This window comes from Bradyrhizobium sp. 1200_D9_N1_1 (genome assembly GCF_052075915.1).
Taxonomy (GTDB): domain Bacteria; phylum Pseudomonadota; class Alphaproteobacteria; order Rhizobiales; family Xanthobacteraceae; genus Bradyrhizobium; species Bradyrhizobium diazoefficiens.
In genome coordinates this window covers 1246095-1303765 of the sequence record NZ_CP197226.1, presented here as the reverse complement: position 1 = coordinate 1303765, position 57671 = coordinate 1246095, and the positions used below count along the sequence as shown (strand labels likewise).

49 protein-coding genes and 1 tRNA gene (2 of these 50 cut by a window edge) are annotated in these 57671 nt (G+C 65.0%); 22 read left to right on the top strand and 28 right to left on the bottom strand.

The genetic code is table 11. The features are described 5' to 3' along the window. Positions 1-1566: the 5' portion of an ATP-binding protein gene (locus AB5K84_RS06230; protein WP_011090601.1), read on the bottom strand. It extends 1491 nt beyond the left edge of the window; the window shows 1566 of its 3057 coding nt (coding positions 1-1566); it begins with the start codon at positions 1564-1566; its stop codon lies beyond the left edge, outside the window. 284 nt (positions 1567-1850) lie between these two features. Here AB5K84_RS06230 and AB5K84_RS06225 point away from each other — a divergent pair, with 284 nt between their 5' ends. Together AB5K84_RS06225 and AB5K84_RS06220 are read left to right on the top strand one after the other, a co-directional pair. Further along, a complete protein-coding gene (locus tag AB5K84_RS06225; RefSeq protein WP_028173761.1) occupies positions 1851-2345 on the top strand; it encodes a hypothetical protein in 495 nt (164 codons plus the stop codon). 235 nt (positions 2346-2580) lie between these two features. Further along, positions 2581-3618, top strand: coding sequence for a thermonuclease family protein (locus tag AB5K84_RS06220; protein ID WP_011090603.1), 1038 nt, complete (start codon positions 2581-2583; stop codon positions 3616-3618). A gap of 114 nt (positions 3619-3732) precedes the next feature. Here AB5K84_RS06220 and AB5K84_RS06215 read toward each other — a convergent pair whose 3' ends face one another. Beyond that, positions 3733-4485, bottom strand: coding sequence for an SDR family NAD(P)-dependent oxidoreductase (locus tag AB5K84_RS06215; RefSeq protein ID WP_011090604.1), 753 nt, complete (start codon positions 4483-4485; stop codon positions 3733-3735). Between the two features lie 95 nt (positions 4486-4580). Here AB5K84_RS06215 and AB5K84_RS06210 point away from each other — a divergent pair, with 95 nt between their 5' ends. Then, positions 4581-4892, top strand: a complete 312-nt coding sequence (locus tag AB5K84_RS06210) for an ArsR/SmtB family transcription factor (protein ID WP_011090605.1) — start codon at positions 4581-4583, stop codon at positions 4890-4892. Positions 4893-4901: 9 nt separating this feature from the next. On the opposite strand, the gene AB5K84_RS06205 is transcribed toward AB5K84_RS06210, so the two are convergent. Beyond that, on the bottom strand, positions 4902-7865 hold the full coding sequence (locus AB5K84_RS06205; protein WP_011090606.1) for an autotransporter family protein: 2964 nt from the start codon (positions 7863-7865) through the stop codon (positions 4902-4904). A gap of 244 nt (positions 7866-8109) precedes the next feature. On the opposite strand from AB5K84_RS06205, the gene AB5K84_RS06200 reads away from it, so the two are divergent. Next, positions 8110-8370 carry a hypothetical protein gene (locus tag AB5K84_RS06200; protein WP_162494166.1) on the top strand — a complete coding sequence of 87 codons (261 nt, stop codon included), beginning with the start codon at positions 8110-8112 and terminating at the stop codon, positions 8368-8370. A 142-nt stretch (positions 8371-8512) separates the two neighbouring features. On the opposite strand, the gene AB5K84_RS06195 is transcribed toward AB5K84_RS06200, so the two are convergent. Next, a tRNA-Met gene (locus AB5K84_RS06195) sits at positions 8513-8589 on the bottom strand. Positions 8590-8900: 311 nt separating this feature from the next. Here AB5K84_RS06195 and AB5K84_RS06190 point away from each other — a divergent pair. Then, positions 8901-10370 carry a coniferyl aldehyde dehydrogenase gene (locus AB5K84_RS06190; protein WP_038966128.1) on the top strand — a complete coding sequence of 490 codons (1470 nt, stop codon included), beginning with the start codon at positions 8901-8903 and terminating at the stop codon, positions 10368-10370. A 96-nt stretch (positions 10371-10466) separates the two neighbouring features. Further along, positions 10467-12065 (top strand): GMC family oxidoreductase, encoded by a 1599-nt coding sequence (locus AB5K84_RS06185; protein ID WP_038966127.1) that lies wholly within the window; start codon positions 10467-10469, stop codon positions 12063-12065. Positions 12066-12143: 78 nt separating this feature from the next. Here AB5K84_RS06185 and AB5K84_RS06180 read toward each other — a convergent pair whose 3' ends face one another. Beyond that, positions 12144-12905: an SDR family oxidoreductase gene (locus AB5K84_RS06180; protein WP_011090610.1), complete on the bottom strand. Its 762-nt coding sequence runs from the start codon at positions 12903-12905 to the stop codon at positions 12144-12146. A 121-nt stretch (positions 12906-13026) separates the two neighbouring features. On the opposite strand from AB5K84_RS06180, the gene AB5K84_RS06175 reads away from it, so the two are divergent. After that, positions 13027-13539: a CvpA family protein gene (locus AB5K84_RS06175; protein ID WP_011090611.1), complete on the top strand. Its 513-nt coding sequence runs from the start codon at positions 13027-13029 to the stop codon at positions 13537-13539. A gap of 128 nt (positions 13540-13667) precedes the next feature. After that, positions 13668-14450: an SDR family oxidoreductase gene (locus tag AB5K84_RS06170; RefSeq protein ID WP_011090612.1), complete on the top strand. Its 783-nt coding sequence runs from the start codon at positions 13668-13670 to the stop codon at positions 14448-14450. A 119-nt stretch (positions 14451-14569) separates the two neighbouring features. Here AB5K84_RS06170 and AB5K84_RS06165 read toward each other — a convergent pair whose 3' ends face one another. Beyond that, entirely contained in the window at positions 14570-15046 is a 477-nt protein-coding gene (locus AB5K84_RS06165) for a DUF3775 domain-containing protein (protein WP_028173751.1), read from the bottom strand. 255 nt (positions 15047-15301) lie between these two features. Between AB5K84_RS06165 and AB5K84_RS06160 the strand changes: the two genes are divergently transcribed. The 8 genes from AB5K84_RS06160 to AB5K84_RS06125 all read left to right on the top strand — a co-directional run bounded on the left by AB5K84_RS06160 (position 15302) and on the right by AB5K84_RS06125 (position 23145). Beyond that, a complete protein-coding gene (locus AB5K84_RS06160) occupies positions 15302-16150 on the top strand; it encodes an MBL fold metallo-hydrolase (RefSeq protein ID WP_038966131.1) in 849 nt (282 codons plus the stop codon). Between the two features lie 201 nt (positions 16151-16351). Next, the gene (locus AB5K84_RS06155; protein WP_011090615.1) at positions 16352-17194 is read left to right on the top strand and encodes a fumarylacetoacetate hydrolase family protein; all 843 of its coding nucleotides are present in this window, start codon (positions 16352-16354) and stop codon (positions 17192-17194) included. A gap of 113 nt (positions 17195-17307) precedes the next feature. Continuing rightward, positions 17308-17919, top strand: coding sequence for a glutathione S-transferase family protein (locus AB5K84_RS06150; protein ID WP_011090616.1), 612 nt, complete (start codon positions 17308-17310; stop codon positions 17917-17919). 16 nt (positions 17920-17935) lie between these two features. Beyond that, positions 17936-18805, top strand: coding sequence for an MBL fold metallo-hydrolase (locus AB5K84_RS06145; RefSeq protein ID WP_063921650.1), 870 nt, complete (start codon positions 17936-17938; stop codon positions 18803-18805). A 114-nt stretch (positions 18806-18919) separates the two neighbouring features. After that, positions 18920-20062, top strand: a complete 1143-nt coding sequence (locus tag AB5K84_RS06140) for an alpha/beta fold hydrolase (RefSeq protein ID WP_441232379.1) — start codon at positions 18920-18922, stop codon at positions 20060-20062. Between the two features lie 87 nt (positions 20063-20149). Then, a complete protein-coding gene (gene mbfA / locus AB5K84_RS06135) occupies positions 20150-21121 on the top strand; it encodes an iron exporter MbfA (protein WP_011090619.1) in 972 nt (323 codons plus the stop codon). A gap of 163 nt (positions 21122-21284) precedes the next feature. Further along, a complete protein-coding gene (locus tag AB5K84_RS06130) occupies positions 21285-22757 on the top strand; it encodes an amidase (RefSeq protein ID WP_011090620.1) in 1473 nt (490 codons plus the stop codon). A 34-nt stretch (positions 22758-22791) separates the two neighbouring features. Continuing rightward, on the top strand, positions 22792-23145 hold the full coding sequence (locus AB5K84_RS06125; protein WP_038966125.1) for a nuclear transport factor 2 family protein: 354 nt from the start codon (positions 22792-22794) through the stop codon (positions 23143-23145). Positions 23146-23291: 146 nt separating this feature from the next. Here AB5K84_RS06125 and AB5K84_RS06120 read toward each other — a convergent pair whose 3' ends face one another. Both AB5K84_RS06120 and AB5K84_RS06115 read right to left on the bottom strand, forming a co-directional pair. Next, entirely contained in the window at positions 23292-24380 is a 1089-nt protein-coding gene (locus tag AB5K84_RS06120) for a Zn-dependent alcohol dehydrogenase (RefSeq protein ID WP_011090622.1), read from the bottom strand. A 44-nt stretch (positions 24381-24424) separates the two neighbouring features. Then, complete coding sequence (locus tag AB5K84_RS06115) at positions 24425-26209, bottom strand: acyl-CoA dehydrogenase family protein (protein WP_011090623.1); 1785 nt, start codon at positions 26207-26209, stop codon at positions 24425-24427. Positions 26210-26443: 234 nt separating this feature from the next. On the opposite strand from AB5K84_RS06115, the gene AB5K84_RS06110 reads away from it, so the two are divergent. Continuing rightward, positions 26444-27145, top strand: a complete 702-nt coding sequence (locus tag AB5K84_RS06110; protein WP_011090624.1) for an SDR family oxidoreductase — start codon at positions 26444-26446, stop codon at positions 27143-27145. A 129-nt stretch (positions 27146-27274) separates the two neighbouring features. Next, the gene (locus AB5K84_RS06105; protein ID WP_011090625.1) at positions 27275-28105 is read left to right on the top strand and encodes an enoyl-CoA hydratase; all 831 of its coding nucleotides are present in this window, start codon (positions 27275-27277) and stop codon (positions 28103-28105) included. Positions 28106-28337: 232 nt separating this feature from the next. Here the strand turns inward: AB5K84_RS06105 and AB5K84_RS06100 are convergent, their stop codons facing one another. Both AB5K84_RS06100 and AB5K84_RS06095 read right to left on the bottom strand, forming a co-directional pair. Continuing rightward, positions 28338-28961, bottom strand: coding sequence for a GNAT family N-acetyltransferase (locus tag AB5K84_RS06100; RefSeq protein WP_011090626.1), 624 nt, complete (start codon positions 28959-28961; stop codon positions 28338-28340). 68 nt (positions 28962-29029) lie between these two features. Beyond that, positions 29030-29233 carry a DUF1127 domain-containing protein gene (locus AB5K84_RS06095; RefSeq protein ID WP_011090627.1) on the bottom strand — a complete coding sequence of 68 codons (204 nt, stop codon included), beginning with the start codon at positions 29231-29233 and terminating at the stop codon, positions 29030-29032. Between the two features lie 110 nt (positions 29234-29343). Between AB5K84_RS06095 and AB5K84_RS06090 the strand changes: the two genes are divergently transcribed. Further along, entirely contained in the window at positions 29344-30243 is a 900-nt protein-coding gene (locus tag AB5K84_RS06090) for a transcriptional regulator GcvA (RefSeq protein WP_011090628.1), read from the top strand. 143 nt (positions 30244-30386) lie between these two features. Beyond that, positions 30387-31718: an MFS transporter gene (locus tag AB5K84_RS06085; protein ID WP_011090629.1), complete on the top strand. Its 1332-nt coding sequence runs from the start codon at positions 30387-30389 to the stop codon at positions 31716-31718. A gap of 115 nt (positions 31719-31833) precedes the next feature. On the opposite strand, the gene AB5K84_RS06080 is transcribed toward AB5K84_RS06085, so the two are convergent. Genes AB5K84_RS06080 through AB5K84_RS06070 form a run of 3 tightly spaced genes read right to left on the bottom strand, consistent with a single transcriptional unit; the run spans position 31834 to position 34438 of the window. Next, positions 31834-32247, bottom strand: coding sequence for a Rieske (2Fe-2S) protein (locus AB5K84_RS06080; RefSeq protein WP_011090630.1), 414 nt, complete (start codon positions 32245-32247; stop codon positions 31834-31836). Then, positions 32247-33356, bottom strand: a complete 1110-nt coding sequence (locus tag AB5K84_RS06075; protein ID WP_011090631.1) for an amidohydrolase family protein — start codon at positions 33354-33356, stop codon at positions 32247-32249. Before AB5K84_RS06075 ends, AB5K84_RS06080 begins: the two co-directional genes overlap by 1 nt. A gap of 23 nt (positions 33357-33379) precedes the next feature. After that, entirely contained in the window at positions 33380-34438 is a 1059-nt protein-coding gene (locus tag AB5K84_RS06070) for an amidohydrolase family protein (RefSeq protein ID WP_038966124.1), read from the bottom strand. 167 nt (positions 34439-34605) lie between these two features. Here AB5K84_RS06070 and AB5K84_RS06065 point away from each other — a divergent pair, with 167 nt between their 5' ends. Then, a complete protein-coding gene (locus AB5K84_RS06065) occupies positions 34606-35088 on the top strand; it encodes a CinA family protein (protein ID WP_011090633.1) in 483 nt (160 codons plus the stop codon). A 187-nt stretch (positions 35089-35275) separates the two neighbouring features. Here AB5K84_RS06065 and AB5K84_RS06060 read toward each other — a convergent pair whose 3' ends face one another. From AB5K84_RS06060 to AB5K84_RS06000, 13 genes are all read right to left on the bottom strand, one after another. Continuing rightward, entirely contained in the window at positions 35276-35551 is a 276-nt protein-coding gene (locus AB5K84_RS06060; RefSeq protein ID WP_028173735.1) for a DUF1488 family protein, read from the bottom strand. 135 nt (positions 35552-35686) lie between these two features. Next, positions 35687-36301 carry a tetratricopeptide repeat protein gene (locus AB5K84_RS06055; RefSeq protein WP_011090635.1) on the bottom strand — a complete coding sequence of 205 codons (615 nt, stop codon included), beginning with the start codon at positions 36299-36301 and terminating at the stop codon, positions 35687-35689. Positions 36302-36421: 120 nt separating this feature from the next. After that, entirely contained in the window at positions 36422-37891 is a 1470-nt protein-coding gene (locus AB5K84_RS06050) for an AMP nucleosidase (protein WP_038966123.1), read from the bottom strand. Between the two features lie 105 nt (positions 37892-37996). Then, a complete protein-coding gene (locus AB5K84_RS06045; RefSeq protein WP_028173732.1) occupies positions 37997-39331 on the bottom strand; it encodes an HlyD family type I secretion periplasmic adaptor subunit in 1335 nt (444 codons plus the stop codon). A gap of 10 nt (positions 39332-39341) precedes the next feature. Next, positions 39342-41090 (bottom strand): type I secretion system permease/ATPase, encoded by a 1749-nt coding sequence (locus tag AB5K84_RS06040; RefSeq protein WP_011090638.1) that lies wholly within the window; start codon positions 41088-41090, stop codon positions 39342-39344. 253 nt (positions 41091-41343) lie between these two features. After that, positions 41344-41613, bottom strand: coding sequence for a GlsB/YeaQ/YmgE family stress response membrane protein (locus AB5K84_RS06035; protein ID WP_011090639.1), 270 nt, complete (start codon positions 41611-41613; stop codon positions 41344-41346). Between the two features lie 471 nt (positions 41614-42084). Then, positions 42085-43059, bottom strand: a complete 975-nt coding sequence (locus tag AB5K84_RS06030) for an ABC transporter ATP-binding protein (RefSeq protein ID WP_011090640.1) — start codon at positions 43057-43059, stop codon at positions 42085-42087. Beyond that, complete coding sequence (locus tag AB5K84_RS06025; RefSeq protein WP_011090641.1) at positions 43056-44471, bottom strand: Asp-tRNA(Asn)/Glu-tRNA(Gln) amidotransferase GatCAB subunit A; 1416 nt, start codon at positions 44469-44471, stop codon at positions 43056-43058. The genes AB5K84_RS06030 and AB5K84_RS06025 overlap by 4 nt, the downstream gene beginning before the upstream one ends. After that, positions 44468-44665 (bottom strand): hypothetical protein, encoded by a 198-nt coding sequence (locus tag AB5K84_RS06020; RefSeq protein WP_038966122.1) that lies wholly within the window; start codon positions 44663-44665, stop codon positions 44468-44470. The genes AB5K84_RS06025 and AB5K84_RS06020 overlap by 4 nt, the downstream gene beginning before the upstream one ends. Continuing rightward, positions 44662-45723, bottom strand: coding sequence for an ABC transporter ATP-binding protein (locus tag AB5K84_RS06015; protein WP_038966121.1), 1062 nt, complete (start codon positions 45721-45723; stop codon positions 44662-44664). Before AB5K84_RS06015 ends, AB5K84_RS06020 begins: the two co-directional genes overlap by 4 nt. Positions 45724-45726: 3 nt before the next feature. Next, positions 45727-46629, bottom strand: a complete 903-nt coding sequence (locus AB5K84_RS06010; RefSeq protein ID WP_011090643.1) for an ABC transporter permease — start codon at positions 46627-46629, stop codon at positions 45727-45729. A gap of 3 nt (positions 46630-46632) precedes the next feature. Continuing rightward, positions 46633-47586 (bottom strand): ABC transporter permease, encoded by a 954-nt coding sequence (locus AB5K84_RS06005; protein WP_011090644.1) that lies wholly within the window; start codon positions 47584-47586, stop codon positions 46633-46635. A gap of 196 nt (positions 47587-47782) precedes the next feature. Beyond that, positions 47783-49441: an ABC transporter substrate-binding protein gene (locus tag AB5K84_RS06000; RefSeq protein ID WP_028173726.1), complete on the bottom strand. Its 1659-nt coding sequence runs from the start codon at positions 49439-49441 to the stop codon at positions 47783-47785. Positions 49442-49641: 200 nt separating this feature from the next. On the opposite strand from AB5K84_RS06000, the gene AB5K84_RS05995 reads away from it, so the two are divergent. Beyond that, entirely contained in the window at positions 49642-51237 is a 1596-nt protein-coding gene (locus tag AB5K84_RS05995) for an ABC transporter substrate-binding protein (RefSeq protein WP_028173725.1), read from the top strand. Positions 51238-51434: 197 nt separating this feature from the next. Here the strand turns inward: AB5K84_RS05995 and AB5K84_RS05990 are convergent, their stop codons facing one another. Both AB5K84_RS05990 and AB5K84_RS05985 read right to left on the bottom strand, forming a co-directional pair. After that, positions 51435-53666 (bottom strand): CHASE2 domain-containing protein, encoded by a 2232-nt coding sequence (locus tag AB5K84_RS05990; protein WP_011090647.1) that lies wholly within the window; start codon positions 53664-53666, stop codon positions 51435-51437. 124 nt (positions 53667-53790) lie between these two features. Beyond that, a protein-coding gene (locus AB5K84_RS05985; RefSeq protein WP_038966116.1) for a FecR domain-containing protein crosses the window boundary here: on the bottom strand, positions 53791-57671 show its end. The gene runs 4447 nt beyond the window's last position; only the last 3881 of its 8328 coding nucleotides appear in the window; the start codon falls outside the window, past its right edge; it ends in the stop codon at positions 53791-53793.

Here is a 57671-nt window from a genome sequence, read left to right as displayed (position 1 = left end):
CGCTATTTGGAGAACCGAGCGCTCCTGCCTTGAAATGCGATCGAGCCGCGCCGCAATCACGCCCTGAATGCTGGTGGGGATGCCGAGCTCATCAATGGGTCGAACGAGCGCAAGGTCACCCCACTGACCGCGAAGCGTGCCACTATCTTTCAGTCCGCGGCAGACTTCCTCGAGAAACAGGGGAACGTTGGCCGTATGAGAGATGATACGGTTCTTCAAATCGGTGTTCGTCGCCGACGGTCCGAGCATATCGGCCAACATGGCCAATCCCGAATCGTCATCCAGGGGGCGCATTGCAATCACTTCCGCGTGGCAGCGCGCGATCCACTCAGGCATGCCGTTCGGCCTGCTCGTGAGAAAAACCATCAGGTTGGGGCTCTGCAACGACGCGATTGCAGCAACAACCGCATCGCTGGCTCGGTCGATCCAGTGCAGGTCCTCGATGAGAAGAACGGTGCGCTGCTGGAAGGCCAAGCCTTGAACGATGGCGCAACTTGCATCGGAAATGGCGCGCGCGCGCGCGTAAGGCTCCAACTCGCTCCAGCGAGGATCCTCGACCGGAATATCCAATATGGAATCGATCGCGAGTTGATGGATTGCCTGCAACTCCTGTCGGATGTCGACCAGACTATCCGAATCTCTGGCGGTAACTTCGGAGATCGAAAGTATAATGCGCTTGAGCGCGCTGAACGGCACGCCCTGAAGGTTCGGGCTGCACTCGGCGTCGATCAACCGCCAGCCATCGGCCTTGAGCTCCTGGGCGAACTCATGTGCGAGCCGCGATTTTCCGATGCCTGCATCGCCGATCAGAAGGACCGTCTGCCGGCTTGCACTGGACCTCTCCGCGGCGCGTCCCAACAGGGCCCGCTCGGTCGTTCGATCGACAAACCGCGAAACGCTCCGCGCACGTCGCACCCGCCAGCTTGAAAGGTCGCTCGCTCCGACGACACGGTAGACCGGCAGCGGCTCGTTGAAGCCGCGCAGCACCTTGAGGCCCAGGGATTCGAATCGGACATGTCCATCCGCGAGTTTCTGGCAGGCTTCCGACACGTAGATCTGATTGGCCTCGGCCGCTGCCTCCAGCCGCGCGGCAAGATGCTGAGCGGCGCCTCCGATCTCGTAGACCTTGGAAAACTCGCTGGCGACCATATAGGCGACGACGTGCCCCGAATGGAGGCCGACCCGAACCTGAAGTCCGGGATCCCCAAGACGGCCAACGCGCCGGACAAGCTCGATGGCCGCATGGCAGGCCAGCGGCGCATGGTTGTCGTCGGCGATCGGGGCACCAAAGACCGCGGCCAAGCCGTCCCCCAACTCCTTGCTGACGATGCCGCCAAACTGGCGTACCGCGCCCCTCATGGCCGCCAGCGCAGGCTCCAGGCGCGAGACGGCCTCCTCCGGCTCCAGTTCGGCAACAAGCCCTGTGGAGTCGATGACGTCGGCTCGGAGAATTGTCACAAACCGCCGCTCGCTGTCGGGATCAGCACGCCGACGTACCGCCGCCCCACACTTGGAGCACCAGCTATCGTCGGGATCAATCGCCGACTGACACGCGAAGCAATGCATTCCTGCGCCTTCAAGGATCGCGGCGTCGCTGTCGTCCAGCGCCCGCGAGCAACTCGTGGTAAGAATACCTATCAAGAACCGCTTAGCAATCGGACTTGCCCATCGCCGTTTAGCGGGGCACGGTGCGGTTGGCGATCTGGACGAAACACAGTCCTGAGTGGTAGCGTACGCAAATCCCAGCAAAGATGGGGCATATATCGGCGAGGCCAGGTTGGCAAAACTAACCGGCGTCGTGGAGCTGTATGTATTTTCGCAAAGCCAAGGACATATTGAGGGAAAAGACGATGGGGTCGAGAACTTACACCGGGGCTTCATTCAAAGATTTGATGAACGACAATTATTTCCCTCTGGAAAACATGCAGAGGAGCGTGGACATCCTCAAGGCGTCGCCGGACATCCATCTACCGACCCTGGAGTACGGCCAGTACCACCTGATCCTGACGCCGGCGGACAAATGGCCGGACGGGAGTGCGGCGTACTGGCACAAGGAGAAGGGCCGGGCTCGCGTCGACCTCACCACGCAGCTGAATACGGTCCCGCTGTCCAAGGACGAGCCCGGCGTGATCCCGCTGACGCGATGCGCGCTGCTCGATGCCTGCGTGCGGAAATGCTTCAATTCCGAGCCGCCGATCCCGATGAAGACGAATATCATCACCCACGCGGCGAGCGACGCCTATGCCGACCGGCACGAAATCCGGCTGGAGTGGGAGTACGACAATGGTGAGGACCAGGCGCCGACGTTGCTCCACCTGACGATGGTCTGTCCGTACCGACCCTGATTCCGAGCGGGAGCAGCGCGGAGGCTTCCGCACCAATCGAAGGTGGTCCGTCGTCGCCACAGCATACGTTGCGCGACGGACCAATCATGCCCCGCCCGCTCGGCCCGAAGGCCGCGGCGCACTGTCTCGCTGCCGCCCCGTCATGGGCCTGTCGCACGAAAATGATCCGCTCCAGCTGTGCGCGTGCGAGTCGCCTGCTTGAGGCAACCGTCGCGTCCGTTGACAGGAGCGGCCGATGCCGGTGGGACTGCTGGAGGTCGAAGGCACGATCGAGGTCAGCCAGTTCTGGCCGGAGGGGAGGTCTGACGCCGACACCACCAAGGTCGTGGTGAACGTCGCGCCCGATGCGATCCGCTTCCGCAAGAACGACACCTCGCCGTTCCAGCCGACCCATGTCTTCGACAACGCTAAGGTCAAGGGCCGGACCAACACGGCGCCGATCAAGAACGGCAAGCTGACCGTGCGCCTTCAGGGCATCGACGCGCCGGAGCTGCACTATCAGCCGTCGCCGCTGTCGCCGGCCGAGAAGAAGGGCCTGGCGGATGCCAAGCGGCAGGCCTATCACGAGGTCACTCATCCTTACCGGCAATTCCTCGGCGCGACGTCGAGCAAGGCGCTGCATGATTTCCTCAGCCGTGCCGGCGAGGCGACGCTGGCCTGCCGGGTGTTCACCCATGTCGATGCGCCGAACGAGGTGTTCGACACCTATGGACGGCTGGTCGGCGACATCGAGGTGGCGGTCACGAACAAGACGGTCGACATCAACCACTGGCTGGTCGAGCAGGGCTTTGCCTATCCGACGTTCTACTCCTCGATGAACGACGACGAGATCAAGGCCTTCCTCGTGCTCGCCAAGGCCGCGCGGACGAAGAAACTGCCGGTCTGGAAACATCTCGCCAAAACCGTTCCGGCCTTCGACTTCGACCTGCGCGAGCCCAAGAAGAACGAGACCGACGTGCTCGCGACCGACAAGGGCCCGGTGATCCTGCCAAAACTCTACCGCCGCCAGACCAACTGGTCGGCGCGCAAGAAGGCGAAGGTGACCAGCCAGACCTTCCAGAAATTCCTGGGTGAAGGGTCAGGCGGCAAGCCGGACACCTGCTACGAGATCGACGACTTCCTGACCAACGGCGTTCACTCGGCGACGCCGCGGAATTTTGCGGAGTTCGTCGAGGGCGGGAAGACCATCAAGTTTCAGCCGGAGGGGCTGGTGTTCGGCGAGGCGCCGTCGAGCCTGGTCGGGGCGGACAACAAGTCCATCCTCCATTTCTGAGGCCTGCCTGTCGCCAAACAAAATGGCCCGCGTCGCGCGGGCCATTTTCTCATCCAAAGCTGCGAAGTCCGAACTTGGCCTTCAGCGACGTCGGACCGCCAGAGCGCCTGCTCGTTAGCGAAGGCCGCCGGTGACGTGAAGTGTCTCGCCGGTGACGTAGGACGCGTCGTCCGATGCGAAGAAGGCCACCGCGGCAGCGATCTCCTCGACCTTGCCGATGCGGCCAAGCGGGGTGGTGGATTCGATCCAGTTGCGCATGTCGCCCTCGTGCAGGCCGGCCGACACGACGCCTTCGGTGGCGATCATGCCTGGATTGACGGCGTTGACGCGAATCTTGCGCGGCGCGAGCTCCTTCGACAGCACGGAGGAGATCGCATCCACCGAGGCTTTGGTCGCAGTGTAGACGGCGGTGTTCGCCGGCGCGATGGTCGATACGCCGGAGCTGATGTTGATGATACTTCCGCCGTTGGCGTTGAAGTGCTTCGCCGCTTCACCCGAGACCAGCAGCAGGCCAAGCACATTGAGGTCGAAATGCTTGTGGAAATGCTCGGGCGTGATGGCCTCGAGCGGGGCGAACTCGTAGACGCCCGCGTTGTTGACGAGGATGTCGATCGCGCCGAACGCCTTCACGGTCTCCGCGACGACGCTCTTCACGTCCTTGGCGTCGGCCAGGTTGCCATGGACCGCGACGGCTTTACCCCCCTTGGCGATGATGGCGGCGACCACGCGGTCGGCGGCCTGCTTGCTGGAGCTGTAATTGACGGCAACCGCCGCCCCCTCAGCCGCAAGCCGGGCGGAGATTTCGGCACCAATGCCTTTGGATGCGCCGGTCACGAGCGCTACTTTGCCTTCCAGTCTCTTGGTCATCGCATGTCTTCCGTTGTTCGGCGGGATGCCGATATTCAATAGTTCAATACTAGTGAACTATTGAATGAGTTCAAGGGGCATGCTATATTTTGGGCATGGTGCAGTTCGTTCACCCTTCGCGCGACGAGATTACGCTGGCCGGAGTGCTCGGAGCCCTCGCGGATCCCATGCGGCTGCGGATCGTCAAAAGCCTGGTCGCGCAGAACGCTTGCATGTCGTGTACCGAGGCGGCGCCTTGCCCTGACATGGCGAAATCGACCCTGTCGAACCATTTTCGCATTCTGCGGGAGGCCGGCCTGATCCGGACGTCAAAGCAAGGTGTCCAGCACCGCAACGTGTTGCGCGAGGAGGACATCAATGCGCGGTTTCCGAAACTGCTGAAAATGATCCTGAGCTATCCGGACTGAGTGTCGCCACTACCAGGCATAGCGGATGATGCCCTTGCCGGCGTAGCTGCTTGTGACGTTCGAAAACTCGCCCTCGAAGGTAGCGCCGAACGAGACGCCGCCGCGCCATTTCACCTCGGCCGAGGCCGTGACGAGCGCGGAGTCGCGCGCCTGCGCCGCGCCGTTGACCACGAATGATGCGCCCGGGAGCGCCTGGAAGGTGGCCGCGATAGCGCGATCGGGATCGAAGTCGTGCGCCCAGGCGGCGCGGCCGCGCAAGACCAGGACGGCATCGCTCAGCGCAAACGACCTGTCCGCGCGCAGACCGAGCTCGCTGCGCGTGTCGGTGACGCTCCGCGAACCGTAACTCAGGGCGAAGGCATTGCTGCCCGCGAGCACCTGTTCGGCATAGGCCGGCAGATCGAAGATGGTCGACTGGCCGGCGGCGTAAGGCGTGAGCCCCATCCACGGCGTCACGAAGCGATAGCCGGCCTCGACGCGGCCGGAATAGGCGTTGGCGTTGAAGCGGGCCCGCAACTGATCGCTGCCGGCGATGGTGACGGTGCGGGTGGTGGTAATGTCCTGCCAGCCATACGCCAGCGCGGCGGAGACGTAGGCCGCGCCGACGCCGTGGCGAAGGAAGGCGCCGGCCTGAAACAAATCCGACCGGCCGCTGCCGCCGTTGGCGACGCCAAAGCTCGTGCCGCCGCCGGCCAGCGCGAAGCCGGCGACGGTGTCGGGTGAAAAGCGATAATCGGCGCCGACCGCCGTGCCGGCGATGCGACTGGTCGCCGTGTTCGATCCCATCGTGGCATTGCCGTCGGTGGTCTGCGAACCGCCATAGCCCGCGGCCCATACGCCCCAGCGTTGCATTACGATGTCGGACGCCGCCGGGGCCTTGCGGGAGAGCGCGGCATAGGCGTCGCGCTCCGCGGCGGAACGTCCGCGACCGGTGGAGGCGTAGGCACGGAAGCCATCCTCGTCGGCGAATTGCGACGCACCGGCCGGCGACGATCCGCCATCGCCCCGGCCGGCCAGGAACGGATCGGTGAGGACGCCGATGAACTGCGTCATCGCGTCGAACGTGGTCTGCTGCGACCCGGTCGCAGTTTCGCCGGAGGCTTGCGTCAGGCCCGCTTGCGACAGCGTGCCGTACACGGCGGGAATGCCGCCGGTGAGGTTGAAGAAAGTCGACAACGCATTTCCGACATTCTGCTGATTGACGTTGAGCCCGCCGGGAATGGAAAAGTTCAGCGCCAGATCGAGATAGGCATTGTTGGCATCATAGCTCAGGCTGGTGTGAAAGGTGGCCGGCAGGTTGGTATCGACCAGCGCGCCGAACGTGCCGGTCAACCCGCCGCCGGCATTGACGATCGTGTATTGCTTCGCCACGTAGCTGCCGGCCGCGAACACGGCACTGACGGTGGCCCCGCCCAGGGTCGCGGTGCCGGTCACGTTGACGCGATCGGCATTGGCGGGCGAGACCTCGACCACGTAAGTCGACGGCGCCGTGAAGACGAGATTGCCGTTCACGGTCAAAAGGCCGATCGAATTGCCCGGCGCCAGCACGCCGCCATTGATCGTAGTGTTGCCGACCGTGCCGTTGCCGCCGAGCGTGCCGCCGCTGTTGACGGTGGTCAGCGACGCCGAGGCGAGCGAGCCGTTGACGGAGAGAATGCCGGCATCGACGCTGACCGCGCCTGTGAATGAACTCGATCCCGTCAGCGTCCAGTTGCTGCTGCCGGCCTTCACGAAGCTGCCGAAGCCGCGGTACTGGGCGGAGTCGCCGAGCGTCGACAGGTCGAACGAGCTGTTGGCGGCTCCGCCCAGCCGGAGCGTGTCGGCGTAGCTGAAGGCCATTACGTTGCCGGTGACGGTCGACCCGGCCTGAAGCTCCAGACTGTTGACGCCGCCGGTGAATGTGATGGCGTTGGCACGGGCCCCCGTGCCGGCATTTCCGAGCCCGCCGCTGATGATCCCCGCATTCTGCACGACGAGGCCGGCGCCGCTGATTCCCGCGCCGCCGGCGACGGGCGGAAAAAAGGTCGGATACCTGGGATCACCTTGGGGGCCACCGGTGCCTCCCGAAATCATGCCGGTATTGATGACGATGCCCCCGGCCGCGAGAACAAGACCATCGCCGCCGCCGCCGCCGCTTCCAGAACCGATTGCGCTTCCGCCGCCAGAACCGCCGCTTCCTCCCGTGATCGAACCGGCATTGGTCACGGTTGCAGTGGTGCCGACGACGACACCCTTTCCACCTCCACCGGCGCCGCCATTGCCATCGGCGGAAGTTGTGCCTGCATCGCCGCCCGAACCACCCCTGATGAAGACGCCGGCATTGACCTGCAGATCGCCGCCGGACAGGTACAAGCCATCGCCGCCGCCACCGCCCCCGCCGGCCGACCCGTTGTAGGGGCCAAGACCGCCTGCTCCGCCATTTCCGCCGGTCAGGTTGACCACCGCGGCGTAGTTGCCGCTGACGGTCGCGGCCCGGCCACCACCCCCGCCGCCGCCCCCGGCGTTGATGCCCCCCTGGAATCCACCCCCGCCTCCGCTGCCGCTGCCGCCGCCACCGCCGCCTGAATAACCCGCGCCCCCGGTTCCTCCGCCTGGCGCAACGTTGTTTCCGGCTGCGCCCCCGTACGGACCGCTTCCCGCAGTGTCCGGGCCACCGCCGCTTGCGCCATTCCCCGCTGCATTCCCGTCGCCCGCCAGACCACCGGCGCCGCCGGCTCCGGGGACACTGTCGGAGTAGGCGCTGCCAGTGCCGCCGTTGCCGCCGACCAGTTGCGCATGCGCCGGCATCATTTGCGCCGCAAGGCCGACAAGAACACCGACGCTCGCAAGCAGAGCCCTGCGCAACAGCCATCCAAGGCCGGCGCATCGCGAAGGCGCCGGCGTGCGCGGACCGGAGCGATGCCGGTCGCGCGACGGGTCGATCTCATCGGGAGAAAGCGGCAAGGACCTGTTGTTCATCATCATCTGCGACATCAAGGAGGAGGCCGCCCGCGATCAGTGCAGGCCGGCGGCGCGAAGATCCGTAACAGGTCGCCCGCCGCCGTGATGTGCCGTGTGTCTCACGCGCGGATTCCGACGGACGGTGATGCAGAGACGGCACAGTCGCGCGAACCGTCGATGCTCGCCTCAACGGGAAGCAGAAAGAATTGCCGACAGTCGGCAGAATGGTCCGGCGGTTGATCGGGCCTGCGGCCTCGCGAGCGACGAAGCGTCGGACTTGTCTCGATCCATCAATCAACAATCGCAGCGCGCAGGATTGGTACGGATCGTGCAATTCCTCGTCGTGCAGACGAACGAGGATCGGACAATGAATATCTCGGGCGCGAATGCCTACGCGTATTTGCAAGACGCTTCATCGGCAAAGCGAGCGAATGCCGGCACGACGTCATCCGCCGGCAGTGCGCCGGTCTCATCGAGCGGCTCCGGTCAGGCCAGCGACGGAAGCGTCCAGAGCACCAAACGACTGGCGTCGATCTGACGGTCTGATCATCCGCCGATCCGGATCAGCCGTCGTAGCCTTTCGGACGATTGAAGCGCCCATGGCAAAACAAAAATGGCAAAACAAAAATGGCCCGCGCGATGCGGGCCATTTTCGTATCGGAACCGGTGAAGTCCGAATTTGGTTGCGGGGATAGGATTTGAACCTATGACCTTCAGGTTATGAGCCTGACGAGCTACCGGGCTGCTCCACCCCGCGTTAAACCGTTGCGCGCCTTCGTTAAAATGCCGGGGACGGGGGATGAGGGCCGGCGCTGTTCGCGTGGCTTGCTTCTTCCGTCCCAAAGGCTTCCTTGGAAGGCAACCCCGGGGCAAAGCCCGTCGGGTGCGGGGGGTATGTACCAACCCGGGCTGCCTTTGGAAAGGGCTGCGAGGACGTTTTTTTCGACTTTATGACAGGTGGATGGACCGGATTCCGGCCCGCCAGCCGCGCTCTTGCCAGAAGTTCCGCAAAGGGCCAGCTTGCCGCAACAAAACCAGGGGCGAAACGCCAATTTAGGGAGCAACGCCATGGACCAGACCAGGGACCAGATCTTGGATCGATCTTTGGACCGATCCCCGGCGAGCGCCCCGCTGCGGGCCCTCGCCGACGCCTTCCACGCCATGATCGCGCGGTCGCGGGCGGAGCCGGCCGCTGATCTGGCCGAGCGGCTCGACCGGCTGGCGCGGCTGCGCGCCGTCGTCGCCGACAATGAAGAGCGCTTCCGCCAGGCGATCTCGGCCGATTTCGGCCACCGCTCGGCGGTCGAGACCACCATCGCCGAGACCATGATGGTCTACAGCGAGATACGCCATGCGACAAAACACCTGAAGAGCTGGATGGCGCCGCAGCGAATCGCCACCGCGCTGCAATTCCTGCCGGCGCGCAACCGGCTGATCCCGCAGCCGCTCGGCGTCGTCGGCATCATCGCCCCCTGGAATTATCCGCTCCAGCTGACGCTGGCGCCCGCGATCGGCGCGATTGCCGCCGGCAACCTGGTCATGATCAAGCCGAGCGAGCTCGTCCCGCATTTCGCAGGCCTGCTGAAAGAGACGGTTGCCGCAAGGTTCGACGCGACCGAGCTGCTCGTCACCGGCGTCGAGGACGAGATCGCCAAGGCCTTTGCGTCGCTCCCCTTCGATCATCTGGTGTTCACCGGCTCGACCCGGGTCGGACGGCTGGTCGCGGAGGCCGCGGGGCGCAATCTGACGCCTGTGACGCTCGAACTCGGCGGCAAGTCGCCTGCTATCATCGACGCCTCCGCCGATCTCGATGAGGCGGCCGAGCGCATCGCCTACGGCAAGCTGCTCAATGCCGGGCAGACCTGCATCGCGCCGGACTACGTGCTGGTGCCGGAGCGCTCGCTGCAGGCCTTCGCCGAGAAGCTGCGCGCGCAGATGCGGCGCATGTTCGGCACCGATCCCGCGAACAAGGACTACACCTCCGTCATCTCCGACCGGCACTACGCGCGGCTCGAAGGTCTCGTCGCGGATGCCGTAGAGCGCGGCGCAAAAATCCTGCAACCGGCAAGGGCCGACGATCCCAACTGGAAGGCGCACCGCAAATTCCCGCCGACGCTGATCCTTGGCGCCACCGAAGACATGGCGGTGATGCAGGAGGAGATATTTGGGCCGGTGCTGCCGGTGCTGGGCTATCGCGAGCCGGCCGATGCCATCGCCTTCGTCAACCGCCGCGACCGGCCGCTTGCGCTCTACTGGTTCGGCAAGGACCGCGACGCGCGCGACGCGGTGCTGTCGCGCACCGTCTCCGGCGGCGTCACCGTCAACGACTGCCTGTTCCACTTCGCGCAGGTGAACCAGCCGATGGGCGGCGTCGGCGCATCCGGCACCGGCGCCTATCACGGCGAATGGGGTTTTCGCACGTTCAGCAAGCTGAAGCCGGTGTTCTACCGCTCGAAATTCAACCGCCTCGCCGATCTCTACCCGCCCTATGGCGGCAAGATCGCGCGGCTGGAGAAGATGATGCGGTTCATGTCGTAGGGGCAGTCGTTCCGGGGCGCGAAGCGAACCCGGAACCTCGAGATTCCGGGGTCGCGCTACGCGCGCCCCGGAATGACGATAAGGGGAGAAACAACATTGACTGACACATTCGATTTTGTCGTCGTGGGCGCGGGCTCCGGCGGCTGCGCGGTTGCGGGGCGGCTGTCGGAGGATGCGGCGACATCAGTGGCGCTGCTCGATGCGGGCGGGCGGAACGACAGTTGGCGGATCACCACGCCATTCGGGCTCGCTTTGCCATACCGCGCGGCCAACTGGGCGTTCGACACTGTGCCGCAGAAGGGATTGAACGGCCGCATCGGCTATCAACCGCGCGGCAAGGGCCTCGGCGGTTCCTCGGCGATCAACGCGATGGTCTATATCCGCGGCAACAAATGGGACTACGACCACTGGGCCGCGCTCGGCAACGCCGGCTGGTCGTATGCGGATGTGCTGCCCTACTTCAAGCGCTCGGAGAACAACGCCGATTTCGACGGCGAATATCATGGCAAGGGCGGCCCGCTGCATGTCAACAAGCTGCGCTCGGACAATCCGATCCATGACGTCTTCCATCAGGCTGCGCGCGAGGCGCAGTTCCGCATTCGCGAGGACTTCAATGAAGAGGACCATGAAGGGCTCGGCAGCTACCAGGTGACGCAGCACGGTGGCGAGCGCTGGAGCGCGGCGCGCGCCTATGTGGATCCCCACATGGGCAAGCGGGCGAATCTGCGCGTCGAGACGCAAGCGCATGCCACGCGCATCCTGTTCGAAGGTAGGCGCGCAGTGGGCGTCGAGTACCGGCAGGGCAAGGAGCTGAAGCAGCTCCGCGCCCGCCGCGAGGTGATCCTCGCCTCCGGCGCCTTCCAGTCGCCGCAGTTGCTGATGCTGTCGGGCGTCGGCGACGGCGATGCGCTTGCCGCGCACGGCATCGGCGTCGTGCATCATTTGCCGGGCGTCGGGCGCAATCTGCAGGACCATCCGGATTTCGTGTTCGTCTACGCCTCCGACTATCCGCACTTCGTTCACGCGTCACTCGGCCGGCTGCCATCCCTGCTGCGCGCGATCCAGCGGTACCGCCGCGAGCGACGCGGCCTGATGACCACCAATTTCGCCGAGTGTGGCGGCTTCCTGAAGACGCAGGCTCACCTCGACGTGCCGGACATTCAACTGCACTTCATCATCGCGATGCTCGACGACCACGGCCGCAAGAAGCACAAGGAAGCGGGCTTCTCGTGCCATGTCTGCCTGCTCAGACCGAAGAGCCGCGGCAGCGTCTGGCTGAAGAGCGCCGATCCGCTCGCAGCCCCCATGATCGATCCGAATTTTTTGGGCGAGGCGGAGGATCTCGAGACGATGGTCGCGGGCTTCAAGACCACGCGACGGCTGATGGAGACGCCTGCGATGCGCGCGTTGCAGAAGAAGGACATGTTCACGTCCGATGTGAAGACGGACGACGATATCCGCGCCATCCTGCGCAATCGCGTCGACACCGTCTATCACCCCGTCGGCACCTGCAAGATGGGCACGGACGCGATGGCCGTGGTCGATCCGCAATTGAAGGTGCACGGCGTCGAGGCCATGCGCGTCGTCGATGCCTCGATCATGCCGACGCTGATCGGCGGTAACACCAATGCGCCGACGATCATGATCGGAGAGAAGGCGGCGGATATGATCAGGGCGGAAGTGCGGGCGAATTAGCGACGCTGTCGCGTCACTCTCCACTGTCGTCCCGGCCTAGTGCGCAATTGCGCATGGGGGCCGGGACGACGGAAGCAATCAATTCAACAAGAACCCGCCGTCCACCGTCACCACGCTCCCCGTCATGTAGCGCGAGGCCTTCGAGGCCAGCAGCAGGATCGCGCCGTCGAGATCGGACTCGGCGCCGACGCGGCGCTGGGGGATGCGTTTTGCCAGGCGCTCGCCTGCCGGCGTCGACCAGAAGGCGTGGTTCATCTCGGTGTCGATATAGCCGGGCGCCAGCGCGTTGATGCGGATGTTCTGCCCCGCAAGCTCCAGCGCCATCGCTTTCGTCGCCTGGATAATGCCGGCCTTGGAGATCGCGTAGGGCGACACCGCTTTCAAGACGCCGGTGCCGAGCACCGAGGCGATGTTGACGATGTTGCCTTCCTGCTTGCGCGCGATCATGCGCCGCGCGACTTCCGTCGCGAGGAAATAGGCGCCCTTGAGATTGGCGCCGATCACCGTGTCCCAATCGGCCTCGGTCTGCTCGGTCGCCAGCTTCTCGATGGCGATGCCGGCATTGTTGATCAGCACCGTGACGGGACCGAGCGCGGCTTCCGTGGCATCGACGGCCTTCGCGATCGAGGCGATGTCGGTGACGTCGAGCGCGACGGCGGCGGCGCGGCCGCCGTTGCCGCGGATCTCCTGTTCCAGATTCTTCAACTTGTCCGTTTGCCGTGCCGCGAGCGCGACGGCCGCGCCATGCGCCGCCAGCAGCCGGGCAAACTGCCGCCCCAGCCCCTGGCTCGCGCCGGTGACGAGGATGGTTTCTTTACTGACGTCGAATAGGCCTGACATGACGATTTCCTTGGGCATAACCCTTGAGCTTCCGGAGCCAAAAATACAGACGATTTTAGCGGTCTGAAACCAGAATGATCGGTTCGGCGTTCATTCGTTCCACCGAGGCAGGGCTCTGCTCATGAACAGTTTCGATCTCGCGGTCTATGCGGCGCTCGCCATCGCCATCGGCTTCGGATTCAGGACCGGCCTGCTGCGCAGCGCCATGACCATCCTCGCCTATCTGCTCGCCGCGCCCATCGCGGTCGCGCTGATGCCGCTGATCGTGCCGCAGGTCGCAAGCAATCCGAACGCGCCGCTGCTCCAGAACTGGATCTGGTTCTTCGGCATCTTTCTCGTCGTCGGCATGTTGTTCGGACATATCGGCCGCCTCGCGGTGAACGACACGGTCCGTGAGGCCGGGATCGGCGACCGCCTTGGCGGCGCCGCGCTCGGCGCCATCAGGGTCGGCCTCGTCGCCACCACGCTGGTGCTGGTGTTCGACCAGATCGTGCCGGCCAACCGCCAGCCGCCCTTCCTGGCCGGCTCGCATCTGCGGCCGCTGTTCTCGGCGGCCGGGCAGATGGGCTTCAAGTCGCTGCCGCCGGAAGCCGCTGCCGCGATCGACCGCCTCAAGCAGGAGCGGCACATCTGATCAGGCGCATTTGCATCGCCGCGCGGATGCGCATGCATTTTGGTGCGAGCCCGTCCCTTATCAGCGGCACCACGATTGGCTAGAGTGCCGCCCGTCCAAAACCTGCCTGACATTACGGGAGTGAAACAGTGGATCTTGGGATCAAAGGTCGCCGCGCCATCGTCTGCGCATCCAGCAAGGGCCTCGGCCGCGCCTGCGCCATCTCGCTGGCCGAAGCCGGCGTTCACGTCACGCTGACCGCGCGCGGCGCCGAGGCCCTGAAGAAAACCGCCGACGACATCCGCAAACTCTATCCGGCCGTCACGGTCACCGAGATCGTCGGCGACATCACGACGCCGGCGGGCCGCGAGGCCGTGCTGAAGGCCTGCCCCGAGCCGGACATCCTGATCAACAATGCCGGCGGCCCGCCGCCCGGCGATTTCCGCAACTGGACCCGCGATGACTGGATCAAGGCGATCGACGCCAACATGCTGACCCCGATCGAGCTGATCAAGGCGACCGTGGACGGCATGATGGCGCGCAAGTTCGGCCGCATCGTCAACATCACCTCGGCCGCGGTGAAGGCGCCGATCGACATCCTCGGCCTCTCCAACGGCGCGCGCGCCGGCCTCACCGGCTTCATCGCCGGCCTGTCGCGCAAGACCGTGATCAACAACGTCACCATCAACGGCCTCCTGCCGGGCCCGTTCGAGACCGACCGCCTGACCGGCACCGCCAAGGCCGAGGCCGACAAGCGCGGCACAACGCCGGAGCAGATCCTGGCCGAGCGCGCCAAGCTCAATCCCGCCGGCCGCTTCGGCCAGCCGGACGAGTTCGGCTATGCCTGCGCTTTTCTCTGCGGCGCCAAGGCCGGCTTCATCACCGGGCAGAACATCCTGCTCGACGGTGGCGCGTTCCCGGGCACGCTGTGAGCCATCGCGCCTGAGACGGCGCAATCCACGAAAGACCATCATGCCCGGGCTTGCCCCGGGCATGATGATGTGGAGGCGTCAGAGCCCAATCATTTCCGGCTCACTGCGAGCCCGGCTACTCATCGCCGTTTCGTCGGCTCATCCTCGTCCCGTTCGCTGGGACCGGAGGAATCGGCAGTGAGGCGCTCATCGGTCCAGTCGATGCCGAGTTCGTCGAGACCGTCGGCCAACAGATCGCCCAGCATCGGCTCGCCCAGCAGATATTGCACAGCTTCGCGCCGGGGCGCCTTGTACTCGGCGCGGGCCTCGGCGGCGCGGGCGCGCAGATCGTCCCACTCGTCGACGGAGCCGTCGCCGCGGCCAATCCACATCAGCGTCACGAGGTCGAGCTGCTCGTCCTCGTTCAGCGCCCCGATGAAGCCGGTCAACTCGCTTGCGACCGGATCGGACGCCGTGTCCTCCAGAACGTCGATCCCGTCATCGTCGGAGGGGTTCGAGCCCGAGTCCGGATCGGATGCTGCTTCCTTGACGTCGAATTCGCGGGCCTTCTCGATGATGAAAGCGACCTTCTCGGCGGAAATTGCAAGCTCTGGCATCGTCTTCCCCTCTCGCTCTTCTCTGGTTTTTCCTGGGTTCCAGCGATAACGCGGCGCGCCACCAGATGATCCATTGCGCTTCATGGCGGAAACCCGCATGTTTCGGCGCCAAAGCGTTCTCTCTCGTCATTCCGGCGCGGGACGTCGTCGCGAACCCGGACTCTCACGCAACGATCTCGAGATTCCGGGTTCGATGCTTGCGCATCGCCCCGGAATGACAGCGAGGCGCAAAGCAAGAACATGGGGATGCGCCGGATGTCGTGGAAGGTGGGCAAGGTCAAGATCACGAAACTCGTCGAGATGGAGACAGTCGGCTCGACCCGCTTCATCCTGCCGGCCGCGACCAACGATGAAATCCGGAAGCTGCCCTGGCTGATCCCGCATTTCGCCACCGAAGAGGGCCGACTGAAAATGTCGATCCACTCGCTGGTGGTCGAGACGCCGACGCGCCGCATCGTGGTCGACACCGGTCTCGGCAACGACAAGCAGGGCCGCGGCGTCCCCGTCTGGAACAACCGCAGCACGCCGTTTCTGGAGACCATGGCGGCGGCGGGCTTTCCCCCTGACAGCATCGACACCGTGCTGTGCACACATCTTCATGTCGACCATGTCGGCTGGAATACAAAACTGGTCGACGGCAAATGGGTGCCGACCTTCCCGAAGGCGCGCTACCTGTTCGGCGAGACCGAATACGAGTATTGGCGCGATTATACGGCCGAGCCGGACAAGGTCGCGGTGTTCAACGATTCCGTGAAGCCGGTCGTCGATGCCGGCCAGGTCGAGCTGATCCCAAGCGATCACCGGCTCTGCGAGGAGATCAGCGTGATCCCGACCCCCGGCCACAGCCCCGGTCACATGAGCGTCCTGATCGAGTCCGGCGGTGAGCAGGGGCTGCTCACCGGCGACGTTGCCCATCATCCCTGCCAGATGTCGCATCTCGACTGGTGCTCGGTCATCGATACCGATCCCGCCCAATCGGCGGCAACGCGGCACAAGGTGTTCTCGCGCCTTGCCGACACCCCGACGCTGGTGATCGGCGGGCATTATTCGGCCGGACACATCAGGCGGGATGGGGACGCGTTCAGGTTCGTGGCGCTGGGATGAGACGCAATCGTAGGGTGGGCACAGCGCGGCGTGTCCACCCTCCCGGGCAAGGAAAAGAATTGGTGGGCACGGCGCTCCGCACCTTTGCCCACCCTACAAAGGAGGGGCTGCAATGCGCCCCGTTTTGAGCGGTTGAATTTCCCGCCGCCCTGTTCCATGAAGCTATTTAACCGATCGGTCCATCTCCAGGGAGAAACGAGAATGAAGCTTGTTCGTTACGGCGAAAAGGGTGCGGAAAAGCCCGGCCTGATCGACAAATCCGGCCAGTTGCGCGACCTGTCGGCGCATGTGAAGGACCTGACCGGCGAGGCCTATTCGCCGGAAAGCCTGAAGAAGCTCGCCGCGCTCGACCCCGCCTCGCTGCCCGCCGTTTCCGGCAAGCCGCGGTTCGGCGCACCCGTCACCGGCATCTCGAAATTCGTCGCCATCGGCCTCAACTACAGCGACCACGCCAAGGAAACGGGAGCCGCGATCCCGACCGAGCCGATCATCTTCATGAAGGCGAACACCTCGCTGTCCGGCCCGAACGACGCGGTCGAGAAGCCGCGCGGCTCGACCAAGCTCGACTGGGAGGTCGAGATCGCCGCCATCATCGGCACCCGCGCCAAGTACGTCTCCGAAGCCGACGCGCTGAACTACGTCGCCGGCTATTGCGTCTGCAACGACGTCTCCGAGCGCAACTTCCAGACCGAGCGCCTCGGCCAGTGGACCAAGGGCAAGTCGCACGACACCTTCGGTCCGGTCGGCCCGTGGCTGGCCACCAAGGACGAGATCAAGGACGTGCAGAACCTGTCGATGTGGCTCGACGTCAACGGCCAGCGCCGCCAGACCGGCTCGACCAAGACCATGATCTTCTCCATGGCCAAGTGCATCTCCTATGTCTCGCAGTTCATGACGCTGCTGCCGGGCGACATCATCACCACGGGCACCCCGCCCGGCGTCGGCCTCGGCATGAAGCCGCCGACCTTCCTCAATGTCGGCGACGTCGTGACGCTGGGCATCGAGGGTCTCGGCGAGCAGCGGCAGGAGATCGTGGCAGCGTAAGCGGCAATCACCTCCTTCGTCATTCCGGGATGGCGCGAGAGCGCCAGACCCGGAATCTCGAGATTCCGGGTTCGATGCTTCGCATCGCCCCGGAATGACAACAAGGATCCAAAATGAAGCTCACCTTCTCCGCCGCCTCGCCCTTCGCCCGCAAGGTGCGCATCGCCGCGATCGAGCTTGGGCTGATCGACAAGATCGAGTTCACGCCGGCAACCGTCGCCCCGGGGCAAGCCAATGAGGACTATTCGCGCATCACGCCGCTGAAGAAGCTGCCGGTGCTGATCACCAATGACGGCGACGTCATCCTCGATTCCTACGTCATCGTCGAATATCTCAACGAGATGGCCGGCGGCAGCCTGATCCCGGATTACGGTCCGCGGCGATGGAAGGCCAAGACCAATCACTCCCTGATCAACGGCATGCTCGATTCCATGCTGCTGTGCCGCTACGAGAGAATGGTGCGGCCGCAGGGCCTGCAATGGCAGGCGTGGTCGGACGACCACTGGAACAGGGCCTGGACCGGCATGGCGCGCTTCGAGAACATGCCCGAGGTGCTGAACGGACCGTTCGACATCTCGCAGATCGGCCTCGTCTGCGTGCTCGGCTATGCCGATTTCCGCTTCGCCGATTGCGGCTGGCGCAAGGCCTATCCGAAGCTCGACGCCTTCCACCAGAAGATGCTGGAGCGGCCTTCCGTGAAGATCTCGGTGCCGCCAGCGGCGTAACCCGCTAGGAGTGTCCATGAGCCTGAAATACTCGGTCGGCGATCTCACCATCCATCGCGTCATCGAGCAGGAAACCTCGTTCGTCCCGGCGCTGGAGATGCTGCCGGGACTGACACCCGAGGTGCTGACCGAGAACCGGGCATGGATGCGGCAGGCCAAGGCACTCGACGACAACGATGTGCTGCTCTTGTGCTTCCAGTCCTATGTGGTGAAGACGCCGCACCACACCATTTTGATCGACAGCTGCATCGGCAACGACAAGCCGCGCCCCAATCGGCCGAAATGGAACATGAAGACCGACGACACGTACTTGGGTGCACTTGGCGCCGCCGGATTCTCGCCTGGCGACATCGACTTCGTGATGTGCACGCATCTGCACGTCGACCACGTCGGCTGGAACACACGGCTCGAAAACGGCCGCTGGGTGCCGACCTTCCCCAAGGCGCGCTACGTCTTCGCCAAGCAGGAGTTCGACCATTGGTCGGCTCAGAACGCGAAGACGGAGATCCCGCCTTTCGTGGACAGCGTGCTGCCGGTGGTCGAGGCCAAGCGCCACGAGTTCGTCGGCAACGACCATCAGATCGGCGACCACGTCCGCATCCTGCCGACGCCCGGTCACACACCGGGCCATATCGCAATCACGGTGGGCCGCGGCAAGGACGACGCGGTGTTCTCCGGCGATCTCATGCATTCGCCGCTGCAGACGCTCTATCCGGAGCTGTCGATCAAGTTCGACGTCGACCCGGCGAAGGCGGCTACGACGCGCCGCAGCTTCCTGGAGCGCTATTGCGACACCGAGACGCTGTGCTGCACGGCGCACTTCCCTTCGCCGTCGGTGGGCAAGATCCGGCGCAAGGGCAACGCGTTCGTGTGTGCGGCGGTTTAGCGAGATGCCGTAGGGTGGGCAAAGGCGAGCGCTTCGCGCGCCGTGCCCACCACTCCTTATGGTGGGCACGCTCCGCTTTGCCCACCCTACGATTCCACCCGTGTGGAGAAAGCAATGACAGCACTCCCCGACATCCCCCTGCCCGCCGGAATCCGCGCGCGTTATGTCGACGGCATCAACGGCTTGCGCATGCATGTGCTGGAGGCCGGCTTCGAGTCAAAGGGCCGCTCCTGCATCCTGTTGCTGCACGGCTTTCCCGAGCTGGCCTTCTCCTGGCGCAAGGTGATGCCGGCGCTCGCCGCCGCCGGTTATCACGTGATCGCCCCCGACCAGCGCGGCTACGGGCGCACCACGGGATGGACTGCCGACTACGATGGCGATCTCGCGCCGTTCTCGCTCCTCAACCTTGTGCGCGATGCGCTCTCCCTGGTGTCGGCCTTCGGTTACAAGCAGGTCGATCTCGCCGGGCATGATTTCGGCAGCCCAGTCGCGGCATGGTGTGCGCTGATCCGGCCCGACGTGTTTCGTTCGGTGACGCTGATGAGCGCGCCATTCGGCGGAGCGCCGCCGCTACCATTCAACACAGTTGATGGTCCCGCAAAGCCTGCGGTCGAAGACCCCGTTTATCGCGAGCTTGCCGCGCTGCCGCGTCCGCGCAAGCACTATCAATGGTACTACGCGACACGCGAAGCCAACGCGGACATGCAGCACGCGCCGCAGGGCGTGCACGATTTCCTGCGCGCCTATTATCATCACAAGAGCGCAGACTGGACCGACAACAAACCGTATCCGCTCAAGGCGTGGTCGGCAGACGAACTGGCGAAGCTGCCAACCTACTACGTGATGGACGCCGGCGAGACCATGGCCGAGACGGTCGCGAAGGAGATGCCCTCGCGCGCCGCGATCGCCGCGAACCAATGGCTGCCGGACAGCGACCTCGCCTATTACAGCGCCGAATACGGCCGCACCGGATTTCAGGGCGGGCTGCAATGGTATCGCTACGGTACGTCGGGCATGCTCAACGACGAGATGCAGCTGTTCTCCGGCCGCAGCATCGACGTGCCCTCCTGCTTCATCTCCGGCAGGCAGGATTGGGGCACCTATCAGCGCCCAGGCGTGTTCGAGGCGATGCAGAAAAGCGCGTGCACCATGATGCTCGGCTGCCATCTCGTCGACGGCGCCGGCCATTGGGTGCAGCAGGAGCAGCCGGCCGAGGTGAGCCGGTTGCTGCTCGACTTCCTGGCCAAGACTTCCTGACTAAGTCCCGCGCCGGCTGATTTGACCCAGGAACCACGGCGGCCTATATAATTTAGAATCATTCTAAACTAGTGGGACAGGGCCGTCGTGAAGAATTTTGCCGATCTGACCGAGCGCGAGGTGCTTGCGGTCGCGATCTCCTCCGAGGAGGAGGACAGCCGCATCTACATGACCTTCGCCGAAGATCTGAGAGAGCGTTACCCGGACTCAGCCAAGATCTTCGAACAGATGGCCGAGGAAGAGCGCGGACATCGCCACATGCTGCTGGAGACGTACGAGCAGCGGTTCGGTCCGCACCTGCCTCCCATCCGCCGCGAGGACGTCAAGGGCTTCCTGCGTCGCCGCCCGGTCTGGCTCACCAAGAACCTGTCGCTCGACACCATCCGCAGGGAAGTCGAGACCATGGAACTGCAGGCCGAGCGCTTTTACGTGAAGGCCGCCGAACAGGCGCAGGATGTCGGCGTGCGCCGTTTGCTCGGCGATCTCGCCGAAGCCGAGAAAGGCCACGAAGAGATGGCCGCAAAGCTCTCGGACCAGATCCTGAGCCCGGATGTGCGCGCGGAGGAAGATCGCACCAACCGCCGCATGTTCGTGCTGCAATATGTGCAGCCGGGCCTTGCCGGCCTGATGGACGGATCGGTCTCGACGCTGGCACCGCTGTTTGCCGCCGCGTTCGCCACCCACCAGAACTGGCAGACGTTTCTTGTCGGCCTCGCCGCCTCGATCGGCGCTGGCATCAGCATGGGATTTGCGGAAGCGCTGTCCGACGACGGATCGCTCACGGGGCGCGGCTCGCCATGGCTGCGCGGTCTCACCTGCGGCTTGATGACGACGCTCGGCGGGCTCGGCCACACCGCGCCCTATCTGGTGCCCGACAGCTGGGCCAACGCGTTCTGGATCGCGACGGCGATCGCCGGAGTCGTCGTGTTCTTCGAGCTATGGGCAATCGCCTTCATCCGCTCGCGCTACATGGACACGCCGTTCCTCCAGGCCGTTTTCCAGATCGTGCTCGGCGGCGCCATCGTGCTGGCGGTGGGGATATTGATCGGAGCGGCGTAGTAGCCGCAATCTCGGTGTCATCGCCCGCGAAAGCGGGCGATGACACCGACTTTTTGGCACTGCCCGACGAGCCTCATCCACATATCAATCGCGATCAAACAGCGGTTGCAGCGTTCGGCTAAACTGCTCATCATCCGCAGACAACCAGAGCGGGAGAAGCGCCGTGGCCAAATCGGAATGGAGTTTCAAGAGCGCAGTCGAGCTGTCGGCCGCATTGAGCGCGAAGAAGGTCTCGGCGGTCGAGCTCACGCGGGACGCGATTGGCCGTATCGAGCGTCATGACGGCAAGATCAACGCGATCTGCGTGCGGGATTTCGATCGGGCGCTCGGCGCCGCGCGCGAGGCGGACGCTGCATTGGTCCGCGGCGAGCGCAAGCCGCTGCTCGGCCTGCCCCTGACGATCAAGGAATCCTTTAACATCGCCGGCCTGCCGACGACCTGGGGCTTCGTCCCGCAGAAGGATTTCAAGCCTGTCGAAGACGCGCTGCCGGTCGCACGCATCAAGCAGGCCGGCGGTGTGATCCTCGGCAAGACCAACGTGCCGGTCGGTCTCAGCGACTGGCAGAGCTACAACGACATCTACGGCACCACGAACAACCCCTATGATCTCGGCCGCACGCCGGGTGGATCATCCGGGGGATCTTCGGCAGCCCTCGCCGCAGGCTATTGCGCGCTCGCCACCGGCTCCGACATCGGCGGCTCCCTGCGTGTGCCGGCATTTCATTGCGGCATCTTCGCTCACAAGCCGACCATCAATCTCTGCGCAGCGCGCGGCGAGACTCCGCCGCCGTTTCCGGCCATTCCGCGCGAAGGCGACCTCGCCGTCATCGGTCCGATGGCGCGCACCGCTGCGGATCTCTCCTTGCTGCTCGACGTCATGGCCGGACCGGATCCGCTCGATGCCGGCGTCGCCTACAAACTCGATCTGCCTGTTGCGCGGCATCAGTCGCTGCGCGATTTTCGTGTCCTGGTGATCGAGAGCCATCCGCTGCTGCCGACTGACCGGGACGTGCGCGACGCGATCGACAAGCTCGCCACCGATCTTGCGAAGGCCGGCGTGACGGTCGCGCGCGAGAGCCCGCTGCTTCCGGACTTCGCGGACACGTCGCGGCTTTACATGCGCATGCTGCTGGGCTTCCTCGGCGCGTTCTTCCTGCCCGACGAGCTGGCGGATTCGCAGGCTCGGGCGAGCCAGTTGTCGCCGGAGGACCGAAGCCTCGAAGCGGAGCGGCTGCGCGGCACGATTGCAAGCCACCGCGCCTGGGTGCTCGACGCAGGTAGCCGCGCCGGCCTGCGGGCGCAATGGCGCGCGCTGTTCAAGAGCTTCGACGCGGTGATCTGCCCGATCATGCCGACGCCGGCCTTTCCGCACGATCATTCGCCGGAGCAGAGCCTGCGACGCATCAGCATCGACGGCAAGGACTACCCTTATTCCGACCAGCTCGCCTGGCCGGGCGTCGCGACGCTTCCGGGCCTGCCGGCGACGGCCGTTCCGCTCGGCCTGTCGAAAGACGGCTTGCCCGTCGGCGTCCAGATCGTCGGCCCCTTCCTGGAGGACCGCACCCCCTTGAGGCTCGCCGAACTGATCGAGCGCGAGTTCGGCGGCTTCACACCGCCGCCATTGTTCTATGATTAGTCCTGTCGTCAACGACCACCGGGGAGAGAACGTCATGAGCCAGGACATGGAAGAGCTCACCGCGCTCAACCGCGACTACGTTGCCTCCGTGCAGAACTGCGACGTCAAGCGGTTCGACCAGATCCTGGCGCCGGAGTTCTATTGCTCGAATCCCGACAAGACATTGGTCGACCGCGCCGCTTTCCTGGAACAGACGGCGCGGCCGATCGCGATCCGGAACCTCAGGGAGCACGACGTCATCATCCGCATCATGGGCGACTTCGCCATCATCCACGCAGCGACAAGCTACACCACGGCGGACGGTCAGCAGGCGACGGGCCGCTACACCGATTGCTGGGCGAAGAAGAACGGCAGATGGCTCGCGGTGTCGGCGCACGTGTCGCGGTGAGGCGGGCAAACCATCCTCACACTCCGCTGTCATGCCCCGGCTTGACCGGGGCATCCAGTACTCCGCGGCGACAGTTGGCTCACACAACTCCCGCTGCGGAGTACTGGATCGCCCGCCTTCGCGGGCGATGACACCATCAATGTGGATCAACTATCAAATACGATCACGCTCCGCAGCGTCTTGCCGGCCTTCATGTTGGCAAAGCCCTCGTTGATCTCCGACAGCTTCAGCTTGGCGGAGATCCAGTCCTCCAGGTGCAGCCGCCCTCGCAGATAGAAGTCGACCAGGCGCGGCATGTCGACGCGGAAATGGTTGGAGCCCATGGACGAGCCCTGGATCTTGCGTTCGCGCAGGAAGTCGAAGCCGTGCAGCTCGATCTTCTGGCCGAACGGGATCATGCCGACGATGGTGGCGGTGCCGCCGGAGGCGAGCATGGCGAAGGCCTGCTCGGCGGTCTCCTTGCGGCCGAGCACCTCGAAGGAGTGATGCACGCCGCCATTGGTGAGATCGCGGACCTGCTTCACCACGTCGCCGTCGGCGGGGTTGATGATATCGGTCGCACCCAGCTTGGTCGCGAGCTGGAGTTTTGCGGGATTGGTGTCGATGGCAATGATGCGGCCGGCGCCGGCAATCTGCGCGCCGTTGATCGCGGCCATGCCGACGCCGCCGCAGCCGATCACCGCGACGGTCTCGCCGGCCGTCACCTTCGCCGTATTCACCACTGCGCCATAGCCGGTGATGACGCCGCACCCGATCAGCGCGGCGAGATCAAGCGGCATCTCCTTCCTGATTTTGACGATCGCGTTCTCGTGCACCAGCATCTGCTCGGCAAAGGACGAGAGGTTGAGGAACTGGTGCAGCTTTTCGGAGCGAGACCATTGCATGCGGTCGGAGACGCCCGGCAGCAGCTTCACCGTGGTGTCGGTGCAGAGCACGGTGCGGCCCGTGGTGCAGTTGTCGCAGGTGCCGCAGAACACGGACAGGCAGGTGACGACGTGATCGCCCGGCTTCACATAGGTGACGTCGGAGCCGACCTGCTCGACCACGCCGGCGGATTCATGCCCGAGCACCGCGGGCAGCGGATGCGGATACAGCCCTTCCATGAAGTGCAGGTCGGAGTGGCAGAGGCCGGCGACCGATGTGCGGATCAGGACCTCGCGCGGGCCGGGCTTCGGCAGGCTGACATCCTCGATGACCAGAGGCTTGTTGACTTCATAGAGGACGGCGGCCTTCATCGAGCACTCCCTGTCGTTTTTTTTGCTTTGAACGCGGGCGCAGCCTACGCTGCCAGAACCAGTTCGCCAACCTCGCCCATGCCGGCATCGCGCTCGCCGAGCAGCAGCGCGGCGATCTTCGCTTGCGTGGCATTTTCCGTCAGCCGGAACGGATCGCTTGGCGCGACCCGGTGATCGATCACGAGGCGCGACAGCAGCAGCCGGCGTGCATCGCCGCGCATGGCGTGGATGCGATGCGCTTCCCAGGCGAGCGCGACGGCGCTGGCGACATGATAGAGCAGGCTCGTCGCGCGGCGCGCGTCGGCCTCGTTCTCGGCCTTGCCCGCAACCTCGCGCGCGAAGCCGACCGCGCGATCGGTGAGCGTGTGCAAACGGTCGCGCCAGGCCTGCGGCACCGAGGCGCTGTCATCGAGCCGGGCGTGCAGATCCGCGGCCAGCGCGGATTCCGCGCCATGGCGACCGACCGCGCGCCTCAGCGCATCGATCGCGACGATATTGCCGGTGCCTTCCCAGACCGAGCCGAGATGGGCGTCGCGCAGCAGCCGTGCGGTGGCGAATTCCTCGATATAGCCGATGCCGCCGCGCATCTCGAGCGCATCGCCGCAGACTTTTCGTGCATCGCGCGTGGCGCGGAATTTCAATGTCGGGGTGAGGATGCGCAGCAGCGCCGCCGCGTCCTGGCTGCCGGCCTCGGCGCGGTCGAGCGCGTCCGCCGTGAGGAAGCTCATCGACAGCGCCTGCTCGACCGGCAGCATGATCTTCAGCATCTGCCGCCGGCCGAGCGGCAGGTCGATGATGCGGCTGCCGAACACCACGCGGTTCTTCGCGACCGTCATGGCGTCATGGTAGGCGCGGCGCATCAGCGCGGTGGATTTCACGCCGTTGGAGAGCCGCGACGAGTTCACCATCTCGGCCATCTGCACGAAGCCGCGGTCGAGCTTGCCGACCGCGTAGGCGATCGCGCCTTCGAGCTTGATCTCGCCCGAGGCCATCGAGCGCGTGCCGAGCTTGTCCTTCAGACGCACGATCCGGTAGTGGTTCTGCGAGCCGTCGTCGAGGAAGCGCAGCATCAGGAACAGGCCGACGCCGCGGGTGCCGGGGCCGGCGCCTTCGGGGCGCGCCAGCAGCATCACGACTTTCGCATCGGCGTTCGAGCAGAACCATTTTTCGCCGTACAGGCGCCAATGATCGCCCTCCTGCACGGCGCGCGTCGTGAGCGTGCCGACGTCGGAGCCGCCCTCCTTCTCGGTCATGAACTGGCCGCCCTGGGTCAGCTTGGTCATGTCGGTCTGGGTGAGACCATCGAGATATTTCGCCTTCAGCGCCTCGCTGCCGAAATTCGCCAGGAGTTTTGCGCAGCCGTCGGTGACGTTGATCGGACAGCCCATACCGAATTCGGTCTGATTGAACAGGAAGGTGAAGGCGTGCTTTGCCACTACAGGATATTTGTCCGGCCAGCCCATGATGCCCTTGCGGATCGACAGCGCGTGGATGCCGAACTCGCCGAACGCGGCTTTCTCCAGTTCGCGATAGGCCGGGTGGTATTCGATCCACTGCACGTCGCGGCCGAACTTGTCGCGCTGGTGCAGCACCGGCGTGTGGCGGTCGGCCAGCCGCGCACATTCGTCGAGGGTTCCGCCGGCGAGCTCGCCGAGGCGATCGAGATGCGGCTCGATGTGACGGAACAGCGTCTCCGGCAGATGGATGCGCAAGAGATCCGTCAGCGCCTGATCGGCGCGGTAGAAATTCATGCCTGACGTATCGGGCGCCAGCAGGCCGGATGGTGCGGCCGCGGCATTTTTCGGCTGCGCTGTGACCGGCTTGTGCATGATCGTCCTCTTCGTTTCCGCCCGACGGCAATTCTTAGCGCTTGCCGCTTTGGATGATGTCGATCATGCTCCAGCCGCGGATGCGGATAAAGCCGCAAATTGTCAGGGAGGCATGATCGCCGTGAAGGAGCAATTCGCTCTGCGGAATTATGACCGACCGGGCCTGCACCCCGGCTGGTTGTCCGGGTGGCGGATGCATAGATCAGCGGCTTCCCGTCTCTGAGAGATCACGCCATGGAACATCCGAAATACAAGATCGCGCTCATCGTCGGCGCCGGCGAAGGCTTGAGCGCCTCGCTGGCGCGGCTGCTGTCCACACAAGGCATTCGCGTGGCGCTTGCCGCGCGGAAGATCGAGAAGCTGGGCGCGCTCTGCACCGAGACCGGTGCCAAAGCCTATGCCTGCAACGCCACCGAGCCGGATGAGGTCGAGCGCCTGTTCGGCCTCGTCGAGCGCGAGATCGGCACGCCCGACCTCGTCGTCTACAATGCCAGCGGCCGCACGCGCGGGCCGTTCGTCGATCTCGTTCCGGCCGATGTCGCGCAGGCCATCGCGGTCAGCGCCTATGGCGGCTTCCTGGTGGCGCAGCAGGCGGCCAAGCGCATGCTGCCGAACAAGCACGGCGCGATCCTGTTCACCGGCGCCTCGGCCAGCGTCAAGGGCTATGCGCAGTCCGCTTCCTTCGCGATGGGCAAGTTCGCGCTGCGCGGGCTCGCCCAGAGCCTGGCGCGCGAGCTGTCGCCGCAAGGCATCCATGTCGCGCATTTCGTGATCGATGGCGGCATCAGGAGCGCGGCGCGGACGGAGCCGGAAGACAAGCCGGACTCCATGCTCGATCCTGATGCGATCGCACAGAGCTACTGGAACGTGCTGCAGCAGCCGCGCAGCGCCTGGAGCTGGGAGCTGGAGCTGCGGCCGTGGGTGGAGAAGTTTTAGTTGAGTTTGTCTTTCCGGGGCGGCTCGAAGAGCCGAACTATGGTGCGCATTTGCGCACCTGAGAATCTCGAGATTCCGGGTTCGATGCTTCGCATCGCCCCGGAATGACAACAATGAACGGGAAGCGACATGACCACCGAAACCACCGTCGATACGGGCACCAGCGAACTCCTCTGCGTCATCCGCGACCGCGTCGCAGTGATCACGCTGAACCGGCCGGAGGCGCGCAATTCGCTGTCGGACAGCCTGACGCCGGCGCTGCGGACGATGATCCGCACCTGCGGCGAGAGCCCCGATGTCGGCGCGCTGCTGATCACCGGCGCGGGCGAAGCGTTCTGCGCCGGCGGCAACGTCAAGGGCATGGGCGCGCATCGCGATCCGAAGAAGCTGGAGATGTCGCTGGAAGATCGGGTCGCCGATCTCCAGGAGCGGCAGCGGCTGCTCACCGGCGCGCTGGTCTCGGTGCGCAAGCCGACGATCGCCGCGCTCCCCGGTCCCGCGGTCGGCGCAGGGCTTGCGATCGCCATGGCCTGCGACATCCGCATCGCCGCGCAATCCGCCTTCGTCGCCACCGGCTATGCCCGCATCGCACTCAGTGGCGATTACGGCATCGCCTGGCTGCTCACCCGCCTCGTCGGCACCGCCCGGGCGCGCGAGCTGATGTTCACCGGCGACAGGGTCGATGCCGCGCGTTGTGAGGCCATCGGCCTCGTCAACCGCGTCGTGCCTGACGACAAGCTACAAGCCGAAGCCTTCGCGCTGGCAAAGTCGCTCGCCGAAGGCCCGCGCCTCGCGCTGCGCTACATGAAGGACAATCTCGACGAAGCCATCCAGTTCGATTTCGAGACCGCCCGCGACCACGAGGCCGAACGACTGATCCGCCTCACCGCGACCGCCGATCACAAGGAAGCGGTGCAGGCCTTCATCGAGAAGCGCAAGGCGGTGTTCACGGGGAAGTAACAGGCCCTTCACAGTCAGGAATCGAACCTGGATGGTGCAACGAGCCGTCATTCCGGGGCGATGCGCAGCATCGAGCCCGGAATCCATTGGGCCGCGAGACACGCGGTGAAATGGATTTCGGGTTCGCGCTACGCGCCCCGGAATGACGGCTTGGGAATATCTACGCGACGACGACTGCTTAAGGCAAAAAAATGCCCGGCTCAGGTTGACCCGGGCCGGGCTTGCAGTGGTGTCAGGCCGAGGCTGAGGGGCTGTCGGCCTGACGGGAAAGGGCGGCGAGACGCCAGCTCGCGCAGGGAATGTCCTTCGGTGCGACCGCGATCTCCTTGTCGAAGCGCACCAGCTTCCAGTCATCGGGGTGATTGACGAAGGCAAATCCGGATTTGCGGGCGAGCGAGATCATGGTCTCGTTGGAGCGCAGCGTATCGCCGAACATGTGCTCGGCGCCGAGCGCCGCGGCGCGGCACTCAAGATTTTTCATGAGCGCAGTGGCGATGCCGTGGCCCTGCCAGCGATCGTCGACCGACAGGCCGAACTCGAGCGTCGCGGTTTCGGCATGCAGCGCGTAGCGCGCCTCGGCGACGATGGTCTCGAAGCCGTCGACCATCTTGGTCGCGACCACGGTGAAGCGCTCGCGCTCGCCCACCTGGAGGAAGTCGTGTAGCAGGCCCTTCGGCAATTCGCTGATCGCGCCGAAGAAGCGGTTGTAGCGGGAGCGGGTCGAGAGCGAACGGAAATAGTGCTGAAGCTCCTCGGTGTCGCGCGGCTCGACGAAGCGAACGTTGATCGCCTCGCCCTGCCGGGTGCGCAGGGCGTCCGAATATTGCTTCAGATCTTCCAGGCGAAGAGTGCTCATGACACATGCCCTGAGAAAGAGGGACCGCCGGCGCCCCTGTAATCAGGCGGCGCCGGCCTGGCGGCCAATCAGGCCCGCCAGAAGGGTTTGTCGGCCTCATAGGCGATGTCGGACCAGGACAGGCCGACGTCGTGGAGGTCGCGGGCGGTCCATTTGGTCAGCTCGCGGCGGGTCCGGTAGCGCTCGTGCCAGACATGAAGCGTCTCGCCGATCTGCTGGATCAGGCCGGGCGCATGATGATTTGTCATCGAATTCTGGGTCAAGGTAGACATTTTCAGCTCCTGGAGCTAACTTGGCCGCTAATATCTGCGCTCGATCGCACTGCGACAAACGACAATTTGTACCTCTTCGCATGAAATAACGTCATGTATCCTGCTGCCAGATGACTGCCAGATTGCCCTCCCTGAACGGATTGCGGGCGTTCGAGGCGGCCGCGCGCCATCTCAGCTTCACGCTGGCGGCGAGCGAGCTGAACGTGACGCAGACCGCGATCAGCCATCAGATCCGGCGATTGGAGGAGGAGCTCGGCATCCGCCTGTTCATCCGGCAGAACCGCGCGCTGGCGCTGACGCCGGAAGCGCGCGACTATCTGCCGGGCGTCCGCGCCGCCTTCAACGACCTCCGCCTCGCCACCGACCGCCTGCTGCGCAGGGACGACGACAAGGTGCTGACGCTCTCGACGCTGGCCTCGCTTGCCGCAAAATGGCTGCTGCCGCGGCTGACGGATTTCCAGGAGCAGCATCCCGGCATCGACGTGCGGATCACCACGTCGACCAGCCTCGTCGACTTCCAGCGCGACGATGTCGATGCCGCAATCCGCTACGGCCGCGGCCAGTGGCCGGGCCTGCGTGCCGACTGGCTGATGGCGGACGAGCTGTTTCCGGTGTGCAGTCCGTCACTGCTGCGCGGTGACAAGCCGCTGCAGCGTCCGGAGGATCTGCGAAATCATCCGCTGCTGCACACCTCCAACGCCAACAGCGACGACTGGCGGCTGTGGCTGACGGCGGCAGGCCTGCCGGCCGATATCGCCAAGCAGCCCGGCATCACCTTCGACATGATCTTCATGACCATCCAGGCCGCGATCGACGGCATCGGCGTGGCGATGGGGCGGACATCCTACGTGCAGGACGACATCGCCAAGGGCCGCCTCGTCGTCCCCTTCAAGATCGCGCTGCCGGCCGATGCGGGCTTCTACCTGGTCGCGCCGGAGGGTCGCCGCGAGGCGCCAAAGCTCGCCGCGTTCCGTCAATGGATCGTCGCTGCAACGCAAAATAAAGCCTGAAAAATCATCAGCTTCCTCTGGAAAACCGATTGACTCGCCGCGCCCTGCGCGGGAAGGGGTAGGACAGATTGTCGCAGCAGCACAACCTGTCGCCTGCCGAGAAGTGAGTTCCGGTCCGGCCACACTTGAAGGGGAGTAACGTCATGGCTGGACCAGCCACCTCAACCAATCCGCCCGAGATCAAGTCGCGCATCGGCGCGATCCTGCGCGCCACATCCGGCAATTTCCTCGAGCAGTTCGACTTCTTCCTGTTCGGCTTCTACGCCGCCGCCATCGGCAAGGCGTTCTTCCCCTCCACCAACGAGACGGCCTCGCTGCTCAACACGTTCGGCGTGTTCTGGCTCGGCGCCCTGATGCGGCCCGTCGGCGCGATCGTGCTCGGGGCCTACATCGACCGCATCGGCCGCCGCCAGGGCCTGATCGTCACGCTCGGCATCATGGCCATCGGCACGGTCGTGATCGCGTTCTGCCCGAGCTACGCGACCATCGGCATCGCAGCGCCCGTCATCGTGCTGATCGGCCGCCTGCTGCAGGGCTTCTCCGCCGGCGTCGAGCTCGGCGGCGTGTCGGTCTATCTCGCCGAGATCTCGACGCCCGGCAACCGCGGCTTCTACACCTCGTTCCAGTCGTCGAGCCAGCAGGTCGCGATCTTCGTGGCCTCGATCCTCGGCTATCTTCTCTCCGAGGTGATGCCCGCCGACACGGTGGCCGCCTGGGGCTGGCGTATTCCCTTCTTCGTCGGCTGCCTGATCATCCCCCTGATCTTCTTCCTGCGGCGCACGCTCGAGGAAACGCCGGCCTTCCTCGCCATGAAGAAGCATCCCACGGCGAGCGAGGTATTCGCCTCCGCGCTCGCCAACTGGCGCATCGTCATCCTCGGCATGATGATCGCGATCCTGACCACGACGACGTTCTACTTCGTCACCGTGTACACGCCGACGTTCGGCAAGACCGTGCTGAAGCTGTCGACGCAGGACGCGCTGCTGGTGACGCTGCTGGTCGCCGTAACCAACTTCTTCTGGAATCCGGTCGGCGGCGCGCTGTCCGACCGCATCGGCCGCAAGCCGGTGCTGATCACCATCGCCTGCCTGTCGCTCGTCACCGCCTACCCCGCGCTGCACTGGCTGGTGGCGGCGCCGACCTTCGGCAAGCTGCTCGCGGTCGAGATGATGTTCTCGTTCTATTTCGGCGTCTACAGCGGCACCATGCTCGGCGCCCTCGTCGAGATCGTGCCGGCGCATGTCCGCACCACCTGCTTCTCGCTCGCCTTCGCGCTCGCAGCCGCGCTGTTCGGCACCTTCACGCCGTTCGCCTCGACCTGGTTGATCGAGCGGACCGGCGACAAGGCCTCGCCCGGCTTCTGGCTGATGTTCGCCGCCCTGCTCGGCATCATCGCGGCCTCGACGGTGTATCGCGGCGGCGGCAAGGCGGTGCCGACCTATGATGCGGTGGCGGAGCCGGTTGCGGGGCGTTGACGGTCATTCTGGGGCGCCTCGAAGAGGCGAGCCCGGAATCCATTTCTCCCAGCATTCCAGACGCACGATGGATTCCGGGTTCAGCCCTGCGGGCTGTCCCGGAATGACAGTGGGACTACAGCTCCACCACCACGTAGTCGCTCTCGACCTTCACCGGGATCGTCTCGGCGACGTACGGCCCCTTCACGACGCTCGCGCCAGGCGCGACATGGGCCGGATAGGCCTTCACGCGGAAGCGGCGGGGGTCGCAATAGGACTGGCCGGTGCGGATGTCGAACTCCCAGCCATGCCAGGGACAGCGGATGATCTCGCCAAGCCTGGTGTATTCGATCTCGCCGGGGTCGCTCGATTGCGCGAGCCCGATCAGCGGGCCCTCGCACAGCGCCGCGCCCTGATGCGGGCAGCGGTTCATCAGGCCGAAATATTCGCCCTTGATGTTGAAGACCGCGATCGGCCGTCCCTCGATCTCCAGGAATTTTCGCGTGCCGGGTGGCAACTCATCGACCGGCGCAATCACGTGACGCGCCATCAATTGATTCCGTACAGCTTGCGCGCATTGCCGAGATAAAACGCCTCGCGGTTGGTATCGCTGACGCCCGCCGGCAAGATGCGCGACGGTTCGTCGTAGTCCCAGTGCGGATAATCGGTCGCGAACAGCAGGCGGTCCCAGCCGATCCACTTGATGACGTCGAACAGATCCTCGCGCCGCTCCGGATCCTCCATCGGCTGCGTCGTCCACCACACCTGCTCGCGGATATATTCCGACGGCGGACGCTTCACATGCGGCACTTCGCTCCTGAGCCGCTGCCAGGCCTTGTCCAATCGCCACGCAAGCGACGGCGCCCAGCCGAAGCCGGCCTCGATCATCACCATCTTCAGCTTCGGGAAGCGTTCGAACACGCCTTCAAGCACGAGGCTGGCCAGCGCCGATTGCTGGCACTGCGAATGTCCCACCATCTCCTCGATGTAATAGGAAGGCCAGCCCGACGGCGTGATCGGGTTGCCGCCGAAGCCGAAGGCGTGGACGCCGACGGGAAGGCCGGCCTCTTCCGCGGCCTGATAGATCGGCCAGTAGCGGCGCTGGCCGAGCGGCTCGACGTTGCGGCTGAGCAGCAGCACCTGAACGAAATTCTTGTCGCCGGCGCGCTCGCGGATTTCGGCGGCCGCCGACAGCCCGTCCTCATTGCCGACGACGATGGACGCTTTCAGCCGTTTGTCCTTGCTGGTCCATTTGTCGATCTGCCAGTCGTTGATCGCCGAGCACAAAGCGGCCGAGAGCTCGTGATTGCGGATGCCCTGCCCGGCATTGAGCGGATTGAGCACGCCCAGCTGCACGTTGTTGGGGTCGAGCAGCTGCTTCTGCATGAAGGAGAGCGAGGAGCCCTGCGGCCCGCCTTCCGGCGGATAGGCGTCGCGGCGCGAGGCGTTGGGCTGGGCCTTCGGATAGGGCGGGCCTTCCATCATGCCCTGATAGGCGTGCACGCCATAGACTTCGAGATGATGCTGCCAGCGTTTGGCGAGATAGGGATAGAGCTCGGTGCGGGTCGCGCGGGCCGGATGGATGTCACAATCCGCGATCGCGGTCTTGGTCGTCAGGGGGGAAGCGGCTTCGGTGCTCTCGCGGAATTGAATATTCATCGCCTTGCCTCCTTTTGCAGCGGCTAAGTCAGGCGGGGATAGGTCGCATGCGGATTGTCGATCATGATCTTGCGCACGAGATCGGGGGTGAGGCCCTGGGGGAGCGCGTCCTGGCCGTCGAACTGCCAGTGTGGATAGTCCGTGGAGAATAGGACCAATTCATCCGACTGCATATGATCAAACAGGCGAATTAATGTCTCGGGTTCCGGCGGCGCATCAAATGGCTGTAACGAGAAGCGGATGTTGCTGCGCACAAGTTCCAGCGGCGCGCGATCGACCCAGGGCGTCTCCATCCGCACCCCGCGCCAGAATTTGTGAAGCCGCCAGAGAAAGGGGGAGATCCAGGACACGCCGGACTCCAGCATCACCATTTTCAGCCGCGGATATTTGGCGAACACGCCCTCGACGATCACGCTGGTGAGCTGGGTCTGGAACGCCTGGGCCTGACCGACATAATCCTCGATGTGATAGGAACCCCAGCCCACCGCGGTCGGCGGATTGTGATAGGCGGAACCGGCATGAATGCCGACCGCGAGGTCCAGCCGCTCCGCGGCCTCGTAGATCGGCCACAGCGCGCGCTTGCCGAGCGGCACGTCGCCCATCACCAGCATCAACACCTGTACGAAACGGCGGTCGTGCGCGCAGCGTTCGATCTCGGCGACGGCCTTCTCGACGCTTTGCGTGGGGATCACGATCGAGCCGCGCAGCCGCTTGTCACGATCGAGCCATTCCTTCACCAGCCAGTCGTTCAGCGCACGGCAGAAGGCGGCCTGCATGTCCTCGGAAAACACCATCTGCACGGCGTAGAGCGGATTGCAGATGGCATGGCTGACCTGAAAAGGATCGAGCACATGGCGCTGCATGTCTTCCAGGCTCGCGCCCGGCTTGCCGCTCTCGGGACGCCAATCGGGGCGCGCCACGATCGGCGAGTTCTGCGGGTAGGATTGCGAGACGAGGTCCATCATGCCGCGCGTCGTCACCTGATCGCGCCAATAGTCGTTCAGGTACGGCAGCAGGCTGGTCAGATGCGGCACGGCCGGATGCACGTCGCAATCCACCCCGCCGGCGATCAGGGACGCCATCACGTCTCCTTCACGTTTCCTCGTCACGTCTTCTCGCGGTCGGCTTGGCCGCTCCGCCTTGTGTGCGCCATTCAAGCAGGCCTGACCGTCGCCCGCAACTCGGCCAAGGCAGCCAGCTTATGCTAGGAAGGCTGAGCTCGGTTGCGAGGGAATGAGAGGTCAAAGGGATGAAAGAGCTCGTCGGCATTGCTGAACAGGTTGCGGCGAAACTGATCGCGCGCAAACAGACCATTGCGGTCGCGGAATCCTCGACCGGCGGCCTGATTTCGGCCGGCCTGCTCGCGGTGCCCGGTGCATCCGCCTATTTCCTCGGTGGCGCGGTGGTCTACACCCGCGATGCCAGGCGCGTGCTGATGGATATTTCGGACGAAGGAATGAAGGGCTTCCGCTCCTCGTCGGAGCCATACGCAAAGCTGTTGGCCGAGCAGATGCGCAGCCGCTTCAATTGCGACTGGGGCCTGTCCGAGACCGGCGCCGCCGGCCCCACCGGCAACCGCTACGGCGACGCCGCCGGCCATAGCTGCATGGCGGTCGCGGGGCCGGCGGCGGAAGTGATCACGCTGGAGACGGGCGGCAATGACCGGCTTGCGAATATGCAAGTGTTTGCGACGACGGCGCTGAAGCTGCTGCTGAGGAAGCTATCGGAATAGCCACATCGTCGTTTGCGGACGAGAGAGCGGCGCCGTCTTACATCTCGTGTCGTCCAGGCGAAAGCCAGGACCCATAACCCCAAATGGAAATTGTTGCGGTCGGCGGGGCCGCAGCTTCTTCCAACAACATTCGATGGTGGTAATGGGTCCTGGCCTTCGCCAGGACGACGTTGGGGAGGCACGGTGCCTACCGCCCTAAATGCCGCATGAAGATCCGCACCACATACCCCTTGAACCGCGGCGCTTCGTCGTAAAGGTCCGATGCGATCCGTTCGATGGTCTCGCGCAGGGACAGGAATTGCGCCTGCCGCGCGCTGCTCTCGGTGCCCTGCATGCCTGCAAGTTCGTCCATCGCGGCGTCGGAGATCTGGCAGTGCACGACCTCGCCATCGTTCAGCATGGTGAAGCGAAAGGCCAGACGTTCGAGGTCGTGGCCGATAATCCTGTCGCGCGTCAGCGGCATCCAATTGTCCCGTTCGCGCCCCCGAACGGGACAATGCTGAAAATCTGACGCGTTGTCACCACCCGCGCCAGAGTGCATGGCCGTCATACGACGCTCTTCAACAGCGCGCTCCCGTCAGTCGGCCACGCTCCGGCGTCAGTAGACGAGCGCCGTACCGGACGGCTTGTCCAGTGCCGCGGCCAGCGATCTGTACTCATCGCAATCCGTCCCGCAGATGGATGCGATCCGGCCGAGGTGATAGAGCGCCTGCTCGCGGTTGCCCCGCTCGAGCTGCCACAGTCCGTAATATTGCCACGTCTGCACGTGGTTCGGATCTGCCCGCAAGGCGCGTTCGTACCAGACCTGCGACTGCTCGTAGTCGCCGAGCTTGCGATAGGAGTAGCCGATGAGGTTGGCGACGTTCGGATGGTCGTCATGGCCGAGCGACTTCAACTGCGCGATCGCGGTCGCATAGTCGTTACGCTCGTAGATGGTGTCATAGGCCACGCGGTAACCGGCAGCGAAAGCGGGATCGCCTATGCTGGACTGGTTGCCTTGCTTCTTGCCCTTCTGGGTCGCCTTGGTGCCCGGCCGCTTCGGATAGGTTGGCTGCGGCTTCTGATCCGAATAGGCGCCGGCGTAGGGATCGGTAGAACTGATGCTGCCGCCGCCTCCACCACCGCCGCCCCCGCCCGCGGCGAGCGCCGGCGAGCTCAACAGGGCTGCAGCAAATGTGCCGAGTGTGACGAGCCTGATCATCCCAGTGAACATCTCCGTCTCCTGTCCTGCTTCAAGCGGCCCCGGACGAATTGATAACCCTGCCTCGGCAGCGATATTCCAGGTGCTGTGTTCACGGAGACGTCAGCGTTCGTACGACAGTTCTGTTGTCCTTTACTGGAATGCCACTTCGGCAAAGCTTCTCAGCTTTCGCGAATGCAGGCGCTCCGACTCCTGCTGTTTGAGCCGCTCCAGCGCCTTCAGGCCGATCTCGAGATGCTGGCCGACGCGGCGGCGGTAGAATTCGCTGGCCATGCCCGCGAGCTTGATCTCGCCGTGCAGCGGCTTGTCGGACACGCAGAGCAGCGTGCCGTAGGGGACGCGGAAGCGATAGCCGTTGGCGGCGATCGCGGCCGATTCCATGTCGAGTGCGACCGCGCGCGATTGCGACAGGCGGCGGATCATCTCAGGGCCTGAGATCTCCCAGTTGCGGTTGTCGACGCTCGCGACCGTGCCGGTGCGCATCAGGCGTTTGAGCTCGAAGCCTTCGAGGCCCGTGACGTCCTCGACCGCCTCCTCGAGCGCGACCTGCATCTCGGCGAGCGCCGGGATCGGCACCCAGAGCGGCAGCTCGCGGTCGAGCACGTGGTCCTCGCGCACGTAACCATGGGCGAGGACATAGTCGCCGAGCCGCTGCGTGTTGCGCAGGCCCGCGCAATGGCCGAGCATCAGCCAGGCGTGCGGGCGCAGCACCGCGACGTGGTCGGTGACGTTGCGCGCATTGGACGGGCCGGTGCCGATGTTGATCAGGCTGATGCCGCGATAGCCGGGCTCGACCAGATGGAAGGCCGGCATCTGCGGCGTGCGTGTCGGCGCGTCCCCGCTCGTCGCGCCCCCGCTCCGCGTGATCACGTTGCCGGGCGCGACGAAGGCGTCGAGGCCGGCCTCGCCGGACTGAAGCCGCTGCTGGCAGAGCTGCGCGAAGGCATCGACATAGAACTGGTAGTTGGTGAAGATCACGAAGTTCTGGAAGTGCTCGGGATCGGTGCCGGTGTAGTGATAGAGCCGGCGCAGCGAGTAATCGACCCGGGCGGCCCGAAACAGGGACAGCGGCTCCGGCGCGCCGGGCTGGAGCTCGAAGGTGCCGTCCGCAATCGAATCGTCCATGGTGGCGAGATCGGGCACATCGAACGCGTCGCGCAGCGATCGCGTCACAAGGGAATTCTCGCCGGTGGTGATGGCGGCTTCGATGTTGATGTCGCGGCGATAGGCGAAGTGGATCGGGATCGGCTCCGCCGACTCGCCGATCTCGACGGGTACGCCGTGGTTCTGGATCAACAGGCCGATCTGCTCGGTGAGATAGCTGCGGAACAGATCCGGTCGCGTCACGCTGGTCTCGTGCACGCCGGGGCCGGCGACGAAGCCGTAGGAGAGACGCGAATCCAGCCGCGCATACGTCGCGGTGGTGAGGCGGACGAAGGGGTAGTAGGCCCGCGCCCGCGTCGTGATCGCTTCGCCGCCGACATAGGCCTCGAACCGGTCGCGCAGGAATTTCGTATTGCGTTCGTATATCTCTTCGAGCCGTGCGACGGCCGCGGACGCGTCGGAGAAGGATTCGGTGGCGATGGAGGGCGGGGATTGCATGGTTCGAACGCCGGGTTCGTGGGGCTTGAGTCGAACTATAGCAAGACGCAGCCAAGCCGTCATTGCGAGCGCAATGACGAGTTGGGGGTGACGCGCCGCCGCGCGTCACTTCTCCCGGAAGGCCCGCATCAACTGGTCGTGCAGCGGCTTCATCAGATAGGACAGCATGGTGCGGTCGCCGGTCTGGACGAAGGCTTCCACGGGCATGCCGGGGATCAGCTTGGAATCGCCGAGCCGGACGACCTCTTCGGCCGGCAGCGAGACGCGGATGGTGTAGTAGCTCTGGCCGGTACGCTGGTCGGTGGTGACGTCGGGCGAGACGCGGCTGACGACGCCGTTGAGCTCGGGCGTGGTGCGCTGGTTGAATGCGGACAGGCGCAGCAGCGTCTTCTGGCCGATCTGGAGCTTGTCGATATCGACCGGATTGACCTTGGCCTCGACCTGGAGATCGTCGGCCTGCGGCACGATCAGCATCAGCGCATCACCGGCGGTGACGACGCCGCCGACGGTGTGCACGGTCGATTGCAGCACCATGCCGTCCTGCGGCGCGCGGATGTCGACGCGGCGGAGCTGGTCCTCGGCGGCGACCTTGCGCTCGATCAGCTCGCCGATCTTGTCGTTGGTCTCGCGCAAATCCTTGGAGACCTCGCTCACCATGTCCTTGTCGACCTGGATGATCTGAAGCTCGGTCTCGGTGATCTTGCCCTTGGCCTGCGCCCGCGAGGCGATGTACTGCGCCCGCTCGCCGTTGAGGCGAGCGCTGTCGCGCTCGAGCGTGGTCAGGCGCGAGATCTGCACGAGATGCTTCTCGTAGAGATCGCGCACGCCGGTGAGCTCCTGCTGCACCAGCGAGATTTCCTTGTCCTTGGCCCGCTCCTGCGCGGAGAGACCCTCGATCTCCTCGTTGAGCTGCTGGATGCGCTCGCGGAGCTGCGCCTTCTGGCCGGCACGGCCGTTGACGCGGACGTCGAACAGCTTGGTTTCGGCGGAGAGCAGCGTCTTGACGTCGTAATCGTTGCCGCGATCGAGCAGCGATTGCGGGAAATCGATCCTGTCGATACCGCGCTGCTCGGCCTGGAGCCGTGCCGCGCGCGCCAGCGCGGCGTCGAGATTCTTGGTGACGATGGCGAGGTTCGCCTTGGTGACGGTGTCGTCGAGCCGCACCACCACGTCGCCGGCCTTGACCACGTCGCCGTCGCGGGCGCGCAGCTCGCCGACCACGCCGCCGGTCGGGTGCTGCACCTTCTTGACGTTGGATTCGACCACGACCTGGCCCGGTGCGATCAGCGCCCCCGAGATCTGCACCGTGGCCGCCCAGCCGCCGAGGCCGACGACCAGGACCAGCACGATCCCGAGCCCGAGCATCAAGTGAAACTTGATGGAATCCCGCACGGTCTTCTTGGCGGCGGGCTTGCCGCCACCGATCGCCATCGTGCTCATGACTTTGTGCTCATGACTTGGCCACTCCGCCCTCACTGACGACCTTGATCGGTGCCGGCGGCGTCACGCGCGGCTGGAGCACCTGGGCGAGCACCTGCTCCTTCGGGCCGAAGGCCTGCATGCGGCCGTCGCGCAGCACCAGGATCTGGTCGACCGCCTCGACGCCGATCGGCCGATGCGCCACCACGACGACGATAGCGCCGCGCTCGCGGGCGGCGCGGATGGCGCGGGTCAACGCCTCGTCGCCTTCGGTGTCGAGATTGGAATTGGGCTCATCGAGCACGATCAGGAACGGATTGCCGTAGAGCGCGCGCGCCAGCGCCACGCGCTGCGCCTGGCCTGCGGACAGCGCGCCACCCTGCTCGCCGACCTGCGTGTTGTAGCCCTCGCGCATCTTGATGATCATCTCGTGCACGCCGGCCTCCTTGGCCGCGGCGATGATGCCGTCGGAGGTGGCCTCGGGGTCGAAGCGGCTGATGTTCTGCGCGATAGTGCCGCCGAACAGTTCCACGTCCTGCGGCAGATAGCCGATGTGCCGGCCGAGCATGTCCGATGACCATTGGTCGAGCGCCGCGCCGTCGAGCCGCACCTTGCCGCGCACCGGCTGCCAGACGCCGACCAGCGCGCGGATCAGCGAGGATTTGCCGGAGCCGCTCGGCCCGATCACGCCGAGACCGTTGCCGGCGGCGAGCGCGAAGGTGATGTCCTGCACGATGAGGCGCTGATCGCCCGGCGGAACCATGGCGACGCCCTCGACCGAGAGCCGGCTGGTGGGCGCCTGCAACTGGGTCGGCATCGTCTGCGCCGGCATCTGCTCCAGCAGGCGGGTCAAGCGCTGCCAGCTCTGGCGGGCCGCGACGAAGGATTTCCAGTGCGCGATGGCGAGATCGACCGGCGCCAGCGCGCGGGCCGACAGGATCGAGCCCGCGATGATGATGCCGGCGGTCGCCTCCTGGTGGATGACGAGATAGGCGCCGACCGCGAGCACGGCGGATTGCAGCATCATGCGCAGCACCTTGGCGACCGCGCCGAGGCCGCCGGCGACGTCGCTCGCACGCTGATTGCCGACGAGATATTTTTCGTTGGCCTCGCTCCAGCGCTGGTTCATCCGGCTGGTCATGCCCATCGACACCATCACTTCGGCATTGCGACGGCTGGAGGCGGCGAGATCGTTGCGCTGGGCCGCAAGCCCCATCGCATCCTTCGCCGGCTGGCGGGACATGAACTCGGTGACCACCGTCAGCCCGACCAGGATGATGGCGCCGACCAGCGCGGTCACGCCGATCATGACGTGGAAGGCGAAGCAGATGGCGAGATAGAGCGGCAGCCAGGGCAGATCGAAGAACGCGCTCGGTCCCATGCCGCCGAGGAAGGAGCGGACATTGTCGAGGTCGCGCAGCGGCTGGAGGCCCTCGTTGCGGCTGCCGATCAGCAGCGGCAGGCGCACGACGGTGTCGAACACGCGCTTGTTCAGGGCCTCGTCGAGCGCGGTGCCGATCCGCCCCAGGATCCGGTTGCGGATCATGTCGAGCACGCCCTGCGCCGCGTAGAGGAAGCTGGCGATGATGATCAGGCCGACCAGCGTCGGAATGCTGCGGCTCGGCAGCACCCGGTCGTAGACCTCCAGCATGAAGATCGACCCGGTCAGATAGAGCAGGTTGATCATGCAGCTCATCAGGCCGACGCCGACGAATGCCGTGCGACAAGCGCGCAGCGCGTCAGCGAGCTCCGAACGGCGAACGCCAGGGACGGCTGCCATCAGTCTGGTCTCTTTCGGGTAAGGGGCAAAGCCCCTGATTTCAAAGGCAATTTCAGGAGTAATTGACCCGGATTAACATCGCGTTTTCGCCCCTCGTCCAACGCGGCTGAATCAACCCGATCCCCTGTGGGGGCACATCACCCCCTGATGGCCCGGCGCGCAAGTCCGGAATCTCACAGTCTTGCGGCTTTTTCTTGCAGATATGTCACCTCTCCCCGGGCGGGGAGAGGTCGAAAGTTAGGTCAAGGCGCCGCTAGAACCGGCCGCCGCCGCGGACCAGCCGCACCACGAGCAGCAGGATGACCGCGCCGATAGCGGAATAGACGATTTCTGACACGAGCCCAGTGCCGATACGAATGCCGAGCTTCGGGAACAGGAAGCTGGCCACAAACGCGCCGGCGATGCCGATCACGATGTCGCCGATGATGCCGAAACCGGCGCCCCGCACCACCTTGCCGGCCAGCCAGCCGGCGACCAGGCCGACGAACAGAATGACGAGCAGGCCTTCATTGGAAATGTACATAAGTGAGGTCCCTCTCCGTGAACGGGGCCATGGAACCGGAACCGGGATGAATGGGGTCTGAATGCTGGTCGGCTCGCCCTCGGTGGGGCGTCTAAACAAAAAACTCGAAAACAACCCCATGCACAGTAGAACGGACCTTGGCCGAGCGCGCTCGGTGAATTGTGACAAGCCGGTGTTGCCGCAGAGGAATTCCGAAGTGGCGCGCGTTTGGAAAGTGAGGGACGCAAACTCTCTCATTCCCTCCCCCTTGCGGGCGAGGGGCAGGGAGAGGGGTAGCCGCGGGCGCGGGCGGCTTTTCACCTCTCCCCGCTTGCGGGGAGAGGTCGGATCGCATCGCAAGATGCGATCCGGGTGAGGGGGTACAGGTCTCTCGACATGGTCATGCGCGGAGAGAGGCCCCTCACCCCAACCCTCTCCCCGCAAGAGCGGGGCGAGGGAGCGCACCGTCCCGGGAGCGACAGCTCGCCAGCGCTACGACGCCGTCACCGGCTCCGCCAGCACGCACCTTGCCGCCCGGCCTGGTCCCACCTCCACATTCGCAGGCAGTTGCTCCAGGCAGCGCGGCTGGGCGGCGGCGCAGCGGGGGGCGAAGGAGCAATTGTGGGGCTTTTCGGCCAGCGACGGCGGGGTGCCCGGGATGGTTTCGAGGCGCTGCCCCCGCTTGGCGCCGTGGATGGTGGAGGCGAGCAGGCCCTTGGCATAGGGGTGCACCGGCGTGCGGACGATGTCACGCAAGGTTCCCTGCTCCACGATCTGGCCGGCATACATCACCGCGACGCGGTCGCAGATCTCGATGGCGACGCCGATGTCGTGGGTGACGAAGATGACGGACATGCCGAACTCGCGCTGCAGCTCGCGCAGCAGCAGCAGGATCTGGATCTGCACGGTGGCATCGAGCGCGGTGGTCGGCTCGTCCGCGAGCAGGATCTTTGGCCGGCAGGCGAGCGCCAGCGCGATCATCGCGCGCTGACGCATGCCGCCGGACATTTCGTGCGGATAGGCATCGAGCCGCCGTTTTGCGGAAGGAATGCGCACGACCTCGAGCATTTCGAGCGCGCGTGCCCTTCCTTCCGCATAAGACTTGCCTTCGTGGCGCACCACGCTTTCGGCGATCTGCGCGCCGATGGTGTAGACCGGATCGAGCGCGAGCGCCGGCTCCTGAAAGATCATCGAGACGGTCTGGCCGCGGAACGACGAGAGCTCCTCGTCGTTCATCGCGAGCACGTCGCGGCCCATCACGTTGACCTTGCCCGTGATCTGCGTGCGCTTCTTCGGCAGCAGCCGCATCAGCGCACGCAGGGTCACGCTCTTGCCGGAACCGGATTCGCCGAGCAGGCCCAGCACCTCGCCGTCTCCCAGCGAGAGGCTGAGATCGTTCACGGCATAGACCGTGCGCTCGCCGGTGAAGCGGATGTTGAGGCCTGAGATCTCGACGAGCTTTGTCATGACGGCAGTTTGGGTACCCGATCGTGATAGTCGGTGACGCGCTGGAACGCCGCGCCGATGGTGAGCAGGGTCGCTTCATCGAAGGAGCGGCCGATCAACTGCATGCCAACAGGCAGCCCGCTTTTGGTGAAGCCGGACGGTACGGTCAGCGACGGCAGGCCGAGGAAATTCACCGGGCGGGTGAACAGCGTCAGCCGCTGCACCATGGCCGGCGCATTCGGGCCGCCGCCGACATCGCTCTCCTCGATGGTCGGCGCCGGCACCGGCGAGGCCGGCGCGATGATCGCGTCGACACCAGCGGTCGCGGCGTTGTGGGCGGCAAGCGCGGGACCGCGCCAGCGCATCGCTTCGAGATAGGTGATGGCGGGAACGGCGAGACCGTTCTGCAGCCGCATCAAGACCTGCGGTCCATAATCCTGCGGACGCTCGATCATCCAGCGCTTGTGAAAGGCGGCGGCTTCCGCCGCGAGCACGAGCTGGCTCGCCGAAGACAATTGCCGCTGGTCCGGCAGCTCGACCTTGACGATGTCGGCGCCCTCGCGCTTGAGCACCGCGATGGTCTCGTCCAGCACGCGCGCGACCTCGCTGTCGAGATCGTCGACGTAGAACGACGCGGGCACGCCGATCTTGAGGCCTTTCAGCGAACCCTTGGTCGCGCCGACATAGTCGGACAGCGGCTCATGGCTCGCGGTCGAATCCTCGGGATCGGGACCGGCCATTAGCGCCAGCAGCAGCGCGCAGTCCTCGGCGGTGCGGGCGAGCGGCCCGACCGTGTCGAGCGATTGCGACAGCGGCATCGCGCCGGCGCGGCTGACGCGGCTCCAGGTGGTCTTGAGGCCGGTGACGCCGCAGAAATGTGCGGGCATGCGGATTGAACCGCCGGTATCGGAGCCCAGCGCCGCAAAGGTCAGCCGCGCGGCCACCGCCGAGCCGGAGCCCGACGACGAGCCGCCGGTGATATGCGCGACGTTCCAGGGATTGCGCACCGGACCGTAATGGGCGTTGTGGCCGGTCGGTCCATAGGCGAATTCGGCGAGATGCAGCGTGCCGAGCCGGACCTGGCCCGCATCCTTCAGCCGCTGCAAGGCGGTGGAGGTCGTCGTCGCGACGAAATCGCGGCGGATCAGCGAGCCGCAGGTCGAGACCTTGCCGGCATCGTAATACATGTCCTTGTGCGCGAGCGGCACGCCATGCAGCGGACCGCGCACTTCGCCCTTGGCCAGCTCGGCATCGGCGGCCTCGGCTGCTTTCAGCGCCGCCTCCGCCTCGATCGACATGAAGGCGTTGAGATGCGGCTGCCACTGCGCGATGCGGTGCAGCAGCGCGCGCGTCACCTCATGCGAGGACACCTGCTTCATCGCGATCGCACGCGCGACCTCGGTGAGCGTCATCAATGCCGGTTCGGTGCTCATTTCGACACCTTCGCCGTCTGCGCGAGCACGTAAGAAGCCGGCTCGAGGTCGAATGGCAGCGTGCCGGCGATGGCGGCAAAGCCTTCGAAGGCCGGCCCGATGGAGTTGGAGATGCGTGTTGCGATCTCGTCATCCACGGGAACGCCGGCAACTAGCGCGATCGGCTTGATCTCTTTTGGTGTCGGTCTCGTCATGCGATTTCCCCTGCGGGCGCGCGGCTATGGCCTGACCCCGGAATGGCCATGTAGCACGCGGCCTCGTGGCCCATTGTATCGACCGCGGTGAGCTTTGGCGCTGCATTTGCGCAGAGCGGCTCCGCAAATGCGCAGCGCGTGTGGAAGCGGCAGCCCGACGGCGGATCGATCGGATTGGGCGGATCGCCGGTGATCGGCGGCTTTTCGGTACGCCTGTCAGGATCGGAGGACGGCATCGCCGCCAGCAGCGCGCGCGTATAGGGATGCGCCGGCTGGTCCCAGACCTGGTCGACCGGGCCGAGCTCGACGACCTCGCCGAGATACATCACCAGCACACGATCGCTGATGTAGCGCACGACGTTGAGATCGTGGCTGATGAAAAGATAGGTCAGGCCGAATTCGCGCTTGAGATCGGCCAAGAGATTGAGCACCTGCGCCTCGACGGATTTGTCGAGCGCGGAGACGGCTTCGTCCAAAATCACCAACCGCGGCGACAGCGCCAGCGCCCGCGCGATATTGACGCGCTGGCGCTGGCCGCCGGAAATCTCGTGCGGATAGCGGTTGGCGAAGTTTTCCGGGCGCAGGCCGACCTTGCCGAGCAGCTCGCGCGCCAGCGCCCGCGCCGTGCCATCGGCCATGCCGTGGACTTTCGGGCCAAAGGCGATGGATTCCTCGATGGTGAGGCGCGGATTGAGCGAGGCATAAGAGTCCTGGAACACCATCTGCATGCCGCGGCGCAGCTCGCGCAGCGACAGCGCCTGACCGACGGTCATGCCGTCATAGATGATGTCGCCGGTATCGCGCGGCATCAGATGCATCAGGAGGCGCGCGGTGGTGGACTTGCCGCAGCCGGATTCACCGACGATGCCGACGGTCTCGCCCTTGGCGACAGAGAAGGAGACGTTGTCCACGGCGCGCACGGTGCGTTTCGCGGCGAACAACCCGCCGCGGACGGGGAAATGCTTGGTCAGGCCGTTGACCTGGAGCAGCGGCTGCGCGACGCCGCCAAGATCTTCGATCGGCTCAAGCATGGCGACGGAAGCGTTGGTTTCGCTCATGGCCTAGTTCCTGATGTCCATGGCGCTGCGCAGGCCGTCCGAGAGAAGGTTGAAGCAGATCGAGACCGCGAAGATCATCGCGCCGGGAAGCGCGGCGACCCAGGGATTGACGTAGATCGCGGTGCGCAGCGTATTCAGCATCAGCCCCCATTCCGGCTCCGGCGGCTTGGTGCCGAGGCCAAGGAAGGAGAGGCCGGCGGCCAGGATCATCGAGACCGAGATCAGGCTGGTGGCATAGACGAAGATCGCGCCCAGCACGTTGCCGAGGATGTGCACGCGCATGATCGTGAAGGCCCCGGCACCGGAGGCGCGCGCGGCCTCGACGAAATCCATGTTGCGCACGCCGGTGGTGACACTCTCGGCAACGCGGGTGATCTGCGGCACGAACACGATGGTCAATGCCACGATGGAGTTGAGGATGCCGGCGCCGAGCGCGCCGGAGATGGCGATGGCGAGCAGCACCGACGGGAAAGCGTAGAACACGTCCACGGTGCGCATGATCGCGGTGTTGAGCTTGCCGCCGACATAGCCGGCAATGATGCCAAGCGAGGTGCCGATGCAGAAGGCAAGGATCACGGGCAGGATGCCGATGACCAGCGACAGCCGCCCGCCATAGATCAGCCGTGCCAGCATGTCGCGGCCGAGCTCGTCGGTGCCGAGCGGGTAGCCGACCGTGCCGATATGCCGAAGGCGGCGGATCATCGAGCCCTTGTAGGGGTCTTCCAGGCCGAGCCATGGCGCCAGGATCGCGGACAGGAAGATCAGCAGCAGCACCAGCGCGCAGGCCATGCTGACCTTGTCGCGCACGATGCGGCGGCCGACGGTGGCCCAATAGCCGCGCGCCTTGGTGGCGGGCGCGGCCTGCAGCGCGGCGTCGGCAGTGGCGGACAACGGAAGCTCGCTCATCGGCTAGCCCCGCTTGATGCGCGGATCGATCGCGGCTTGCGCGATATCGACCAGCAGATTGAGGAAGACGAAGAACAGCGCGAGGATCAGGATCGTGCCCTGCAGCAGCGGCAGGTCGCGCTGGAAGATCGCCGAGTTGAGCAGGAAGCCCGAGCCCGGCCAGGAGAACACGGTTTCGATCAGGATCGAGCCGCCGAGCATGTAGCCGAGCTGAAGCCCCATCACCGCGAGCGCGGTGGGCGCGGCGTTCTTGATGACGTGACGGAACACGCCGGTTTCGTGCAGGCCTTTTGCGCGCAGGGCCTCGACGAAGTCCTGGCTGAGGATGTCGCCGGTGAGCGCGCGCACGGTGCGGGTGACGATGCCCATCGGAATCACCGACGTGGTGATCGCCGGCAGCACGAGATATTTCAGGTGCGCCCAGTCCCACGCCCAGGAGTTGGAGCCGTTGGGCCCGGCGCCGACCGCGGGCAGCCAGTTCAGCTGCACCGAGAAGATAATGACCAGCACCATGCCGAGCCAGTAATGCGGCACCGAGACGCCGGCGATGGCAAAGGAGGTCGCGACCTTGTCGATCCAGGTCTCGCGGAAATAGCCCGCGATCAGGCCGAGCAGGATGCCCATGGTGAAGCCGATGATGGCGGCGGCAATCGCGAGCGTGACGGTGTTGCCGACCGCGCGCATGACCTCGGCGAGCACGGGGCGCCCCGTCGCGATGGAATTGCCGAGATCGCCATGAAGGGCACGGAGCAGCCAAAGCCCGAACTGCACCGGCAGCGGCCGGTCGAAGCCGTAGGCGGCGCGCAGCTGCGCCGCGAGCTCCTGCGAAGCGTCGGCCGGCAGCACGGCGACGAGCGGATCGCCCGGCGTGATGTGCACGAGCAGAAAGCACACCAGCGCGACGCTGATGACGATCGGGACGACATAGACGATGCGTCTGGCGGTATAGGCGAGCACGTCGGATTCTTTCTTCCCTTCTCCCCTTGTGGGAGAAGGTGGCGCGAAGCGCCGGATGAGGGGTTCTATCCGCGGTTACAGCATTATCGAATGAGAGAGAGGGTCACTCGCGGAGAGAGACCCCTCACCCGGCTTCGCTATCGCGAAGCCACCCTCTCCCACAAGGGGAGAGGGTACAGCGTGCGTGTGGCGCGAACTACTGCATCGACACCAGCGAGAAGTCGATGAACCAGCTCTTCGGCTGCACGACGCCTGTGACCTTCGGGCTGATGGCGCGGGGGCCGACGTCGTGGGCGACGTAGAGGAAGGCGGCGTCGTCGACGGAGGCCGCGTGCAGCTCGGCGAGCGCGGCATCACGCGCGGCGGGATCGAAGGTCTGGCGCGCCTTCTTCACCAGCTCGTCGAACTTGGGATTGTTGATGAAACCCCAATTGTTCGAGACCGGCGGCGCCATGCCCGATTGCAGGAAGCGCACCAGTGCGAAGAACGGGTCCATCGCCGCATAGGTGACGTTGGTCGCGTTGGAGCCGTTGGCCGAGGGATCCTTGGCGCCGCGGCGCCAGTTGGTGAACAGCGTGTTCCACTCGATGACGTCGAGCTTCACGTCGAAATAGCATTCGGCGAGCGCCTGCTGGAGATATTCGTTCATCGGCAGCGGCTGCATCTGGCCCGAGCCGGAGGCCGAGGTCTGGATCTTCACCTCGAGCTTCTTGTTCGGGCCGAAGCCGGCCTCCTGCATCAGCTTCTGCGCGGCCGCCTTGTCATACTTGATCTCGAAAGCCGGCTTGCCGCGCCAGGGATGGCCGGGCTCGAAGGTGCCGGTCGCAGGCACCATCAGGCCGGCGAGCAGGCCGTCCTTGAGGCCTTCGCGATCGACGCAGAGGTTGGCCGCCTTGCGCACGCGGATATCGTTCCAGGGCGAGCCTTCGATGCGCGAGAACTGCCACGGCCAGACATGCGGCTGCTCGTTCGCATAGAGCTTGAAGCCGCGCTGCTTGAGCTCGGGCAGCGCGTCCGGCGCGGGCGCCTCGACCCAATCGACCTGCCCGGAGAGCAGCGCCGCGGTGCGGGCGTTCGCCTCCGGCATCGGCAACAGCACCATCTTGTCGACCTTGGGCACGCGCGCCTTGTCCCAATAGCTCGCATTCTTGACCAGCTCGAGCCGCTCACGCGGGGTGAAGCTCGCCATCTTCCACGGGCCGGTGCCCGCGGCATCCTTCGCAAAGGCAGTCCAGGCGGCCTGCGACTTGGCCTTGGCGTCGGCGCCTTCCGCCTTGTCATAGAAATGCTGCCACTTCGCCGGGCTCGCCATGAACAAATTGGTGAGGTTGATCGGCAGGAAGCTGTCGGGCTCCTTGGTGGTGAGCTCGACCGTCATGTCGTCGATCTTCTTCGCCGAGGCGAGCGTCGGCATGCGCGAGGCCGTGACGCCGACCTGGCTGGCGTCGAATTGCGGCGCATCCTGCTTCAGCACCTTCTCGACGTTCCACACCACGGCGTCCGCATTGAACGGCGAGCCGTCATGGAAGGTGACGCCGGGGCGCAACTTGAAGGTCCATTTGGTCTTGTCGGCATCGTCGACCTTCCACTCGGTCGCAAGGCCCGGGATCACCACGCTCGGCTTGTCGGCGGAGGACAGGTCCCAGCCGGTCAGCGCGTCATACATGGTGAGGCCGGTGAAGCGGTTGCCTTCAAAGCCCTGATCGGGCTGGCCCAGCGTGCGCGGAATATCGGCAGCGGTCATGCCGATGCGCAGCACCGTTTCCGCGCTGGCCACACGCGGCCATGCGGCGGCACTGCCGAGCGCCAGCAACGCGATCAGCGCCGCGCGGGTCTTGTTGTTCTTGATCAGCATCGTCTCAGTCCTCTTCCGGCTTTCAGTGACTAATTTTGATGCAATCGCATGCAATGGCTGTGCCAATGGGGAAACTTTTTCTGCAAATTGCCCCTGCGACGACAAGTCTTTGTGATCGCACGTCTGCGGAGGCACGTCGCTGCCTATTCTGGCATCAAGATTGCAAGTTTGGCCCCGAAATCTCCTGGGAGCTTTGGGCCATGCGTATCCGACTAACGACCTGTTTCGCCGTGCTTGCGCTGGCGATTTCCGCGATCTCGGCGCGCGCCGAAACGGTGGTGCGCTACGGCATCTCGATGGCGGACATTCCGCTGACGACCGGCCAGCCCGATCGCGGCGCCGGCGCCTATCAGTTCACGGCCTACACGATCTACGATCCGCTCGTCGCCTGGGAGATGGACGTCGCCGATCGTCCCGGCAAGCTGGTGCCGGGCCTCGCGACCGAATGGAAGGTGGACGATGCCGACAAGACCAAATGGCGCTTCACGCTGCGCAAGGGTGTGAAGTTTCACGACGGCAGCGAGTTCAACGCCGATGCCGTGATCTGGAATCTCGACAAGGTGCTCAACGACAAGGCGCCGCAATTCGACAAGCGGCAGAGCGCGCAGGTGAAGACCCGCCTGCCATCCGTCGCAAGCTACGCCAAGATCGACGATTCCACGGTGGAGATCACCACCAAGACGGTTGATTCCTTCTTTCCCTATCAGATGCTGTGGTTCCTGGTCTCGAGCCCGGCGCAGTACGAGAAGCTCGGCAAGGACTGGGACAAGTTCGCCAGCGAGCCCTCCGGCACCGGCCCGTTCAAGCTGACCAAGCTGGTGCCGCGCGAGCTTGCGGAGCTGACCAAGAATCCGGACTACTGGAACAAGAAGCGCATCCCCAAGGTCGACAAGCTGGTGCTGGTGCCGATGCCCGAAGCGCTGACGCGCACCAACGCGTTGCTCGCCGGGCAAGTCGACCTGATCGAGACGCCGGCGCCGGACGCCGTGCCGCAGTTGAAGGCGGCCGGCATGAAGCTCGTCGACAACGTCACGCCGCATGTCTGGAATTATCATCTGAGCGTGCTGCCGGGCTCGCCCTGGACCGACATCCGCTTGCGCAAGGCGCTGAACCTTGCGATCGATCGTGAGGCCGTGGTCGGCCTGATGAACGGCCTGGCAAAACCCGCCAAGGGCCAGGTCGATCCGTCGAGCCCGTGGTTCGGCAAGCCGACCTTCGAGCTGAAATACGACCTTGCGGCGGCGAAGAAGCTGGTCGAGGAAGCCGGCTACTCCAAGGCCAAGCCGCTCAAGACCACCTTCATCATCGCGCAGGGCGGCACCGGCCAGATGCTGTCGCTGCCGATGAACGAGTTCTTGCAGCAGAGCTTCAAGGAGATCGGCATCGACATCGACTTCAAGGTCGTCGAGCTCGAGACGCTCTACACGCATTGGCGCAAGGGCGCGGCCGACGAGATGAACGCCGGCATCACCGCCAACAACATCGCCTATGTCACCTCCGACCCGCTCTACGCCATCGTCCGCTTCTTCCATTCCGGCCAGATCGCGCCGGTCGGCGTCAACTGGGGCGGCTACAAGAACCCGAAGGTCGACGCGCTGATCGACGAGGCCAAGCAGACCTTCGACAGCGCCAAGCAGGATGAGTTGCTCGCCCAGGCGCACGCGCTGATCGTCGATGACGCCGCGCTGGTCTGGGTCGTCCACGACACCAACCCGCATGCGCTGTCGCCTAAGATCAAGCAGTTCGTGCAGGCGCAGCACTGGTTCCAGGACCTGACGACGATCGGGGTGGAGTGAGGGCAATCTACCGCGTCAAACACCCCTGTCGTCCCGGGCAAGCGTCAGCGCAGACCCGGGACCCATAGCCACAGGGAGATGTTTGGCGAAGACTCGGGTTGCCGATCTCGCGCCGCAACTCCTCCCTGGGATTATGGGTCCCGGATCGGCGCGCGCTTGAGGCGCGCTTGTCCGGGACGACAGCGAATGTGTGCCCCCTACTTCGTCAGCAGCGCGTATGCCCCGTTCCAGCCTTCCGCCGGCGGATTGAGCTGGAATTCCTTGATGCGGATTTCATAAAGCTTGAACAGCTTTTCCAGCGTGTCGGCGTCCTCGCTGCGACGGCCGCGCTCGATGGCGTCCAGCGCGCCCTGCCAGTCGCGGTTGCGGTAGCAGCCGAGCATCTCGATGGTGACGTTGCGCAGGCGCTGGAAGGAGCCTGAATGCATCACGTCCTCGCGGCCGGCGACGGCGTAGATCACCTCCGGCTCGGTCTTGCCCTTGACCATGATGAAGTCGAGCTCGAGGATCGCGAACTTGTCCTTGGCGGCGAGCGCGGTCCTGGAGCCGACGATGATCGGGAAACCGTATTCCTTCGACTGTCCCTCCAGGCGCGAGGCCAGGTTCACGCTGTCGCCGAGCACCGAATAATTCTTCTTCAGGTCGGAGCCCATGTTGCCGACCACGCCGATGCCGGTGTTGAGGCCGATGCCGACATTGAGCGGGATGTAGACGTGGCCGCCGTCGGCGGCCTCCTCCTCGCGCTCCTTGTTGACCGCGTCGATCCGCTCCAGCATCTGGATCGCAGCCTCGCAGGCGTTGACCTCGTGCTCGGCATCGTCGAGCGGCGCGTTCCAGAACGCCATGATGGCGTCGCCCATGTACTTGTCGATATAGCCCTTCTGATCGATGATCACGTCGGTCAGCGGCGTCAGGAAGCGGTTCATCAGCGTGATGAGACCTTGCGGATCGTGCTTGTAGCTCTCCGAGATCGTGGTGAAGCCGCGCACGTCGGAGAACATGATCGTCATCTCGCGCTCCTCGCCGCCGAGCACGAGCTTTTCCGGCGACTGCGCCAGCTGTTCGACCAGAACCGGCGACATGTACTGCGCGAACATGCCTCGGATCTGCACGCGCTGGCGCTGCTCGCGCACGAAGCTGGCGAAGATCAGCGTCAGGTAGATCGCGGTGGTCGACAGCAGCGGGTAGGTGAAGTCGATGAGGTAGCGGTACTGCGCGTAGAAGAACCAGGACACGCCGACCAGGATGGCGGCGAACATCGCGCCCGCAAGCACGAGGCGTACCGGGCCGAGGTTCGGCGTGAAGATGATGACGAGCAGGCCGATGACAAGCGCGGCGATCAATTCGACGCCGAGCGCGTAGTTCGGCTGGGAGATCACCGCGCCGCTCAGCACGCTCTCCAGCACCTGGGCATGGATCTCGACGCCCGGCATGGTCGAGGACACCGGCGTGGTCTTGATGTCGTTGAGCCCGACCGCGGAGGTGCCGACCAGCACCAGCTTGCCGGCGATCTTGGCGGGCGGCACGGTGTTGTCGAGCACGTCGGCCGCCGAGACGTAGATCGAGGGATCCTGGCGAGCGTAATGCACCCAGAGCTGGCCGTTTCTGTCGGTCGGTATCTCGACGCCCTTGAGGCGCACGCCCCGCACGCCGGTCTTGTCGGTCCGGACCAGCAGCGTCGGCGTTCCCGTGATGACGCGCAGGATCTCGAGGCTGAGCGAGGGCATGACCATGCCCTGCGCGCGCATGATCATCGGCACGCGGCGGATCAATCCGTCGCGCTCGGTCTTGATCGAAAACAGGCCACGGCCCGCCGCAACCTTCTCGATGACGGGCACGTTGCGCAGGAGGCCCGGGAATTCGAACAGAAAGCGTTCGGCACCGTCCTCGCCGACCGTCGCGACGCCGGTGAAGGGGAGCTCCTTGTCGATCTCCGACGAGATCGCCCGCTGCCCGGTCTCGCCCAGCACCACGCGCGAGCGCTTGATAGCATCGGCAAGGATCTGGTCATTGGTCGGCAGCTCGCGCAGCTTGGCGCGGGTGGCATCGTCCAGATAGCGCATCTGGCTCGCGACCAGATCCGGGTTGAGCCGGTCGGCTTCCGAGAACACCACGTCGAAACCGATCGCGACCGCGCCGTTGCTGGTGAGGTTCTGGATCAAATCGGCGATCCGCGTCCGCGGCCACGGCCACTGCCCGAGCCTGGCGAGGCTCTTGTCGTCGATGTCGACGATGGTGACCGGCCGCGCCGTCTTGTGGCGCGGATCGATCAGCTGAAACATGTCGAAGGTGCGCAGCCGCAATTCCTGGATCGGCGGCGGATCCCAGAGCCGGGCGCCGGCGAAGACGACCAGCAGCGCCAGGCACATCAGCCGCGCAAGGCCAAGCTTCCGCGCAAACCACCGCCGGAGGATCTTGAGACGTTTCATATCGCCTGAATTTCCCGCAGCTCTTCTTCGTCCGATGTTCGGGCGACAATACGCAATCAGCTACATCTTTGATACCGGAATCCGCCGCGAACGAGGCGCCGTAGCCGAACCGGGGGAATGACCGTCAGGCATGGTTCGCGACGATGAAATCACCGGCATGCAGGCTGCTCGCCACGAGATTCTTCAGGCGGATCGACTGGTGATCGTCGAGCGTGACCAGCGTGTCGGCTCCCTGTTGCGTGATGCCGAGATCGCTGAAGGAGTGGATGTTGGCAAACTTCTGCAGGTCGATCTTGTCCTGGCCCAGCTCGAAATCGACGATCGTGCTCTGAACCGGAAGCGTCGAATTCGTAAAGGAGAACTGGTCCTGCCCGTCGTTTCCGACCAGGGTGGGTCCCGTGGGCGGATCGACGACCAGCGTGCCGCCGTTGCCGTCGTTGGCGAAATGGAAGCTGTCGATGCTGTAGCTCCCGGCAAACTTGATGGTCGCGGTGTCGGTCCCGTCGGACAGCGTCAGCACGCCGCCCAGATGGTCGGCGTTTTCGGTGTAGGTCACCCCGGTCAGGCTCGAGAAGCCGATGTCCTTGAGGTCGAGGAGATCCGAATTGGTGGTGGTGCCGTCGCCCGCGAAGCCGTTGATGACGCCGGTGAAATCGGCGGCGTGTTCGATCGCGAAGGTGCCGGTGGTTCCGGTCCCGTTGGCGAAGGTCACGCTCTGTGCGGAAGCCTCGCTGAGGTTCAGCACCGCGTCGGACTCGATCGTCATGGGCGCATCGGCGAGCGGATCATAAACGGTGGTGCCGCCATGACCGTCGCTCTGAAGGGTCCAATTCAGGTCCCTGCCGAGAAACTGCAGGGTGACGGTGGTCGCGCCGTTGTAGAAGTCGACGGTCGTGACGTTCGTGTCCGAATTGTACTGGGCCTGCGCCGACATCGAGGACGTCCAGGCGAGATCCTTCATGTCGATCAGATTGCCGGACGAGAGCGGAGCTCCGGCCGGAGAGCCCGAGATGAGCCCGTGGAAATCCTTGGCATGGTCCAGGACCAGGGTGCCCAGGCCGTTGTCGTAGTAGACGACGATCCCCGAAACCGAGCCCTCGATCTCCACGACGGCCTTGTTGGAAATCTCGATCGCGCCGGTGCCGCTGACATTGCCCTTGATGTCGATCGTCGAAACGTTGTTCCCGAAGAACGGACCGGCCTCGATCAGGCCATTGTCGACCACGTCGCCCTTCACCGTGAACACGGTGCCGGGCTCGGTCAGCAGCGTCACGCCGGAGGCGACGGTGAGGTCGTGGATCGTGACGTTGGCCGCGCTGTCGACGGTGCAGGGTTCGCCTCCGGCGAGCAGCTTCACGTCGTAGCTGGCCGCCGGCACGCCCAGGCTCCAGTTCGACGCCGTGTTCCAGTCGCCGCCGGCAGGATTGGTCCATTCATCGACCGGGGCGATCTCGACGATGGTGCCGCCGTTTCCGTCGCTGCTCGTGATGAAATGCGTGTCGCTGTAGCTGCCGATGAGCTTGAGCGTGATGCTGTGGTTATGCGTATCGCTCACGACGAGATTGCCGGTGAGGGCGTCATAGGTCGCCGTGGTCCCGCCGTCCCAGGTGATGGTCGACAGGTCGATCTTCTCGTTGGCGGCGAAGCCGGCGATCGAACCGCCGAAGGTCGCGGTGTCGATCTCGAGCTCGCCGCCGGCGCCGGCGAAGGTGACGGTCTGCGACACCAGGTTCTTGATCTCGAGCGTCGCATTGGCGTCGATCGTGACCGAGCCTGCGCCGGTCAGCGAGCCGAACAGCGTCAGCGTTCCGGTGTGGACCTCGATGAGATGGCTGTTGACGATGGTGCCCGTGATCGACGCCGCGCCCCAGCTGTCGATGTCGCCGGAATTGCTGATGCCGGTTCCGTTCACCGAAATCGAGGCGCCATTGAGCAGATCGATTTCGCCGGCGTTGACGATCGAGGACACGTTGCCGAAGACGCTGCTGCCGCCGACGGTCCAGATGCCGCCTGCATTGTTGTTGAAGGTCGCGCTCGCGACCGAGATGTTGCCGTTGATGTGGCCGGTGTTGTTGATGATGACGGCGCCGCCGGTCTCGACGATCGCATAAGTCGCGGAGGTCACGGTGGAGGCGACGGCCGGCCCGATCGTGCCGGAATTGTCGATCGTCGCGAGGCCGTTCGCGTTCTCCTGGATGAAGATCGCCGCATGGCCGGTCGCGCCCACGACCGAGCCGGTGTTGGTGACGTGCGTCGAGCCGGTCGCGGCCGGATCGCCCGGAGCGACGGCGTTCTGATTGACACTGATGCCGACGCTGCTGGTGCCGGTGATATGGCCGTTATTGACAATGGTGACAGCGCCTGCACCCGCGGCAAAAGCGGACAGGCCGACCGCGCCGGTGGCGGAGCCGTTGTTGGTGACGCTGACGTCCCCGCCCCCATGATCGAAGACACCGATCGCGGTGCCCGCCGCGGTGATCGAGGAGCCCGCGCCGGTCGTGACCGTGACCTTGCCGACGCCCCAGGTGAACGCCTCGATGCCGTAGCCGGCATCCGCGATGATGGTCGCATCGCTGGTGACGGTGACGTCGCCGCTGACGGCGTTCGAGAAGACGCCGCTGCCACCCGGCTTGTAGCCCGCGATGATCGCGCCCGGCGTGGTGGTATCGCCGTTCGGCGCCGAGCCGGAATGGATGGCGCCGTGCGCCACGACGGAGATCGTGCTGTGTACGCCGCTTGCGATCGCCGCAGCGTAGTTGACCGCCACGATGCCGGAGCTGCCCGAGATGACGCTATCGCCGCTCGCCAGGGTAACGCTGATGTCGCCCTGGTCGATGCTATAGGCGAGAATGCCGTAGCTGGTCGTGCCCTTCACCGAGGCACTGGCACCGAGCGTGACGGTCACGTTGCCGCTACCGCCGTTCAGCGCCTGGGCGCGGATGCCTATCTCGGCACCGATGACGGTGGTGCCGGCGCCGTCGTTCACCGTGACGTCGCCATTGCCGTAATTGTAGGCGTGGATGCCGTAGCCGCCCGCGGCGGCGACATTGCCGTAGTTGTTGACGACGACGTTGCCATAGACGTTGGCGTTGGCGCCAAAGCCAGTCGCCGCGCCGAGGTAGCCGGCCTCGAGGCCAGCCGGCGCGTTGCCGCTCAGATTGAGGCTCGCACCAGAGTTGACGGTGCCGTAGTTGGTGACGGTGATCGAGCTGTGATCCGAGGCCAGGAGCGTGCTCGCGCGATTGACTGCGACAACGCCGGAGCTTCCCGACGTGACGACGCTGCCGGCCTCCGTCCTGACGGTCGTGCTGCCTGAGCCATAGCTGCGCGAGCGGATGCCGTAGATCGAGTTCCCCGTGATGGTGCCGCCGGCGTCGATGGTAATGTCGCCGCCACCCTCAGTGTGCGCATCGATGCCGTAGGCGCCGCCCGCGGCGCCGCCAAGCTGGGTGATCGAAATGTCGCCGCCGTTGGCGGTGTTCAGGTTCTCGACCAGCACACCGACCGAATTCGCGCCGGAGCCGGTCGCCTTGCCGGTGAGATCGTTGACCGTGATGGCACCGGAGCCCGTTTGGCTGTCGCGCAACGTGATGCCGTTACCGGCACTGCCGGTAATGTTGCCGGTCGCCGTCAGCGAGATGTCGCCTGTGCCATTCTGCGTGACGACGACGCCATTGGCCGCACCGGTCAGTGCACCGGTGGGCGTGAGAATGATGTCACCATGGCTACCGGGCGACCCACCCGAGGCGGTGAAGTCGACCGCATCACCACTTAATGCCTCAATGTTGGCATCACCGGTGATGGTGAAGGTGCCTCCCGTTGACGCCTGACCGCTGATGGTACCGCTGAAGGCGTGGCTTGTATCGTCGAGCTTGAGCGTGTTGGAGCCGCCCGCGAAGAGGACCGTCTGCGCGTCCGCACCGCCGAGCTCAAGCATCGCGCCGTTGTCGATGATCACCGCGCCGACGCCGCTGAGGCCGCCGGAGAGGTTCAACGTTCCGGCCT

Coding starts and splice junctions, on each gene's coding strand:
- AB5K84_RS06000 (WP_028173726.1), bottom strand. CDS start 49,441: ATGCTGATCAAGAACAACAAGACCCGCGCGGCGCTGATCGCGTTGCTG.
- AB5K84_RS06020 (WP_038966122.1), bottom strand. CDS start 44,665: ATGACGAGACCGACACCAAAAGAGATCAAGCCGATCGCGCTAGTTGCC.
- AB5K84_RS05995 (WP_028173725.1), top strand. CDS start 49,642: ATGCGTATCCGACTAACGACCTGTTTCGCCGTGCTTGCGCTGGCGATT.
- AB5K84_RS06115 (WP_011090623.1), bottom strand. CDS start 26,209: ATGCACAAGCCGGTCACAGCGCAGCCGAAAAATGCCGCGGCCGCACCA.
- AB5K84_RS06090 (WP_011090628.1), top strand. CDS start 29,344: ATGACTGCCAGATTGCCCTCCCTGAACGGATTGCGGGCGTTCGAGGCG.
- AB5K84_RS06215 (WP_011090604.1), bottom strand. CDS start 4,485: ATGACCAAGAGACTGGAAGGCAAAGTAGCGCTCGTGACCGGCGCATCC.
- AB5K84_RS06180 (WP_011090610.1), bottom strand. CDS start 12,905: ATGTCAGGCCTATTCGACGTCAGTAAAGAAACCATCCTCGTCACCGGC.
- AB5K84_RS06140 (WP_441232379.1), top strand. CDS start 18,920: ATGACAGCACTCCCCGACATCCCCCTGCCCGCCGGAATCCGCGCGCGT.
- AB5K84_RS06040 (WP_011090638.1), bottom strand. CDS start 41,090: ATGGCAGCCGTCCCTGGCGTTCGCCGTTCGGAGCTCGCTGACGCGCTG.
- AB5K84_RS06205 (WP_011090606.1), bottom strand. CDS start 7,865: ATGTCGCAGATGATGATGAACAACAGGTCCTTGCCGCTTTCTCCCGAT.
- AB5K84_RS06075 (WP_011090631.1), bottom strand. CDS start 33,356: ATGAATATTCAATTCCGCGAGAGCACCGAAGCCGCTTCCCCCCTGACG.
- AB5K84_RS06150 (WP_011090616.1), top strand. CDS start 17,308: ATGAAGCTCACCTTCTCCGCCGCCTCGCCCTTCGCCCGCAAGGTGCGC.
- AB5K84_RS06165 (WP_028173751.1), bottom strand. CDS start 15,046: ATGCCAGAGCTTGCAATTTCCGCCGAGAAGGTCGCTTTCATCATCGAG.
- AB5K84_RS06015 (WP_038966121.1), bottom strand. CDS start 45,723: ATGAGCGAAACCAACGCTTCCGTCGCCATGCTTGAGCCGATCGAAGAT.
- AB5K84_RS06065 (WP_011090633.1), top strand. CDS start 34,606: ATGAAAGAGCTCGTCGGCATTGCTGAACAGGTTGCGGCGAAACTGATC.
- AB5K84_RS06175 (WP_011090611.1), top strand. CDS start 13,027: ATGAACAGTTTCGATCTCGCGGTCTATGCGGCGCTCGCCATCGCCATC.
- AB5K84_RS06160 (WP_038966131.1), top strand. CDS start 15,302: ATGTCGTGGAAGGTGGGCAAGGTCAAGATCACGAAACTCGTCGAGATG.
- AB5K84_RS06030 (WP_011090640.1), bottom strand. CDS start 43,059: ATGACAAAGCTCGTCGAGATCTCAGGCCTCAACATCCGCTTCACCGGC.
- AB5K84_RS06225 (WP_028173761.1), top strand. CDS start 1,851: ATGGGGTCGAGAACTTACACCGGGGCTTCATTCAAAGATTTGATGAAC.
- AB5K84_RS06120 (WP_011090622.1), bottom strand. CDS start 24,380: ATGAAGGCCGCCGTCCTCTATGAAGTCAACAAGCCTCTGGTCATCGAG.
- AB5K84_RS06100 (WP_011090626.1), bottom strand. CDS start 28,961: ATGAGCACTCTTCGCCTGGAAGATCTGAAGCAATATTCGGACGCCCTG.
- AB5K84_RS06060 (WP_028173735.1), bottom strand. CDS start 35,551: ATGCCGCTGACGCGCGACAGGATTATCGGCCACGACCTCGAACGTCTG.
- AB5K84_RS05990 (WP_011090647.1), bottom strand. CDS start 53,666: ATGAAACGTCTCAAGATCCTCCGGCGGTGGTTTGCGCGGAAGCTTGGC.
- AB5K84_RS06080 (WP_011090630.1), bottom strand. CDS start 32,247: ATGGCGCGTCACGTGATTGCGCCGGTCGATGAGTTGCCACCCGGCACG.
- AB5K84_RS06220 (WP_011090603.1), top strand. CDS start 2,581: ATGCCGGTGGGACTGCTGGAGGTCGAAGGCACGATCGAGGTCAGCCAG.
- AB5K84_RS06145 (WP_063921650.1), top strand. CDS start 17,936: ATGAGCCTGAAATACTCGGTCGGCGATCTCACCATCCATCGCGTCATC.
- AB5K84_RS06125 (WP_038966125.1), top strand. CDS start 22,792: ATGAGCCAGGACATGGAAGAGCTCACCGCGCTCAACCGCGACTACGTT.
- AB5K84_RS06055 (WP_011090635.1), bottom strand. CDS start 36,301: ATGTTCACTGGGATGATCAGGCTCGTCACACTCGGCACATTTGCTGCA.
- AB5K84_RS06085 (WP_011090629.1), top strand. CDS start 30,387: ATGGCTGGACCAGCCACCTCAACCAATCCGCCCGAGATCAAGTCGCGC.
- AB5K84_RS06210 (WP_011090605.1), top strand. CDS start 4,581: ATGGTGCAGTTCGTTCACCCTTCGCGCGACGAGATTACGCTGGCCGGA.
- AB5K84_RS06110 (WP_011090624.1), top strand. CDS start 26,444: ATGGAACATCCGAAATACAAGATCGCGCTCATCGTCGGCGCCGGCGAA.
- AB5K84_RS06070 (WP_038966124.1), bottom strand. CDS start 34,438: ATGGCGTCCCTGATCGCCGGCGGGGTGGATTGCGACGTGCATCCGGCC.
- AB5K84_RS06050 (WP_038966123.1), bottom strand. CDS start 37,891: ATGCAATCCCCGCCCTCCATCGCCACCGAATCCTTCTCCGACGCGTCC.
- AB5K84_RS06035 (WP_011090639.1), bottom strand. CDS start 41,613: ATGTACATTTCCAATGAAGGCCTGCTCGTCATTCTGTTCGTCGGCCTG.
- AB5K84_RS06025 (WP_011090641.1), bottom strand. CDS start 44,471: ATGAGCACCGAACCGGCATTGATGACGCTCACCGAGGTCGCGCGTGCG.
- AB5K84_RS06155 (WP_011090615.1), top strand. CDS start 16,352: ATGAAGCTTGTTCGTTACGGCGAAAAGGGTGCGGAAAAGCCCGGCCTG.
- AB5K84_RS06095 (WP_011090627.1), bottom strand. CDS start 29,233: ATGTCTACCTTGACCCAGAATTCGATGACAAATCATCATGCGCCCGGC.
- AB5K84_RS06190 (WP_038966128.1), top strand. CDS start 8,901: ATGGACCAGACCAGGGACCAGATCTTGGATCGATCTTTGGACCGATCC.
- AB5K84_RS06045 (WP_028173732.1), bottom strand. CDS start 39,331: ATGAGCACGATGGCGATCGGTGGCGGCAAGCCCGCCGCCAAGAAGACC.
- AB5K84_RS06010 (WP_011090643.1), bottom strand. CDS start 46,629: ATGAGCGAGCTTCCGTTGTCCGCCACTGCCGACGCCGCGCTGCAGGCC.
- AB5K84_RS06105 (WP_011090625.1), top strand. CDS start 27,275: ATGACCACCGAAACCACCGTCGATACGGGCACCAGCGAACTCCTCTGC.